This window comes from Thermotoga sp. RQ2 (genome assembly GCF_000019625.1).
In the GTDB taxonomy this organism is placed as follows: domain Bacteria; phylum Thermotogota; class Thermotogae; order Thermotogales; family Thermotogaceae; genus Thermotoga; species Thermotoga maritima.
The window spans coordinates 1,376,411-1,429,335 of record NC_010483.1 but is presented as its reverse complement, the minus strand read 5'-3'; the positions used below and the strand labels follow the sequence as shown (position 1 = coordinate 1,429,335).

Annotated in this window: 75 protein-coding genes, 1 pseudogene and 1 riboswitch (2 of these 77 running past the window's edge); of the genes and pseudogenes, 66 read left to right on the top strand and 10 right to left on the bottom strand. The window is 45.6% G+C overall.

Annotation, left to right across the window (positions count from 1 at the left end; translation table 11 throughout):
* A pseudogene (gene pelF, locus TRQ2_RS07325) lies at window positions 1-1,345 on the top strand (GT4 family glycosyltransferase PelF) (it extends 77 nt beyond the left edge of the window).
* On the opposite strand, the gene TRQ2_RS07320 reads toward pelF, so the two are convergent.
* On the bottom strand, window positions 1,299-1,715 hold the full coding sequence (locus TRQ2_RS07320) for a hypothetical protein (protein WP_012311111.1): 417 nt from the start codon (window positions 1,713-1,715) through the stop codon (window positions 1,299-1,301). The pseudogene pelF and the gene TRQ2_RS07320 overlap by 47 nt on opposite strands.
* A gap of 1,260 nt (window positions 1,716-2,975) precedes the next feature.
* Window positions 2,976-3,154: riboswitch (Lysine riboswitch) on the top strand.
* An 87-nt stretch (window positions 3,155-3,241) separates the two neighbouring features.
* Between TRQ2_RS07320 and TRQ2_RS07305 the strand changes: the two genes are divergently transcribed.
* Genes TRQ2_RS07305 through TRQ2_RS07255 form a run of 11 tightly spaced genes read left to right on the top strand, consistent with a single transcriptional unit; the run spans window position 3,242 to window position 12,706 of the window.
* A complete protein-coding gene (locus tag TRQ2_RS07305) occupies window positions 3,242-4,219 on the top strand; it encodes an aspartate-semialdehyde dehydrogenase (RefSeq protein ID WP_012311110.1) in 978 nt (325 codons plus the stop codon).
* A gap of 4 nt (window positions 4,220-4,223) precedes the next feature.
* Window positions 4,224-4,934, top strand: coding sequence for a diaminopimelate epimerase (gene dapF / locus TRQ2_RS07300; RefSeq protein ID WP_011943765.1), 711 nt, complete (start codon window positions 4,224-4,226; stop codon window positions 4,932-4,934).
* Entirely contained in the window at window positions 4,919-5,803 is an 885-nt protein-coding gene (gene dapA / locus TRQ2_RS07295) for a 4-hydroxy-tetrahydrodipicolinate synthase (protein ID WP_012311109.1), read from the top strand. Before dapF ends, dapA begins: the two co-directional genes overlap by 16 nt.
* A complete protein-coding gene (gene dapB / locus TRQ2_RS07290; RefSeq protein WP_012311108.1) occupies window positions 5,800-6,450 on the top strand; it encodes a 4-hydroxy-tetrahydrodipicolinate reductase in 651 nt (216 codons plus the stop codon). The genes dapA and dapB overlap by 4 nt, the downstream gene beginning before the upstream one ends.
* Window position 6,451: 1 nt before the next feature.
* Window positions 6,452-7,153, top strand: a complete 702-nt coding sequence (gene dapD, locus TRQ2_RS07285; RefSeq protein ID WP_004081875.1) for a 2,3,4,5-tetrahydropyridine-2,6-dicarboxylate N-acetyltransferase — start codon at window positions 6,452-6,454, stop codon at window positions 7,151-7,153.
* Window positions 7,154-7,168: 15 nt separating this feature from the next.
* On the top strand, window positions 7,169-8,374 hold the full coding sequence (locus TRQ2_RS07280) for an aspartate kinase (protein WP_012311107.1): 1,206 nt from the start codon (window positions 7,169-7,171) through the stop codon (window positions 8,372-8,374).
* A 9-nt stretch (window positions 8,375-8,383) separates the two neighbouring features.
* Complete coding sequence (gene lysA / locus TRQ2_RS07275; protein ID WP_012311106.1) at window positions 8,384-9,544, top strand: diaminopimelate decarboxylase; 1,161 nt, start codon at window positions 8,384-8,386, stop codon at window positions 9,542-9,544.
* Window positions 9,545-10,618, top strand: coding sequence for a M20 family metallopeptidase (locus TRQ2_RS07270; protein ID WP_012311105.1), 1,074 nt, complete (start codon window positions 9,545-9,547; stop codon window positions 10,616-10,618).
* A 14-nt stretch (window positions 10,619-10,632) separates the two neighbouring features.
* Window positions 10,633-11,043: a Fur family transcriptional regulator gene (locus TRQ2_RS07265; RefSeq protein WP_012311104.1), complete on the top strand. Its 411-nt coding sequence runs from the start codon at window positions 10,633-10,635 to the stop codon at window positions 11,041-11,043.
* Complete coding sequence (locus TRQ2_RS07260; protein WP_012311103.1) at window positions 11,040-11,432, top strand: hypothetical protein; 393 nt, start codon at window positions 11,040-11,042, stop codon at window positions 11,430-11,432. The genes TRQ2_RS07265 and TRQ2_RS07260 overlap by 4 nt, the downstream gene beginning before the upstream one ends.
* Complete coding sequence (locus TRQ2_RS07255; protein WP_041434352.1) at window positions 11,429-12,706, top strand: nucleotidyltransferase; 1,278 nt, start codon at window positions 11,429-11,431, stop codon at window positions 12,704-12,706. Before TRQ2_RS07260 ends, TRQ2_RS07255 begins: the two co-directional genes overlap by 4 nt.
* Here TRQ2_RS07255 and TRQ2_RS07250 read toward each other — a convergent pair.
* The 6 genes from TRQ2_RS07250 to TRQ2_RS07225 are packed head-to-tail and all read right to left on the bottom strand — an operon-like array spanning window position 12,676 to window position 18,628.
* Window positions 12,676-13,971, bottom strand: coding sequence for a 16S rRNA (cytosine(967)-C(5))-methyltransferase (locus TRQ2_RS07250; protein ID WP_012311101.1), 1,296 nt, complete (start codon window positions 13,969-13,971; stop codon window positions 12,676-12,678). The two genes, TRQ2_RS07255 and TRQ2_RS07250, sit on opposite strands and share 31 nt — an antisense overlap.
* Window positions 13,968-14,660, bottom strand: coding sequence for a zinc metallopeptidase (locus TRQ2_RS07245; RefSeq protein ID WP_012311100.1), 693 nt, complete (start codon window positions 14,658-14,660; stop codon window positions 13,968-13,970). The genes TRQ2_RS07250 and TRQ2_RS07245 overlap by 4 nt, the downstream gene beginning before the upstream one ends.
* Before the next feature lie 12 nt (window positions 14,661-14,672).
* A complete protein-coding gene (locus TRQ2_RS07240) occupies window positions 14,673-15,893 on the bottom strand; it encodes a DUF1015 domain-containing protein (protein ID WP_012311099.1) in 1,221 nt (406 codons plus the stop codon).
* Window positions 15,848-16,300 (bottom strand): rRNA maturation RNase YbeY, encoded by a 453-nt coding sequence (gene ybeY / locus TRQ2_RS07235; RefSeq protein WP_012311098.1) that lies wholly within the window; start codon window positions 16,298-16,300, stop codon window positions 15,848-15,850. Before ybeY ends, TRQ2_RS07240 begins: the two co-directional genes overlap by 46 nt.
* A complete protein-coding gene (locus TRQ2_RS07230) occupies window positions 16,281-17,657 on the bottom strand; it encodes an HD family phosphohydrolase (RefSeq protein ID WP_012311097.1) in 1,377 nt (458 codons plus the stop codon). The genes ybeY and TRQ2_RS07230 overlap by 20 nt, the downstream gene beginning before the upstream one ends.
* Window positions 17,654-18,628: a PhoH family protein gene (locus TRQ2_RS07225; RefSeq protein WP_038034553.1), complete on the bottom strand. Its 975-nt coding sequence runs from the start codon at window positions 18,626-18,628 to the stop codon at window positions 17,654-17,656. The genes TRQ2_RS07230 and TRQ2_RS07225 overlap by 4 nt, the downstream gene beginning before the upstream one ends.
* Before the next feature lie 46 nt (window positions 18,629-18,674).
* Here TRQ2_RS07225 and TRQ2_RS07220 point away from each other — a divergent pair, with 46 nt between their 5' ends.
* The 39 genes from TRQ2_RS07220 (at window position 18,675) to TRQ2_RS07030 (ending at window position 41,748) form a co-directional block, all read left to right on the top strand.
* On the top strand, window positions 18,675-19,094 hold the full coding sequence (locus tag TRQ2_RS07220; protein ID WP_011943781.1) for a DUF1893 domain-containing protein: 420 nt from the start codon (window positions 18,675-18,677) through the stop codon (window positions 19,092-19,094).
* Between the two features lie 121 nt (window positions 19,095-19,215).
* Entirely contained in the window at window positions 19,216-19,599 is a 384-nt protein-coding gene (rpsL, locus tag TRQ2_RS07215; RefSeq protein WP_004081846.1) for a 30S ribosomal protein S12, read from the top strand.
* Between the two features lie 11 nt (window positions 19,600-19,610).
* Entirely contained in the window at window positions 19,611-20,078 is a 468-nt protein-coding gene (rpsG, locus tag TRQ2_RS07210) for a 30S ribosomal protein S7 (RefSeq protein ID WP_011943782.1), read from the top strand.
* 5 nt (window positions 20,079-20,083) lie between these two features.
* The gene (fusA, locus tag TRQ2_RS07205) at window positions 20,084-22,171 is read left to right on the top strand and encodes an elongation factor G (RefSeq protein ID WP_012311095.1); all 2,088 of its coding nucleotides are present in this window, start codon (window positions 20,084-20,086) and stop codon (window positions 22,169-22,171) included.
* A gap of 11 nt (window positions 22,172-22,182) precedes the next feature.
* Window positions 22,183-23,385 carry an elongation factor Tu gene (gene tuf / locus TRQ2_RS07200; RefSeq protein WP_011943784.1) on the top strand — a complete coding sequence of 401 codons (1,203 nt, stop codon included), beginning with the start codon at window positions 22,183-22,185 and terminating at the stop codon, window positions 23,383-23,385.
* Window positions 23,386-23,435: 50 nt separating this feature from the next.
* Window positions 23,436-23,744 carry a 30S ribosomal protein S10 gene (gene rpsJ / locus TRQ2_RS07195; RefSeq protein ID WP_004081837.1) on the top strand — a complete coding sequence of 103 codons (309 nt, stop codon included), beginning with the start codon at window positions 23,436-23,438 and terminating at the stop codon, window positions 23,742-23,744.
* Window positions 23,745-23,762: 18 nt separating this feature from the next.
* Window positions 23,763-24,386 carry a 50S ribosomal protein L3 gene (gene rplC / locus TRQ2_RS07190; protein ID WP_004081835.1) on the top strand — a complete coding sequence of 208 codons (624 nt, stop codon included), beginning with the start codon at window positions 23,763-23,765 and terminating at the stop codon, window positions 24,384-24,386.
* 20 nt (window positions 24,387-24,406) lie between these two features.
* The gene (gene rplD / locus TRQ2_RS07185) at window positions 24,407-25,114 is read left to right on the top strand and encodes a 50S ribosomal protein L4 (RefSeq protein WP_011943785.1); all 708 of its coding nucleotides are present in this window, start codon (window positions 24,407-24,409) and stop codon (window positions 25,112-25,114) included.
* A complete protein-coding gene (rplW, locus tag TRQ2_RS07180; RefSeq protein WP_011943786.1) occupies window positions 25,086-25,388 on the top strand; it encodes a 50S ribosomal protein L23 in 303 nt (100 codons plus the stop codon). The genes rplD and rplW overlap by 29 nt, the downstream gene beginning before the upstream one ends.
* 13 nt (window positions 25,389-25,401) lie before the next feature.
* Window positions 25,402-26,232, top strand: a complete 831-nt coding sequence (gene rplB / locus TRQ2_RS07175; protein ID WP_008194995.1) for a 50S ribosomal protein L2 — start codon at window positions 25,402-25,404, stop codon at window positions 26,230-26,232.
* Window positions 26,233-26,245: 13 nt separating this feature from the next.
* Window positions 26,246-26,533 carry a 30S ribosomal protein S19 gene (gene rpsS, locus TRQ2_RS07170; RefSeq protein ID WP_008194997.1) on the top strand — a complete coding sequence of 96 codons (288 nt, stop codon included), beginning with the start codon at window positions 26,246-26,248 and terminating at the stop codon, window positions 26,531-26,533.
* A gap of 11 nt (window positions 26,534-26,544) precedes the next feature.
* Window positions 26,545-27,024, top strand: a complete 480-nt coding sequence (rplV, locus tag TRQ2_RS07165) for a 50S ribosomal protein L22 (RefSeq protein ID WP_012311094.1) — start codon at window positions 26,545-26,547, stop codon at window positions 27,022-27,024.
* Between the two features lie 9 nt (window positions 27,025-27,033).
* The gene (rpsC, locus tag TRQ2_RS07160; RefSeq protein WP_012311093.1) at window positions 27,034-27,663 is read left to right on the top strand and encodes a 30S ribosomal protein S3; all 630 of its coding nucleotides are present in this window, start codon (window positions 27,034-27,036) and stop codon (window positions 27,661-27,663) included.
* A gap of 14 nt (window positions 27,664-27,677) precedes the next feature.
* Window positions 27,678-28,106 (top strand): 50S ribosomal protein L16, encoded by a 429-nt coding sequence (gene rplP, locus TRQ2_RS07155; protein ID WP_011943789.1) that lies wholly within the window; start codon window positions 27,678-27,680, stop codon window positions 28,104-28,106.
* The gene (gene rpmC / locus TRQ2_RS07150; RefSeq protein WP_004081820.1) at window positions 28,103-28,303 is read left to right on the top strand and encodes a 50S ribosomal protein L29; all 201 of its coding nucleotides are present in this window, start codon (window positions 28,103-28,105) and stop codon (window positions 28,301-28,303) included. Before rplP ends, rpmC begins: the two co-directional genes overlap by 4 nt.
* Window positions 28,304-28,307: 4 nt before the next feature.
* The gene (gene rpsQ / locus TRQ2_RS07145; protein WP_012311092.1) at window positions 28,308-28,631 is read left to right on the top strand and encodes a 30S ribosomal protein S17; all 324 of its coding nucleotides are present in this window, start codon (window positions 28,308-28,310) and stop codon (window positions 28,629-28,631) included.
* On the top strand, window positions 28,628-28,996 hold the full coding sequence (rplN, locus tag TRQ2_RS07140; protein WP_011943790.1) for a 50S ribosomal protein L14: 369 nt from the start codon (window positions 28,628-28,630) through the stop codon (window positions 28,994-28,996). Before rpsQ ends, rplN begins: the two co-directional genes overlap by 4 nt.
* A gap of 12 nt (window positions 28,997-29,008) precedes the next feature.
* A complete protein-coding gene (gene rplX, locus TRQ2_RS07135; RefSeq protein ID WP_011943791.1) occupies window positions 29,009-29,326 on the top strand; it encodes a 50S ribosomal protein L24 in 318 nt (105 codons plus the stop codon).
* Between the two features lie 13 nt (window positions 29,327-29,339).
* Complete coding sequence (gene rplE, locus TRQ2_RS07130; protein ID WP_008195012.1) at window positions 29,340-29,894, top strand: 50S ribosomal protein L5; 555 nt, start codon at window positions 29,340-29,342, stop codon at window positions 29,892-29,894.
* Between the two features lie 14 nt (window positions 29,895-29,908).
* A complete protein-coding gene (locus TRQ2_RS07125; protein WP_008195018.1) occupies window positions 29,909-30,094 on the top strand; it encodes a type Z 30S ribosomal protein S14 in 186 nt (61 codons plus the stop codon).
* A gap of 15 nt (window positions 30,095-30,109) precedes the next feature.
* Complete coding sequence (rpsH, locus tag TRQ2_RS07120) at window positions 30,110-30,514, top strand: 30S ribosomal protein S8 (protein WP_008195021.1); 405 nt, start codon at window positions 30,110-30,112, stop codon at window positions 30,512-30,514.
* A gap of 13 nt (window positions 30,515-30,527) precedes the next feature.
* Window positions 30,528-31,082 carry a 50S ribosomal protein L6 gene (gene rplF, locus TRQ2_RS07115; RefSeq protein WP_011943793.1) on the top strand — a complete coding sequence of 185 codons (555 nt, stop codon included), beginning with the start codon at window positions 30,528-30,530 and terminating at the stop codon, window positions 31,080-31,082.
* A gap of 14 nt (window positions 31,083-31,096) precedes the next feature.
* Window positions 31,097-31,465: a 50S ribosomal protein L18 gene (gene rplR, locus TRQ2_RS07110; protein WP_004081803.1), complete on the top strand. Its 369-nt coding sequence runs from the start codon at window positions 31,097-31,099 to the stop codon at window positions 31,463-31,465.
* Window positions 31,466-31,497: 32 nt separating this feature from the next.
* Window positions 31,498-32,016 (top strand): 30S ribosomal protein S5, encoded by a 519-nt coding sequence (gene rpsE / locus TRQ2_RS07105; RefSeq protein WP_038034562.1) that lies wholly within the window; start codon window positions 31,498-31,500, stop codon window positions 32,014-32,016.
* The gene (gene rpmD / locus TRQ2_RS07100) at window positions 32,009-32,212 is read left to right on the top strand and encodes a 50S ribosomal protein L30 (RefSeq protein WP_011943795.1); all 204 of its coding nucleotides are present in this window, start codon (window positions 32,009-32,011) and stop codon (window positions 32,210-32,212) included. The genes rpsE and rpmD overlap by 8 nt, the downstream gene beginning before the upstream one ends.
* A complete protein-coding gene (gene rplO / locus TRQ2_RS07095; protein ID WP_011943796.1) occupies window positions 32,209-32,652 on the top strand; it encodes a 50S ribosomal protein L15 in 444 nt (147 codons plus the stop codon). The genes rpmD and rplO overlap by 4 nt, the downstream gene beginning before the upstream one ends.
* A gap of 1 nt (window position 32,653) precedes the next feature.
* Window positions 32,654-33,949, top strand: a complete 1,296-nt coding sequence (gene secY, locus TRQ2_RS07090) for a preprotein translocase subunit SecY (RefSeq protein WP_012311091.1) — start codon at window positions 32,654-32,656, stop codon at window positions 33,947-33,949.
* Window positions 33,946-34,608, top strand: a complete 663-nt coding sequence (locus tag TRQ2_RS07085) for an adenylate kinase (protein ID WP_011943798.1) — start codon at window positions 33,946-33,948, stop codon at window positions 34,606-34,608. Before secY ends, TRQ2_RS07085 begins: the two co-directional genes overlap by 4 nt.
* Window positions 34,605-35,357 carry a type I methionyl aminopeptidase gene (gene map, locus TRQ2_RS07080; protein ID WP_011943799.1) on the top strand — a complete coding sequence of 251 codons (753 nt, stop codon included), beginning with the start codon at window positions 34,605-34,607 and terminating at the stop codon, window positions 35,355-35,357. Before TRQ2_RS07085 ends, map begins: the two co-directional genes overlap by 4 nt.
* A 1-nt stretch (window position 35,358) precedes the next feature.
* Window positions 35,359-35,583 (top strand): translation initiation factor IF-1, encoded by a 225-nt coding sequence (gene infA, locus TRQ2_RS07075; RefSeq protein WP_004081789.1) that lies wholly within the window; start codon window positions 35,359-35,361, stop codon window positions 35,581-35,583.
* A gap of 17 nt (window positions 35,584-35,600) precedes the next feature.
* Complete coding sequence (gene rpmJ / locus TRQ2_RS07070; RefSeq protein WP_004081787.1) at window positions 35,601-35,717, top strand: 50S ribosomal protein L36; 117 nt, start codon at window positions 35,601-35,603, stop codon at window positions 35,715-35,717.
* 15 nt (window positions 35,718-35,732) lie between these two features.
* Entirely contained in the window at window positions 35,733-36,110 is a 378-nt protein-coding gene (rpsM, locus tag TRQ2_RS07065) for a 30S ribosomal protein S13 (RefSeq protein WP_004081785.1), read from the top strand.
* Window positions 36,111-36,128: 18 nt separating this feature from the next.
* A complete protein-coding gene (rpsK, locus tag TRQ2_RS07060) occupies window positions 36,129-36,521 on the top strand; it encodes a 30S ribosomal protein S11 (protein WP_011943800.1) in 393 nt (130 codons plus the stop codon).
* Between the two features lie 12 nt (window positions 36,522-36,533).
* Window positions 36,534-37,163, top strand: a complete 630-nt coding sequence (gene rpsD, locus TRQ2_RS07055; protein ID WP_011943801.1) for a 30S ribosomal protein S4 — start codon at window positions 36,534-36,536, stop codon at window positions 37,161-37,163.
* A gap of 5 nt (window positions 37,164-37,168) precedes the next feature.
* Window positions 37,169-38,179: a DNA-directed RNA polymerase subunit alpha gene (locus tag TRQ2_RS07050; RefSeq protein WP_011943802.1), complete on the top strand. Its 1,011-nt coding sequence runs from the start codon at window positions 37,169-37,171 to the stop codon at window positions 38,177-38,179.
* Window positions 38,180-38,182: 3 nt separating this feature from the next.
* On the top strand, window positions 38,183-38,578 hold the full coding sequence (gene rplQ / locus TRQ2_RS07045; protein ID WP_011943803.1) for a 50S ribosomal protein L17: 396 nt from the start codon (window positions 38,183-38,185) through the stop codon (window positions 38,576-38,578).
* 54 nt (window positions 38,579-38,632) lie between these two features.
* The gene (gene rho, locus TRQ2_RS07040; RefSeq protein WP_011943804.1) at window positions 38,633-39,916 is read left to right on the top strand and encodes a transcription termination factor Rho; all 1,284 of its coding nucleotides are present in this window, start codon (window positions 38,633-38,635) and stop codon (window positions 39,914-39,916) included.
* A 16-nt stretch (window positions 39,917-39,932) separates the two neighbouring features.
* Window positions 39,933-40,877: an ROK family protein gene (locus TRQ2_RS07035; protein ID WP_011943805.1), complete on the top strand. Its 945-nt coding sequence runs from the start codon at window positions 39,933-39,935 to the stop codon at window positions 40,875-40,877.
* A gap of 4 nt (window positions 40,878-40,881) precedes the next feature.
* A complete protein-coding gene (locus TRQ2_RS07030; RefSeq protein ID WP_012311090.1) occupies window positions 40,882-41,748 on the top strand; it encodes a DegV family protein in 867 nt (288 codons plus the stop codon).
* On the opposite strand, the gene TRQ2_RS07025 is transcribed toward TRQ2_RS07030, so the two are convergent.
* The 3 genes from TRQ2_RS07025 to yihA form a co-directional block, all read right to left on the bottom strand.
* The gene (locus tag TRQ2_RS07025) at window positions 41,684-42,190 is read right to left on the bottom strand and encodes a DUF5317 domain-containing protein (protein WP_008195054.1); all 507 of its coding nucleotides are present in this window, start codon (window positions 42,188-42,190) and stop codon (window positions 41,684-41,686) included. The genes TRQ2_RS07030 and TRQ2_RS07025 overlap by 65 nt on opposite strands.
* Window positions 42,187-43,473: an HD domain-containing phosphohydrolase gene (locus TRQ2_RS07020; RefSeq protein ID WP_012311089.1), complete on the bottom strand. Its 1,287-nt coding sequence runs from the start codon at window positions 43,471-43,473 to the stop codon at window positions 42,187-42,189. Before TRQ2_RS07020 ends, TRQ2_RS07025 begins: the two co-directional genes overlap by 4 nt.
* A gap of 260 nt (window positions 43,474-43,733) precedes the next feature.
* On the bottom strand, window positions 43,734-44,321 hold the full coding sequence (gene yihA, locus TRQ2_RS07015) for a ribosome biogenesis GTP-binding protein YihA/YsxC (RefSeq protein ID WP_008195058.1): 588 nt from the start codon (window positions 44,319-44,321) through the stop codon (window positions 43,734-43,736).
* A gap of 49 nt (window positions 44,322-44,370) precedes the next feature.
* Between yihA and cobO the strand changes: the two genes are divergently transcribed.
* The 15 genes from cobO to dnaG form a co-directional block, all read left to right on the top strand.
* Window positions 44,371-44,883 carry a cob(I)yrinic acid a,c-diamide adenosyltransferase gene (gene cobO, locus TRQ2_RS07010; protein ID WP_008195060.1) on the top strand — a complete coding sequence of 171 codons (513 nt, stop codon included), beginning with the start codon at window positions 44,371-44,373 and terminating at the stop codon, window positions 44,881-44,883.
* An 11-nt stretch (window positions 44,884-44,894) separates the two neighbouring features.
* Entirely contained in the window at window positions 44,895-45,752 is an 858-nt protein-coding gene (gene psuG / locus TRQ2_RS07005) for a pseudouridine-5'-phosphate glycosidase (RefSeq protein ID WP_008195064.1), read from the top strand.
* A gap of 53 nt (window positions 45,753-45,805) precedes the next feature.
* Window positions 45,806-45,940: a 50S ribosomal protein L34 gene (gene rpmH, locus TRQ2_RS07000; protein ID WP_004081758.1), complete on the top strand. Its 135-nt coding sequence runs from the start codon at window positions 45,806-45,808 to the stop codon at window positions 45,938-45,940.
* Window positions 45,937-46,290, top strand: a complete 354-nt coding sequence (rnpA, locus tag TRQ2_RS06995; protein ID WP_008195067.1) for a ribonuclease P protein component — start codon at window positions 45,937-45,939, stop codon at window positions 46,288-46,290. Before rpmH ends, rnpA begins: the two co-directional genes overlap by 4 nt.
* Window positions 46,287-46,532, top strand: a complete 246-nt coding sequence (yidD, locus tag TRQ2_RS06990; protein ID WP_004081754.1) for a membrane protein insertion efficiency factor YidD — start codon at window positions 46,287-46,289, stop codon at window positions 46,530-46,532. The genes rnpA and yidD overlap by 4 nt, the downstream gene beginning before the upstream one ends.
* On the top strand, window positions 46,523-47,860 hold the full coding sequence (gene yidC, locus TRQ2_RS06985) for a membrane protein insertase YidC (protein ID WP_081501989.1): 1,338 nt from the start codon (window positions 46,523-46,525) through the stop codon (window positions 47,858-47,860). The genes yidD and yidC overlap by 10 nt, the downstream gene beginning before the upstream one ends.
* Window positions 47,861-47,871: 11 nt before the next feature.
* Window positions 47,872-48,537 carry an RNA-binding cell elongation regulator Jag/EloR gene (gene jag, locus TRQ2_RS06980; protein WP_008195072.1) on the top strand — a complete coding sequence of 222 codons (666 nt, stop codon included), beginning with the start codon at window positions 47,872-47,874 and terminating at the stop codon, window positions 48,535-48,537.
* A complete protein-coding gene (locus TRQ2_RS06975) occupies window positions 48,515-48,859 on the top strand; it encodes a cupin domain-containing protein (RefSeq protein ID WP_008195073.1) in 345 nt (114 codons plus the stop codon). The genes jag and TRQ2_RS06975 overlap by 23 nt, the downstream gene beginning before the upstream one ends.
* Before the next feature lie 128 nt (window positions 48,860-48,987).
* Window positions 48,988-49,302, top strand: a complete 315-nt coding sequence (gene rplU, locus TRQ2_RS06970; RefSeq protein WP_008195075.1) for a 50S ribosomal protein L21 — start codon at window positions 48,988-48,990, stop codon at window positions 49,300-49,302.
* A complete protein-coding gene (locus tag TRQ2_RS06965) occupies window positions 49,299-49,583 on the top strand; it encodes a ribosomal-processing cysteine protease Prp (RefSeq protein WP_008195077.1) in 285 nt (94 codons plus the stop codon). Before rplU ends, TRQ2_RS06965 begins: the two co-directional genes overlap by 4 nt.
* Window positions 49,573-49,824, top strand: a complete 252-nt coding sequence (rpmA, locus tag TRQ2_RS06960; RefSeq protein ID WP_004081742.1) for a 50S ribosomal protein L27 — start codon at window positions 49,573-49,575, stop codon at window positions 49,822-49,824. Before TRQ2_RS06965 ends, rpmA begins: the two co-directional genes overlap by 11 nt.
* A gap of 4 nt (window positions 49,825-49,828) precedes the next feature.
* The gene (locus TRQ2_RS06955) at window positions 49,829-50,380 is read left to right on the top strand and encodes an ECF transporter S component (protein WP_012311088.1); all 552 of its coding nucleotides are present in this window, start codon (window positions 49,829-49,831) and stop codon (window positions 50,378-50,380) included.
* Entirely contained in the window at window positions 50,373-50,822 is a 450-nt protein-coding gene (gene rplM / locus TRQ2_RS06950; protein ID WP_004081738.1) for a 50S ribosomal protein L13, read from the top strand. The genes TRQ2_RS06955 and rplM overlap by 8 nt, the downstream gene beginning before the upstream one ends.
* Window positions 50,823-50,841: 19 nt before the next feature.
* The gene (gene rpsI / locus TRQ2_RS06945) at window positions 50,842-51,246 is read left to right on the top strand and encodes a 30S ribosomal protein S9 (protein WP_012311087.1); all 405 of its coding nucleotides are present in this window, start codon (window positions 50,842-50,844) and stop codon (window positions 51,244-51,246) included.
* 78 nt (window positions 51,247-51,324) lie between these two features.
* Window positions 51,325-52,925 carry the 5' portion of a DNA primase gene (gene dnaG, locus TRQ2_RS06940; RefSeq protein ID WP_012311086.1) on the top strand. 97 nt of this gene lie beyond the right edge of the window, so the window shows 1,601 of its 1,698 coding nt (coding positions 1-1,601); it begins with the start codon at window positions 51,325-51,327; the stop codon falls past the right edge of the window.

Below are 52,925 nucleotides of genomic sequence, written 5' to 3'. Positions count from 1 at the left end.
TTCTAACCTTCCTGAGTTTGAATTTGAAATTTACCACCTCCGCCCCGATTAGAAGAAACGAGAGGTTAGATACAAAATACCAAAAAACGTTGTTCGTATACATGAAGTGAATATCTTTGGAGATTTTGACCCTGAAATACCTGAAGAAGCTAACCTTTCGGCACTTACCGAAATAACAAAGGCTATTGTTCAAAAACAAAATTTAGATGTTCTGGTCGAAAAACTGAAAGATTTCATAAGAAAAAACGCCGGAAAATATTTTCCAAAAATATTTTATAGTAAAGAATTTTGGAACCTTGTAGTTGAAACCTACAACGATTTTTTTAAACATAGAGGATTTACCGAATACTATTGGATAATTAGGAATCTAATCCTTCCTGTGGTGAATTCTTTGCAGTTTGTTCCAGAAAAATGCGATGTATTCCATGTTCCAAGTACAGGATATGCCTCCCTCGTTGGAATTGTAGAAAAACTTGTTCACAATTCCCCTTTGATAATAACTGAGCATGGTATTTATCACAGAGAAAGGGAAAGAGAGATAATTATTTCTAAATGGCTTCATGAAGACTATAAACCCATGTGGATAAACTTATTCAAAGCAATAAGTATGCTTGCCTACGATTTTTGCGATGTACTAACAACACTTTTCCAAAAAAACCAGATGTTCCAGTTAGAACTCGGTGCAAATCCAGAAAAAATGATAATAATTCCTAATGGAATCGACGTAGACAGTTTTGATCTGCCGAAAGAAGAACATGAAGGATTTGTTATTGGCTTTGTGGGGAAAGTAACAAGGATAAAAGATGTTAAAACAGCAATAAGATCAATAAGGATTGTCAAAGATGTTTTAAAAGACGAAAAAATAAAATTCTTGATAATTGGTCCTACCGATGAAGAAGAGGATTACTATGAGGAGTGTAAGGCGCTAACAAAAAATCTTTTCCTAGACGATGTTGTGGAATTTTTGGGACGTCAAAACGTGCGAGAATATTATCCCAAACTAGATCTTCTTCTTTTAAGCAGCGTCTCGGAGGGACAACCACTTGTAATATTGGAAGCAATGGCAGCGGGAGTTCCTGTCGTTGCTACTGATGTAGGAGCTTGTAGGGAAATTATCTACGATGAAAATGGGCAATGTGGCATTATTGTTCCTCCCAAGAATCACCTTATGATGGCAAAAGCTATTTTAAAATTGATTGAGGATAAGGAGATGAGAGATACATTTTCTAAAAATGCGAAAAAAGTTGTCCGTAAGAAATACAGACTCGATCTCATGAGAGAAAGGTATAAGAATCTCTTTATTCATCTTTACTCGTCTCAAAAGACTTTCTCAGCAAGAAATTGAGTCTTTTATAATCTCCCAACCTCAATAATTCCTTCAACAAAAGCCTATAAATTTCTTGTGATTTTGTTTTCAAAAAAACTTCCATGAGTATGGATACATCTCCTCTTACTTCATAGTGGAGAATAAAAAACCCTGGACTTTCATCTGGCGGATTTTTCAACTTCTCAAGTAAGAGATTTTTATAAAAACTACCCACTCTTCCCTCTAAAAACCCTGACCTTATGTAATCCAAAGCAACTTCATAATTATTTTCATTCAAATTCTCGATAATCTCTTGAAAAGATTTTTCAACTGCGCTAAAATGACTTTCTATTTTCCCTATCGCTTCAGACGCATATAATCCAACATCTGGATGAGGATCCAGTACCATTTTTTGAAGGATAGAAACGATAGTGTCTTTCTAAAGATAAATGAGAAAAAAAGAACGGAAATAACCACAACAGATTGCTTTCAAAAGCAGAAATAGAGAAGGTCAAAAAGTTTCCTAGAAACGTTTCCCTGAAGAATTTAAGCTTAAAGAATTTCCCCGCCATTTTTCTAAACTTTATTGCCCATTTGTTTCTACAATTCAAAAATTTATTGAATCACTTTTTTTGAAAAATATAGATTAGCAGCAAGTTAACTTTTGTTTTCCCACAGAAGACAAAACTAGACCAACTTGATCCAAAAAATATTATCTACAAAAAATAAGGAATGTTGAAACAGAAGCGAAAACAAACACGGGCATCAAAATTGAAATGTCTCCATAGTTCTAAGGATGTATTGAAACTCAAAAGGGAGGCGAGATAATGTGCAGACTGGCCGCGATTCCATACCTCTAAGGAAGTATTGAAACATATCAAATAGTCATCTTTCTTGATGATGGAACATACGGTTTCCATACCTCTAAGGAATTATTGAAACTCGACAGTGACGATTTTGTGTTAACATATGAATTTTGTTTCCATACCTCTAAGGAATTATTGAAACCCGTTGAGTTCAAGAGAAATTATACCACAAACACACTCTGAAAGCAAGATATTTTTTGATCTTCCATATCCTCCCTTTCCATAAACCATTCTAACACACAAGAGAGCACCTTCAAGTACTGTTTGGAAAAATGGAATAATTGCATAGTCAAACAAGAAAAAGAACACAGGCAAAAAACAGAAGATAAATTATATCAACCTAGGTCAGGGCATTTTGGGGTGTTTCTGGTAAAAATCGATTAGTTCCATGTTTCACAAATAGATGAAAGAAGGTATTCCTCAGTGTGTTAGAAGTTAACTATTAACTTCTCGAATTCAAAGCACTTACGCGTCATAGATTACCACAAATTCTCTTAATATTGTCTCTTCATATCATCCATTATTCTCTTTTTAACGCATAGCTTCCGGTACCACAAACCCGCATGAAATTTTTCGTTACCGGTAATTGCATACTCTGAATCAACCTTCCAATGCCCGGTACACACAATACCTACTTTGTGAATGATTGGAACTAACCTGGTTTGTATGAATAAAACATAATCAATTTTGATAAATAAATTTTTGTCTAACTTCAAACCCCTTATCGATTGTCACTTCAAAGTTAACCTTTCCTTAATTGTCTTCGGTTTGAAATACTGATACAATTAAGCTAAAATAGTCATTGACCCGACGGAGGCGCGCCCGAGATGAGTAGGCTGTCCCATCAGGGGAGGAATCGGGGACGGCTGAAAGGCGAGGGCGCCGAAGGGTGCAGAGTTCCTCCCGCTCTGCATGCCTGGGGGTATGGGGAATACCCATACCACTGTCACGGAGGTCTCTCCGTGGAGAGCCGATCGGGTCTGGAATCAGAAAAAGATTTCAGACCTGATTTGGCGTCTCTTCGGGGAGCGAAGAGACGCTTTTTTTATTAATTCAAGGAGGGATGAAGGTGAAAGTAGGAGTTGTTGGTGCCACGGGAGAAGTTGGAAGAACGATGGTAAAAGTACTCGAAGAATTCAACGTTCCCGTCACGGAGCTCAGGCTCTTCGCTTCGGAAAGATCTGTGGGTAAAGAAATTGAATTCAAAGGTGAGAAATTCAAGGTCGAGCTTCTCACGGAAGAATCGATGAAATGGAAGTGTGACTACCTCCTGTTTTCCGCGGGTGCCAGTGTTTCCAGAAAGTTCGCTCCCATCGCAGCCGAAAACGGAGTGACCGTGATAGATAACTCTTCTGCTTTCAGAATGGAGAAGGAAATACCCCTTGTGGTTCCGGAGGTAAACGCTCACCTTCTCAAGGGATACACAGGAATAATAGCAAATCCGAACTGTTCAACGATCCAGATGATCCTTTCCATCTACAAACTCCACGAAGTTTACGGAATAGAAGAGATCTTTGTGTCGACGTATCAGTCCGTCTCCGGCGCTGGTCATAAGGGGATAGAAGAACTCCTCGCTCAAGAAAGAGGAGAAAACGTGATGAAGGTCTTCCCAAAACCCATTCACAGAAACGTCATTCCTCTCATAGGTGATATACAGGAAAATCTTTTCTCTCAGGAAGAGATGAAGATGGTGAATGAAACAAGAAAAATTCTGAACGACTACTCGATAAGGGTGTATCCAACAACGGTGAGGGTGCCCGTTCTGTACGGACACTCTGAAGCGATCATGGTGAGATTCAAGAAACCCTACGAGTCTCTCGAAAAGGTAAGAGAAGTCATAGCTTCTGGAGAAGACGTGGTGGTGACGGACGATCTCATAACACCGGTGGATGTCGCAGGAAAGAACGAAACTTACGTTTGCCGACTCAGAGCGGCCGACGAAAGATCCATTCTTTTCTGGAACGTAGCGGACAACATCCGTGTGGGGGCTGCGACCAACGCCGTTAGAATTCTTCTGAAGCACGCTGAGATGAACGGAAAGGTGTGATAGTGTGTGCTATTCGGCCAATGGGAACACCTTCCTCATAGTTGACAACACGCAAAAGAGGATACCCGAAGAGAAAAAACCAGATTTTGTCAGGGAAAACGTGGGCGATCTGGATGGAGTCATATTCGTGGAGCTGGTCGATGGGAAATACTTCATGGACTACTACAACCGCGATGGGAGTATGGCGGCCTTCTGTGGGAACGGCGCAAGGGCCTTTTCTCAGTACCTCATAGACAGGGGCTGGATCAAAGAAAAAGAATTCACTTTCCTTTCCAGAGCTGGAGAAATAAAGGTAATCGTTGACGACAGTATCTGGGTGAGGATGCCGGGTGTTTCAGAAAAGAAAGAGATGAAGGTGGATGATTACGAAGGATATTTCGTCGTTGTGGGCGTTCCTCATTTCGTTATGGAAGTGAAAGGAATCGACGAACTGGATGTGGAAAAACTCGGAAGAGATCTCAGGTACAAAACAGGCGCGAACGTGGATTTCTACGAGGTACTTCCCGACCGCCTCAAGGTGAGAACATACGAAAGAGGAGTGGAAAGGGAAACAAAAGCCTGTGGAACGGGTGTTACGTCTGTTTTCGCCGTGTATCGAGATAAAACAGGGGCAAAAGAGGTGAAGATCCAGGTTCCAGGAGGCACACTCTTTCTGAAAGAAGAAAACGGAGAAATCTTTCTCAGGGGGGATGTGAAAAGATGTTCAGAGGAGTAGGAACTGCTATCGTTACACCATTCAAAAATGGTGAGCTTGATCTTGAGTCTTACGAGAGGCTTGTCAGGTATCAGCTCGAAAACGGCGTCAACGCGCTGATCGTCCTTGGAACGACAGGTGAATCACCAACCGTCAACGAAGACGAGAGAGAAAAGCTCGTTTCCAGAACTCTCGAGATCGTCGATGGGAAAATCCCTGTGATCGTGGGAGCGGGAACGAATTCCACCGAAAAAACGCTGAAACTCGTCAAGCAGGCGGAAAAACTCGGAGCAAACGGAGTTCTTGTGGTCACCCCGTATTACAACAAGCCCACACAGGAAGGACTCTATCAGCACTACAAGTACATCTCTGAGAGAACGGATCTCGGGATCGTTGTTTACAACGTGCCCGGAAGAACCGGTGTGAACGTTCTCCCGGAAACTGCTGCAAGGATCGCTGCGGACCTCAAGAACGTGGTGGGAATAAAAGAGGCGAACCCGGATATAGACCAGATAGACAGGATGGTATCACTGACAAAACAGGCAAGAAGCGATTTCATGGTGTGGTCCGGCAACGATGATAGAACGTTCTATCTCCTCTGCGCGGGTGGAGACGGCGTCATCTCTGTTGTGTCGAACGTGGCACCGAAACAGATGGTAGAACTCTGCGCAGAGTACTTCAGCGGAAACCTCGAAAAATCGAGGGAGGTTCACAGAAAACTCAGACCTCTCATGAAGGCACTGTTCGTGGAAACAAATCCGATACCAGTTAAAGCCGCTTTGAATCTCATGGGATTCATCGAGAACGAGCTGAGACTACCGCTTGTACCTGCCAGTGAAAAGACGGTGGAACTTCTCAGAAACGTTCTCAAGGAGAGTGGATTGCTATGAAGTACGGAATAGTCGGTTATTCCGGAAGGATGGGCCAGGAGATCCAGAAGGTCTTCTCGGAGAAAGGGCATGAACTCGTTTTGAAGGTGGATGTGAACGGTGTCGAGGAGCTGGGTTCTCCAGATGTCGTGGTAGACTTTTCTTCACCTGAAGCGCTTCCGAAAACGGTGGAGCTGTGTAAAAAATACAGGGCTGGCCTCGTTCTGGGAACAACTGCCCTGAAAGAAGAACATCTCCAGATGTTGAGGGAGCTTTCGAAAGAAGTACCCGTTGTTCAGGCTTACAACTTCTCCATTGGCATAAACGTTCTGAAGAGGTTCCTCTCGGAACTCGTCAAAGTCCTCGAAGATTGGGATGTTGAGATCGTGGAGACGCACCACCGCTTCAAAAAGGACGCACCTTCCGGAACCGCGATTCTTCTGGAGAGCGCACTGGGAAAGAGTGTTCCCATTCACTCACTGAGAGTGGGTGGTGTTCCGGGAGATCACGTGGTCGTTTTTGGAAACATAGGTGAGACGATCGAGATAAAGCACAGGGCGATTTCGAGGACTGTTTTCGCCATAGGAGCCCTGAAAGCGGCGGAGTTTCTTGTGGGAAAAGATCCCGGTATGTACAGTTTCGAAGAAGTGATCTTTGGAGGTGAGTGAGTTGGACGCAAGAGAAATCATAGAAATGATAGCCAAAGCCAAAAAGAAAACTCCCATAGTCGCTTACATAAAAGGCGATTTAGCAGGCATAGATTTCTCCAGTTTCAAATTCTTCGGTGATGAAAGGTTCGGAATTCTCTTTGGAGAGTACGAAGACTTCAAAAAGCTTCTCGAAGAGCACAGAGAAAAAATAGAAGACTACCATCTCGAAGTAAAAGCGAGGAACTCCGCGCTTCCTCTGGCGGATCTCACGAAGTACAAAGCCAGAATAGAACCGGGTGCGATCATAAGGGACATGGTGGAAATAGGAGAAGGCGCTGTGATCATGATGGGAGCCGTTATAAACGTCGGTGCGGTGATCGGTGAAGGAACGATGATAGACATGAACGCGGTCGTTGGTGGAAGGGCGATCATAGGAAAGAAGTGCCACATAGGTGCCGGTGCGGTGATAGCGGGTGTTATAGAGCCTCCGAGCGCCAAACCCGTTGTCATAGAGGACGAAGTGCTTGTAGGGGCGAACGCAGTGATCCTTGAAGGGGTGACGGTTGGAAAGGGTGCGGTCGTCGCGGCCGGTGCGGTTGTAACGAAGGATGTTCCACCTTACACAGTCGTGGCTGGTGTTCCTGCGCGTGTGATAAAACAAATAGACGAGAAAACGAAGGAGAAAACAAAAATAGTTGATGAGCTCAGAAATCTCGAATGAATGGAGGTCTGGGAAATGAACGTGGTGGTTCAAAAATACGGAGGAAGCTCCGTTGCCACACCAGAGAGAATAAAGAACGTCGCACAGAGAATCAAGAAAAAAGTAGATGAAGGGTACAAAGTTGTGGTCGTTGTCTCTGCTATGGGAAAGACAACGGACAACCTCATAAAACTCGCAAAGGAGATCTCTCCAAGACCGGATTCGAGGGAACTCGATATGCTTCTTGCAACGGGAGAACAGGTTTCCGCTGCGCTCCTTTCGATGGCCCTGAAAGATTTCGGAGTAAAGGCCAAATCTTTGAACGCGTTCCAGGTGAAAATAAAAACCACTCCGCATCACACGAGCGCTCGTATCGTGGATATAGACGACAGTGTGATCCGAGAAAACCTGAAAGATTACGACGTTCTCGTCGTAACGGGCTTTCAGGGTGTGAACGAACACGGCGATCTGACCACACTCGGTAGGGGCGGTTCGGATACATCTGCCGTGGCGCTTGCAGCAAAACTAAGAGTGCCGTGTGAAATCTACAGCGATGTGGACGGGATATACACCTGCGATCCGCGTGTCCATCCGAGAGCCAAAAAGCTCGCTTACATCACCTACGACGAAGCTCTCGAGCTTACCGCTCTCGGTGCGAAAGTTCTTCACTCAAGATCCGTGGAAATAGCAAAGAAGTATGGAATACCCATCTATTGTGCATCTTCTTTCACCGAAGAGGAGGGAACCATGGTGGTAGAAAGACTTCCGGAGTGGCTGGAAGAACCCGTTGTAACAGGAGCGACAATTTCTCATGGTCAAATAAAAGTTTCCATATCTTTCCTTCCAAAGGATGTGAAGTACATCACGGCCATATTCGAGGAAGTTGGAAAAAGGGCCCTGAACGTGGACATGATCTCCCTCGTTCCTTCGAACGGAAAGGTTTTCCTCTCCTTCACGATTCTCGAAGACCACAAAGAAGATCTGGACGAAGCGCTCAAAGAGGCTCTCAGGGACGTGGAAGGGTGGAAATCCACCTACGAAGGAGGTTTTGCCAAACTCTCCATAGTTGGAGTGGGAATGAGAACAAGCCCAGGTGTGGCCGCCAGGTTCTTTGAAGCGCTGGAAAGGGCGGGAGTCACACCAGAGCTCGTCACAACGTCGGAGATAAAGATCTCCTGTCTTGTTCCTGAAGAGAAAGCTGAAAAGGCACTGAAATCGGTGATCGAAGAATTCGAACTGTGAGGTGAAGAAATGGACATCTTGAGGAAAGTGGCAGAGATTCATGGGACACCCACCTACGTGTACTTCGAGGAAACACTGCGAAAAAGGTCACGTCTTGTAAAAGAGGTCTTCGAGGGAGTGAATCTCCTTCCAACGTTTGCCGTGAAGGCGAACAACAATCCTGTTCTTTTGAGGATTCTAAGAGAAGAGGGTTTCGGCATGGACGTGGTGACAAAGGGGGAACTCCTCGCGGCTAAACTGGCAGGAGTTCCTTCCCGTTCCATTGTATGGAACGGCAACGGAAAGAGCAGGGATCAAATGGAATACTTTTTGAGAGAAGATGTGAGGATCATCAACGTGGATTCGTTCGAGGAGATGGAGATCTGGAAAGAATTAAACCCAGAGGGAGTAGAGTATTTCATCAGAGTGAATCCGGAAGTCGACGCGAAGACACACCCTCACATCTCCACCGGCTTGAAAAAGCACAAGTTCGGAATACCACTGGAAGATCTGGATTCGTTCATGGAAAGATTCGGCTCAATGAACATAAGGGGTCTCCATGTTCACATAGGATCCCAGATAACCCGGGTTGAACCCTTTGTGGAAGCCTTCAATAAAGTTGTTCGGGCTTCTGAAAGGTATGGATTCGAAGAGATCAACATCGGCGGCGGCTGGGGAATAAACTACAGCGGAGAGGAACTCGACCTGTCCAGCTACAGAGAAAAGGTTGTTCCTGCCTTGAAGAGATTCAAAAGAGTCATCATCGAAATAGGAAGGTACATCGTAGCACCTTCTGGGTATCTGCTCCTCAGAGTGGTGCTCGTCAAAAGAAGACATAACAAGGCGTTCGTCGTAGTCGATGGTGGGATGAATGCCCTCATAAGACCGGCGCTTTACTCTGCGTATCACAGGATCTTTGTGCTCGGAAAACAGGGTAAAGAGATGAGGGCAGATGTGGTTGGCCCACTGTGCGAGAGCGGTGACGTGATCGCGTACGACCGGGAGCTTCCAGAGGTCGAACCGGGTGACATCATCGCTGTGGAAAACGCGGGAGCTTACGGCTACACTATGTCGAACAACTACAACTCAACCACACGTCCAGCTGAGGTACTCGTCGGGGAAAACGGAAGAATTTCTCTGATAAGAAGAAGGGAAACGGAGATGGACATCTTCAAAGACGTGGTGATGTGAATGAACGAGATCGAGCTGAGGCACATTCTCCATATGAATCCGGAGCTTTCTTTCAAGGAGTACAATACAAAAGAAACGCTCAGAAGAGCAGTGATTGAGATCGGATACGATAAGATCATAGAAGTGGCCGGAACAGGACTTGTGATAGAGAAGAAAGAAACGGAAGATCCGTACGTTGTTCTGAGAGCCGATATGGATGCTCTACCCATAAAAGAAGAAACGGGCTGGGAGTTTGCGTCGCGGAATGAGTATATGCACGCGTGCGGACACGACTTTCACATGAGCGCACTCTACGGTGCTATGAAGAGACTCAGGAACGTGAAAAAGAACTTTCTCTTTGTCTTTCAACCTGCCGAAGAGACGGGTGGTGGAGCGAAAAAAGTTGTGGACTTTCTCAGATATAGGTACGAAATAAAAGCCGCTGTTGGATTCCACGTGACTGACGAGTACGATGCTGGAACTGTGGCATCCCGACCCGGAGTGCTTTTTGCCTCTGCCACGGAATTCGATGTATACTTTAAAGGTGTCCCGGCACACGTGGCGTTCGCTGAGAAGGGAAAGGACGCTCTGAAGACAGCGGTTTCTTTTCTCGGCTGGCTCTACAACAAAAAATGGAACGCTCTTGTGGGGGTTGGCAAAATCTCGGGGGGACGGGCGAGGAACATCGTTCCAGATGAGATAAAATTGGAAGGAACGATAAGATCAGAAGCGCTGAGGATAACAGAAGAAGTGATATCCGACATGGTAAAACAACTTGGAGAACTGAAAGAAGAAACAGGGGTTGGTTTTGCTGTTGAAAGAGGCAGTGTCTATCCTGAAGTGAGGGTGAATCAAAACCTCTTTGAAACTCTAAGAGCAACCTGTCAGAGGTTAGGGTTTTCTTTCGTTGAATGCGATATGAAGTGGACCGGAGAGGACTTTGGATATTTCTCGCAGGTGTTTCCTTCTCTCTCATTCTGGTTTGGCGTGGGAGAAGGAGAACGTTTCGGGCTTCACCACCCGCGTTTTTTACCGAATGACAGGTATATACCCATGGCGGCGGATCTTTTGGCTGAGCTTGCTATGGTCATTTGAGGAGAGTGAATATTATGACCACAGATGAGATAATTGAACGCTTGAAATCGAAAAAGGTAAAACTCACGACTCAGAGGATGGAGATCATAAAATTCGTATCCGAGATGAAAGAAGGGCATTTTGAGGCAAAAGAGATTTTTGCCGTCCTTTCGAAGAAAATTCCTTCGCTTTCCATAGCTACTCTCTACAGTGTTCTTTATCTTTTGGTGGATCTTGGTGTTATTTATGCCTTCAGCGATGGTCAGAAAACGATCTTCGATTTCAATCCGGAGCCGCATGGGCACTTCATTTGCAGAGAGTGCGGAAAGATTGAAGACGTAGAAATAAGGGAGCTGAAACTTGGAGAGATAAAAGGCAAAAGAGAAAAAATCGAACTGGTGATAAAAGGTGTCTGTGAGGAGTGTTTGAAGAAGGTGAAAGATTGAGGTACCTTGCGCAACTTTTTTCTCTCCTTCTCGTGATCATAGGAATTCTGGGTCTGGTTGTCTGGGCAGGGTTGTACTTTCTGGCACCTTACATCGAGGGATTCGCAGGGATAAAACTCCCGGAAAATATTGCGAATGTTCTTCTGGCATGTTTTCTGCCAATACTCGGCTCAGGTGTTCTCCTCAACTTCTACACCTCTTCCGGGATCAAGTGGTTCGTTGTATCTGGTTTTGTTGTTCTTTCCGTCTCTTTTGTGAGCGAGATTTATGGACTGTACGTCCTCAGGGGGATTTTTTCAAAGATCGCTCTCGCTTATCTCATTTTTCTTCTCTTCACAATGGTCTCTCTTGCCTATTTCCTCACGATCATCAGGAGGGATGAAGACTGAAGGTTCTCGGCGTTGTCGTAGAGTACAATCCATTCCACAACGGACACCTCTATCATCTGACTTCGGCTAAAGAACTCTTGGAACCGGACTACACAATCGCTGTGATGAGCGGTAATTTCTGCCAGAGAGGCGAGCCAGCCGTTATAGATAAATTCGCACGGGCAGAGATCGCTCTCAGAATGGGGGTAGATGTTGTTTTGGAATTGCCCGTTGTTTTTGCCACGCAGGATGCCGGGGGTTTTGCTTTCGGTGCAGTGAGCGTGCTGGACGCAACGGGTGTTGTCACAGATGTGGTCTTTGGAAGTGAATCGAACGATATCGAATTTCTTCAAAGAGCGGCACGGATCCTTTACGAGCAACCCGATGAGTACCGGAAGTTTTTGCATGAAGAGTTGAAAAAAGGATACTCTTTTCCCAATGCCAGAAAGTACGCTCTGATGAGGTATTTTTCCATGAAGGGTTGGAATGAGGAAGAGGTATTGAAACTCGAAAAGTCGAACGATATCTTAGGGATGGAGTACATTCATTCCGCTCTGGAGATAGGCTCGAACATCAGATTCCACACAATAAAAAGGGTAGGAGCGGAAGAAAAAGATACCAGTTTCAGGGGGCGATTCTCCAGCGCAACGGCGATAAGAAATCTTATGAGGGAAAAAAGATGGGAAGAGGTGAGAGATTCTCTTCCAGAAGATTCTTTTGAAATTCTCATGAGGGAGATAAACGAAGGGCGGGGACCCATTTTCCTCGAGAACATGGGAGATTTTCTCCTTTCGTTTTTCAGACTGAAAGACATGGATTTCTTCGAGAAGATCCACGGTTTTTCTGAGGGACTCGAAAAGAGATTTCACGTCTGTGCGAGACAAACAGGGTCTTACCGGGATTTTCTGGAGTGTGTAAAAGCCAAACGCTTCACCTTTTCTCGAATAAGAAGGCTCGCTCTCTTTTCGGTGTTCGAAGTGAACAAAGAATTCGTTGAAAAAAGCAACACAAAAGGGCCTCAGTACATCAGAATCCTCGGCTTCACAGAGAAGGGAAGAGAGATCCTTTCTATCATGAGAAAGAAGGCAAAACTTCCGATCGTGACAAACATGTCTCTTTACAGGAAAGTACTGGAGAAAACGGACCTACCAGTTGATAAACAACTCTTTCTTGAACAGATCGATCTTGACGTGAAGGCGACGAACTTCTACTCGATGTTCTTCCCATCGGTGGAACAGCGCTGTGGGGAGCGAGACTTCTCCATTCATCCCATCTTTCTGAGAACGGAGATGTAGAAGGGAGTTATCGTCTCGTCTGGAAGCATCAGAAAGCCGTAACCATCCCAGATTCCTTCCACTTCGAATTCTTTCATCTTGTCTCTGATATCGATCACTTCTGCGTCTTTCTGTTCGTAGACGAATCTTTTCACCACTTCAGTGTTTTCTTCTTTTGTCACGGTACATGTGCTGTAGAGGAGAATTCCTCCCTTTTCCAGAAGCTGCCAGGCCTGCTGTACCATCCTCAGCTGAATCTCCGAGAACTTCTCGAAATCCTCTTTGTTCACTCTCCTCAGAACTTCCGGATGGTTTCTTGCCGTGCCCAGCGAGGTACAGGGAGCATCCACCAGGACCCTATCAAATGTATCCTGGACGTACTCTGTGAGTCGTTCCGCATCGGCGATCTTTGTCTCTATCGAAGAGAGTTTCAGACGTTTCGCGTGTTTTTCGACGAGCTGGATTTTCTCTCTGCTTATATCAACGGCCAGTATCTTCCCCTGATCCTTCATCAATTCGGCGATGGCGGTAGTCTTACCACCCGGTGCCGCGCAGGTATCCAGTACTCTCAGTCCGGGTCTCAGCTCCATGAAGAAAGGTACAAGCTGTGAAGACTCTCCCTGAACACTCGCGAGCCCATCGTTTATCACCCTGGAGTCGTTCATTGGAACGCCGAGTTTCCTCACAATCAGGGAAAACGGAGCGTGTTTTCCCGGGATTGCCTCCGTACCCTCTTCAGCAAGGATTTTGATGACTTCCTCCTTAGTGGCTGCGAGCGAATTCACACGGAGCATGACAGGGAGAGGTTCCTGATTCCACTTCATTATTCTCAGGACCGCTTTTTCGGGAAGAAATGATCTCCAGTAGTTCACGATCCACTCCGGATGTGAGTAGACGAGGTGAAGTTCTTTTGGTTCGGGGACGGTCCTCAATCTCCTCAGCACGGCGTTCACCAGTTTTTTGAAGTTCTCGTTCTTCACCAGTTTTACTGTTTCGCTGACTGCTGCGTAATCCGGAACGCTGTTCATGAAGAGGAGCTGATAAGCCCCCATCCTCAACGCAACCCTGACAGCAGGTGGAACGTCCTTTTTCTTCAAAAGCTGGTTTATGTACCAGTCCAGAAGTTCTTCTTTCCTCACAACTCCCCACACGAGCTCTTTGAAAAATCTTCTGTCTCTGTCGTCCAAAAAAGAGAGGACGCTGTCCACGTCCTCTCTCGATATGAATTTTTCCTTCTCGTACTTCCTCAGAAGTCTGTAGGCGAGCAGTCTAACGTTCGTTCTCATCTTCTATCACCGAACAGACCAGCGATTACTATCATTCTGAGGAGCTGGAGGAACGCCATCAGTGAAGACGCGACGTAAGTGAGAGCAGCGGCACCGAGTACCTCTTTTACTCCCTTGAGCTCGTACTCCGGCATCAGCATCGTTGTTTCAAGGAGTTTCACGGCGCGCCTGCTGGCGTCGAACTCAACAGGAAGCGTGATGAGGGTAAAAAGCACCACCAGAGAGAACAGAAGAATTCCCAGTCTTATCAGAAACGGTGCCTGGAGGAAGAAACCAAGAATGAGAATAATCCAAGCAAGCTGAGAACCCGTGATGGCCGCTGGTACCATCAAATTCCTCAGTGCGAGCATCGGATATTTTTCTGCGTCTTGAAGAGCGTGCCCCACTTCGTGTGCCACAACTCCGAGTGAAGCGACGGAAACACCTTTGAAATTCTGTGGAGAGAGCCTGAGAACCTTCCGGTAGGGATCGTAATGGTCAGACAGAAAACCAGAAACGACCTCTATTTTCACGTTGTAGATTCCCGCGTTCTCAAGGAGTCTTTTTGCGAGTTCATATCCAGTGAGTCCAAGGGAGGACCTTACCTGTGAGTACTTGTTGTAAGCAGCCTGAACTCGCATCTGCGCCCAGAAAGCCAGAATAATACCGGGAATCAGTATGATGAACGTTGGGTCGAAAAAGAAGAACACCGTATCACCTCCTCATCCGAACACGTGCACCACCAGACCACTCAGAAGTTTTGGTTCAAACCATGTTGACTTCGGCGGCATGATCTTTCCTTCATCTGAGACTTTCATAAGCGTTTCTATGTTCACCGGATACATCGCGAAGGCCACATCGAACTCTCCCTTGTCCACCATTCTTTCCAGTTCGCACAGGCCCTTTATTCCACCAACGAAGTCTATTCTCTCATCTTCGCGAGGATTGGAAATACCGAAGATGGGTTCCAGAACCTCACGCTGAAGAATGTTCACATCGAGGCTCTCAACGATTTCCTCCGGCACTCTTTTTGGAATCAGGACGTACCATTTTCTGTTGCCCACGTACATGGTTATTTCGTGTTCTCTGGATGGTCTTGCAGGTACCTTGTAGGATCTGTACGTTTCGAATTTTTCCTGGAGTTTTTCGAGTAATTCCTCTGGCGTGAGTTGAGATTTCACCACTCTGTTGTAGTCGAATATTCTGAGCTGGTTGTGGGGGAACGCTGTGGCCATGAAGTAATTGTGAGGTCCTTTTCCTATCTTCTCGTCCAGTATGTCGCTGACCCTGGCTGCAGCCGCTGCCCTGTGGTGACCATCCGCTATGTAGAGTTCCTCCACTCTCTCAAAGAGCTTCTTTATTTCATTCACTTCGTTTTCATTCTTGACAACGAAAAACTCATGGATGACATCGAGATCATCGCGTATTCTATAGACAGGCTCCTGAGAATCAGCAATTTCGGAGAGTTTTCTATCGAATTCTTCAAAGGCTCTGTAGAAAAGAAAGACCTGTCCTGTGTGTGCACGTGTTTTCAGAATGTGTTGAACTCTTTCCTCTTCTTTCTTTTTTCGGGTAAGCTCGTGTTTCTTTATTCTACCCTTTTTGTACTCCTCCACAGGAAAGAGCGCTACTATTCCTGTTTGTGTGTGGTCGCCCATCCTCTGACGGTAAATGTAGAACGCTTCTTTTTCTTCTTGAATAAGGATGCCATCCTCTATGAACTTTTCAAGATTTATCCTGGCTTTCTCCATGTCTTCGGGTGTAGGATCCATCTCTATTTCGTGTGTTTCTGCTTCAACGCGAGTTACTCTGAGAAAGCTGAGTGGGTTTTTCTTTATCGTTTCTTTGGCTTCAAGAAAGGAAACCACATCGTAGGGTTTGGCCACGAATTTTTCGGCTATCTCTTCCCTGGGTCTGAATCCTCTGAAGGGTTTGATCTCCATTCACCCCATACCTCCTCAACGTATTTTTTCTGTTTTTCGAACATCTCTTTGGAGTTTCTGTCTTCGAACTCGTGATCGTATCCTGCAAGGTGAAGTATCCCGTGGATCACCACTTCCAGCAATTCCTTTTCGAAGGTGTTGTTGAACTCCCTCGCATTTTCTTCTACGATCAGAGGACAAACGTAAATTTCTCCATAGACGTCTTCTTCCATGAGGGGAAAGGTGAGCACGTCTGTGGGAAGATCCTGACCTCGAAACTGCTGGTTGAGCTCCTTAATTTCATCTTCACTCACAAGAATCACGTTTACATGTACGTCTCCTATCTCTTTCTTTACGATTTCTTCGAGTTTTTCTTTCAAATTTTCGAGAAGTTTCGATCCTTTACCTTCACCCAGTATTCTTATCATTTATCTTTACCACCTTCTGAATTTTTTCTTCCTCGGGGTATTCAATTCTGGAACTGAACAGGTTCACGAGAACCTGAAGGAACGCGTCGGAAATCTCTTCGAGCTCACTCAGAGTGATGCCTGACTCATCGAGTTGCCTCTCAAAGAATATGGAAGATATGACATCTTCGACACATTCCTTGATCTGAGAAACAGAGGGTGATTTCAAGCTTCTTGAAGCGGCTTCCACGGAGTCGGCGAGCATGATAATGGCTGCTTCTCTGAACTGTGGCTTGGGGCCCGGATAGCGGAATTCCTCTTCGGGAATGTCCTCAAACTGTTGTTTCGCCTTGTAGTAGAAATACTTCTGCGATCTTGTACCGTGATGCTGGGGAATTATGAATTCAACGAGGAGGGGGAGTCGGTATTTTCTTGCAAGTTCCACACCGTACTTCACGTGCTCGTTCAAAACGAGGTGGCTGAGAGAGGGGGTTATGTCTTCGTGGGGATTTTTACCGTCTCTAATGTTTTCAGTGAAGAAGTGAGGGCGTTTCATCTTCCCTATATCGTGATAGTAAGCTCCTATTCTTGCCAGAATGGGGTTTGCGCCTATTTTCTCCGCTGCAGTTTCTGCTAAGTTTGCGACGATCACACTGTGATAATAAGTTCCTGGAGCTTTAATGGAAAGCATCTTGAGCAACGGATGGTTCAGATTTCCAAACTCTACGAGCCCAAGATTCGAGTAAAGGCGACTTGTGTATTCCACGTAAGGCAGTATTCCAAGAACCAGAATACCTGAAAAGATCGGATTCAAAATAGCAGCTACCAGGTCGTACGGCGTGTACTCGATTTTCAGTCCAAACTTCATGAACAGAGATGTTCCCATAAGAGCAAGAGATGTGAGGGCAGAAGATTTCACCACATCCAGTCTTCTGTTCGCTTTGGAGAGAGTCACTGCCGCAACAAAGGTTGTTGAAATGAACGGCAGAAGAAGAAAGATATCGTAACTCCATCGATACAGAGCAAGCAAAGCCATCAAAAATCCACTTGTTATGGCTATTTCTGGGGAAAAGAACACGAGTTCTATGAGGGCAACCGGTATGTATACAGGTGTCACGAAAGGGCCTATCTCCGGGAAAGAAAATCCAATGAAAGAAGCTCCGAGCAGGATCAGAGCCAGATGAGTATAGGTGAACACTTCACTGAGCCAGTACTTTCTGTAATATCTGGTGCTCATCTCCACCAGAGCGAACCAGACAACGAGGGCGACCAGTGCCTCAAAGGTGAAATTCAAAGGTCGGATTCCTGTACGAACGTGCACCAGCATCAGAGAAAGAATCACTGTAATCGTTACCAGGAGGAAACGCTTTCGATTCATGGCTTCCTCGACCTTTCGTACTCTTCGTAGGCCTTTATGATCTTCTTCACGAGAGGATGCCTCACAACATCGCTTTCGTTCAGATACACGAATTCTATACCAGAGATTCCTTCTAAAATTTTCTGACACTCTATGAGACCGGACTTTTCTTTCTCGATATCCACCTGGGTGATGTCTCCCGTTATGACCGCCTTGGAATTGAATCCGAGTCTGGTGAGGAACATCTTCATCTGCTGGTATGTGGTGTTCTGGGCTTCGTCCAGAATGATAAAGGAGTTATTCAAAGTCCTTCCTCTCATGTAAGCGAGCGGTACGATCTCTATGATGCCTCTTTCACGGTAGCTGTTGAATTTGTCCGGGGATGTGATATCTATGATGGCGTCGTAAAGAGGTCTGAGATAAGGTTCCACTTTTTCAGACAGATCTCCCGGCAAGTATCCAAGCTTCTCTCCGGCTTCAACGGCTGGTCTTGTGAGGATGATTCTGTTCACCTTTCCCATTTTCAGATAGTCTAAAGCAACGGCCACTGCCAGGTACGTTTTTCCTGTACCGGCTGGACCTATCACGAACACCACGTCGTTCTTTTCGACTGCTTCCAGATACTTCTTCTGGCCGAGTGTCTTCGGCTTCACTTTCTTGCCGATGATCAATCCTCTGCTGTCGTTTGAGAACACTTCTTTCACACTTTCTGAGTTCGAAACTCTCTCCACGAGATACTCGAACTCAGTCCAGTCCAGAAGGTGACCGTCCCGTGTTATGGATATGATCTCATCGAGCACCCGATGGGCTGCATCGACACTTTTCTCATCCATGCCTTTTATAAGAATCTCACTGTCTCTCACCGCGAATTCCACGTTGAAGAGTTTTTTCAGATACCTCGCGCGCTTGTCGTACTGTCCGAATATCTCCAAAACGGCCACATCTTCTGGAATTCTTATTCTTCTAACTGCAACCGTGGGTTTCACCTCCACACTGGTATACTTTCTAAGGAAATTATACTACGAGGAGCGTGGTGAAATGGAGGAAACTCTTTTGAAGACAGCTTTGAAAATCTTTGAGGAGAAGAAGCTGAGTTTGCTGGTTTATAACGGTCGGACGATCTTCGAAAGCAAAGGCAGTGGTCTAAAACCATTGATAGAACTCTACCGAAGCTTCGATAATCTGGAAGGAAGTCTGGTGATCGACAAGATGGTTGGAAAGGCTGCAGTTTCTTTTCTGTTGAAAATGAGACCCGACCACATCCACGCAAAAATTATAAGTGAGCCGGCTTTAAAATTACTGAATGGATACGGACAGTCTTTCAGCTACGATAAAAAGATACCTTTTGTCCTCGCAAGAAATGGCAAAAGTATGTGCCCATTCGAAAAACTGGTTCTGGAGATGGACAACCCGGAGGAAATCATAAGGATTGTTCTTTCAAAATTCACGTCACTTTAAATGAAGTTTTAAACTACTTATGATAAATTGATGAGAGGTGCTTGCTTTCTTTGTTGACAATATACAAATTGAAGAGTAAAATTAAACTTCGGCTTGGAGTAAAACGGAAGGGAGGATGAAGATGCCAACGATCAATCAATTAATCAGGTACGGCAGGAAACCGAAGAAGAAAAAGTCAAAAGCTCCTGCTCTTCAGGGAAACCCTCAAAAGAGGGGTGTGTGTATAAAAGTTTCTACGATGACACCGAAAAAACCGAACTCCGCTCTCAGAAAGATCGCAAGGGTGAGGCTTTCAAATGGAATAGAAGTCACTGCGTATATTCCTGGAATTGGTCACAACCTGCAGGAACACTCTGTTGTGCTCGTCAGAGGTGGTAGGGTCAAGGACCTACCTGGTGTCAGGTACAAGATCATCAGAGGGGCTCTGGACGCTGCAGGCGTCGAGGGAAGAAGACAGTCCAGAAGTAAGTACGGTGCGAAAAGACCCAAGGATCAGAAGAAGTGAGGTGACTGTGGGTGCGTAGAAGGAGAGCTGAAATAAGACAGGTACCACCTGATCCGGTGTACGGAGATGTGCTTGTTGCAAAGTTGATAAATAAAGTGATGTGGGATGGCAAAAAAACAACCGCTCAGAAGATCGTCTACGGTGCTTTCGATATCATCAGAGAAAAGACAAAGAAAGATCCTCTTGAAGTTTTCAGGCAGGCTGTAGAAAATGTGAAGCCTGTTCTTGAAGTAAGACCGCGAAGGGTTGGTGGTGCAACTTACCAGGTTCCCATCGAAGTTCAGGAACCGAGGAGGACCTCTCTTGCTCTCAGATGGATAGTTGAAGCTGCAAGAGCCAGAAAAGGAAGGCCAATGAAAGAGAAGCTGGCCGAGGAGATCATAGCAGCATACAACAACACAGGTACGGCCATTAAGAAGAAGGAAGACACTCACAGAATGGCGGAAGCCAACAGGGCATTTGCTCATTACAGGTGGTGATAAGTATGGAAAATGTGGAAGCGAGGTATGTTGACCTGGATAAGCTTAGAAATATCGGTATAATGGCCCATATCGACGCCGGAAAAACTACGACAACAGAGAGAATTCTCTATTACACGGGAAGGAAACACTTTTTGGGAGACGTCGATGAAGGAAACACAACCACTGACTGGATGCCTCAGGAAAAGGAAAGAGGCATTACGATACAGTCTGCTGCCACAACGTGTTTCTGGAAGGGCTATCGAATCAACATAATTGATACACCCGGACACGTTGACTTTACGGCCGAGGTTGAAAGGGCGCTCCGCGTTCTCGATGGAGCAATAGCTGTTTTCGATGCCACGGCGGGAGTCGAGCCTCAGTCAGAAACCGTCTGGAGACAGGCTGACAAGTACAATGTCCCGAGGATCGCTTTCATGAACAAGATGGACAAAGTGGGAGCAGATTTCTACATGGCCGTCGAAACTCTTGTAACAAAACTCAAAGCAAATCCCATTCCAGTACAGATGCCGATCGGTAGTGAGAAAGACTTCCAGGGTGTGATTGACCTCATAAAAATGAAGGCGATCTACTGGGTCAGCGAAGATGGATCTGTGTACGAGGAAAGAGATATTCCGGAGGAACTCAGAGAAGAAGCGGAAATGAGAAGGGAAGAGATGCTTGAAAAAGTTGCAGAGCTGGACGAAGAAATTCTTGAAAAATACCTCGAAGGTGAAGAGATTTCCGAAGAAGAAATAAAGAGAATCTTGAGAAAAGCAACCATAGAAAACAGGGCAGTTCCCGTTCTCTGTGGAGCGGCGAAAGCCAACAAAGGAATACAACCGCTTCTGGACGCGGTGATAGACTATCTGCCGTCGCCCCTTGATCTTCCGCCGGTGAAGGGCTGGAGGGTTTCCGACGGAGAGATTGTCTACAGAAAACCCGATGAGAACGAACCTTTTACAGCTCTGGTCTTCAAAGTGCAGGTGGATCCATACATAGGAAAGCTCGTGTACTTCAGAGTGTACTCTGGAAGGCTGGAGAAAGGAAGTTACGTTTACAACTCCACAAAGGGCCAGAGGGAGAGAATATCGAGGATCGTCTTCATGCACGCAGACAAGAGAGAGGAAGTTGACTACGTCAGACCCGGTGATATAGCGGCAGGGGTCGGCCTCAAAGTTTCTCAGACTGGAGATACACTCTGCGACGAAAAAGAGCCTGTAATCCTCGAAAAGATCGACTTCCCAGAACCTGTTATTTCTCTTGCTATTGAACCGGCCACGAAAGCCGATGAGGAAAAACTCGTGAAGGCACTGCTTGCTCTCTCTGAAGAAGACCCCACTCTTCAGGTGAGGGTTGACAAAGAAACGGGAGAAACCATCATTTCAGGAATGGGTGAACTCCATCTTGAAATAGTTGTGGACAGGTTGAAGAGAGAGTTCGGCGTCAACGTGAGAGTCGGACAGCCTCAGGTGGCTTACAGGGAAACCATCAAGAGGCCTGCTGAAGCCGAAGGAAAATATATCAGACAGACCGGTGGTAGAGGTCAGTACGGTCATGTGATTCTCAGAATAGAACCCATACCCGAAGAGGAAGGAAAGAACTTCGAATTCATTGACAAGACGGTCGGTGGTGTGATACCGAAGGAATTCATGCCCGCTATCGAAGCAGGTATCAAGGAGGCTATGATGTCTGGGCCTCTTGCGGGATATCCCGTTGTGAGAGTGAGAGCAGTTGTGCTTGACGGATCTTACCACGAAGTTGACTCCTCAGAAATGGCGTTCAAGATAGCTGCTTCGATGGCATTCAAAGAGGCCATGAAAAAAGCGCAACCGGTTCTTCTTGAACCTATCATGAAGCTTGAGATCACTACACCGGAGGAATACATGGGCAACATCATTTCCGATCTCAATTCCAGAAGGGCTAAGATTGAATCTCTCGAAACAAGAGGACATTTGAAAATCGTTGTAGCGAAGATCCCGCTTTCTGAAACTTTTGGATATGCCACAGTGTTGAGATCGCTCAGTCAGGGTAGAGCGAGCTACATCATGCAGTTCTCGCACTACCAGGAAGTTCCGGAGAAAATCGCCGAGAAAATCATCAAGGTTGTTTAAGGAGGGAGAACATGGCGAAGGAAAAATTTGTAAGAACAAAACCGCATGTTAACGTTGGAACGATTGGACATATCGACCACGGAAAGTCCACACTGACAGCCGCTATAACAAAGTACCTTTCTCTCAAGGGACTTGCCCAGTATGTTCCTTACGACCAGATCGACAAGGCTCCTGAGGAAAAGGCAAGAGGAATCACCATCAACATCACACACGTTGAGTATCAGACCGAAAAGAGGCACTACGCTCACATTGACTGTCCTGGTCACGCGGACTACATCAAGAACATGATCACCGGAGCGGCTCAGATGGACGGAGCCATCCTTGTTGTCGCTGCAACCGATGGTCCCATGCCTCAGACAAGGGAACACGTGCTTCTTGCAAGGCAGGTTGAGGTTCCCTACATGATCGTCTTCATAAACAAGACGGACATGGTTGACGATCCTGAACTCATCGACCTCGTCGAGATGGAAGTGAGAGACCTTCTGAGCCAGTACGGTTACCCTGGAGACGAAGTGCCAGTCATAAGAGGTTCTGCTCTGAAAGCCGTCGAAGCTCCTAACGATCCGAATCACGAAGCTTACAAACCTATCCAGGAGCTCCTCGACGCTATGGACAACTACATTCCTGAGCCTCAGAGAGAAGTTGATAAGCCGTTCCTCATGCCTATTGAGGACGTGTTCTCAATCACAGGAAGAGGAACGGTTGTTACAGGAAGGATCGAAAGAGGAAGAATCAAACCCGGTGATGAAGTTGAGATCATAGGTCTCAGCTACGAAATCAGGAAAACCGTTGTTACAAGCGTGGAAATGTTCAGAAAGGAACTCGATGAAGGAATCGCAGGAGACAACGTTGGATGTCTGCTCAGAGGAATCGACAAGGACGAAGTTGAGAGAGGACAGGTTCTCGCAGCTCCTGGAAGCATCAAACCACACAAGAGATTCAAGGCTCAGGTTTACGTCCTGAAGAAGGAAGAGGGAGGAAGACATACACCGTTCACAAAAGGTTACAAACCCCAGTTCTACATAAGAACCGCTGACGTTACAGGGGAAATCGTAGGACTTCCTGAAGGTGTCGAAATGGTTATGCCTGGAGACCACGTCGAAATGGAAATAGAACTCATCTACCCTGTCGCTATTGAAAAGGGACAGAGATTCGCTGTAAGAGAAGGTGGAAGAACAGTTGGAGCTGGTGTGGTCACAGAAGTCATCGAGTGAGGGGGACGCTTCCCCCTCCTTTTTGAGAAAAGAGGGAGGGTGCTTAGAATATGCCTGGACAGAAGATAAGGATAAAACTCAAAGCCTACGATCACGAGTTACTCGACGAATCGGCGAAAAAGATCGTTGAAGTCGCTAAATCCACGAATTCCAAAGTGTCCGGTCCCATTCCCTTGCCAACGGAGCGGACACTCTATTGTGTCCTGAGATCTCCCATGAAACACAAGGACTCCAGAGAACACTTTGAAAAGAGAGTACACAAAAGGCTAATAGATATCATAGACCCATCTCCAAAGACCATCGATGCTTTGATGAGGATAAACCTCCCAGCAGGTGTCGACGTTGAGATCAAACTGTAATCCCTGGAGGTGTCTTTGATGAAGATGATAATTGGAAGAAAAATCGGTATGACGAGAGTATTCGTTGGAAATGATTCCGTTCCCGTTACAGTCATAAAGGCGGGGCCCTGTGTGGTTGTCCAGAAAAAAACCGTTGAGAAAGACGGATACAACGCTGTGCAGCTTGGATTCGAGAAGGCTAAGAAGGTCAACAAACCTCTCGCAGGACACTTCAAAAAATTCGGTGTGGAACCGATGAAAATACTCAGAGAGTTCAGAGTAGAAAATCCCGACGAGTACGAACCCGGACAGGTAATAAAGGTTGACGTGTTTGAAAAAGGTGAGTACGTGGACGTTACTGGCTGGACAAAAGGAAGAGGATTCGCTGGTGCGATGAAAAGATGGGGATTCAGCGGTGGACCGAAGAGCCACGGTTCCAAATTCCATAGAGAACTCGGTTCTGTTGGTCAGCACACGGAACCTGCCAAGATATGGAAAGGTAAGAAAATGCCCGGAAGATATGGAAACGAGAGGGTAACTGTCAGAAATCTTCAAGTTGTGGATATCGATCCTGAAAACGACCTTTTAGTGGTCAAAGGTGGAGTCCCTGGAGCGAGGGGCGGGCTCGTTTTGATCAGGAGCGCCAAGGCCCCGAAAAAGTAACAGTGGAGGAGGAATAAAAGATGGCTCAGGTGGATCTGTTGAATGTGAAGGGAGAAAAAGTAGGGACCCTGGAAATCAGTGATTTCGTTTTCAACATCGATCCCAACTACGACGTGATGTGGAGATACGTGGATATGCAGCTCTCCAACAGGAGAGCTGGAACTGCCTCTACGAAAACAAGAGGAGAAGTCTCCGGTGGTGGCAGAAAACCCTGGCCGCAGAAACACACCGGAAGAGCAAGACACGGTTCCATAAGATCCCCCATCTGGAGGCATGGAGGAATTGCACACGGACCTAAACCGAGAGACTGGAGCAAAAAGCTCAACAAGAAAATGAAGAAGCTCGCTCTGCGATCTGCTCTCTCTGTGAAGTACAGAGAAAACAAACTCTTCGTACTCGATGATCTGAAACTCGAAAGGCCGAAGACGAAATTTCTGAAGGAAATCCTCCAGAACCTTCAGCTTTCCGACAAGAAAACACTGATCGTCCTTCCATGGAAAGATGAAGGATACATGAATGTGAAACTCTCTGGAAAGAACCTTCCCAACGTGAAGGTAATAATTGCGGACAATCCGAACAACAGCAAAAATGGTGAGAAGGCAGTAAGAATAGATGGACTCAATGTTTTTGACATGCTCAAGTACGATTACCTTGTGCTCACCCAGGACATGGTTTCCAAGATAGAGGAGGTGCTCGGAAATGAAGCAGGAAAAGCTCTCACTGAATGATGTTCTAATCAGACCCATCATCACAGAAAAGGCTCTTATCCTCCGCGAACAGAGGAAATACGTATTCGAGGTCAATCCACTTGCAAACAAGAACCTGGTAAAAGAGGCTGTTGAAAAGCTCTTCAATGTCAAAGTAGAAAAGGTGAACATTCTCAACATGAAGCCCAAGCCGAAAAGAAGGGGTATCTTTGAAGGAAAGACCCGCAGCTGGAAAAAGGCTGTTGTAACTTTGAAGGAAGGTTACACAATCAAAGAACTGGAAGGCGAACACTGAGAGGGGTGAAGTCATGGGACTCAAAAGATTCAAACCGGTTACCCCGGGAAGGCGTTTTATGGTTATCTCCGATTTTTCGGATATCACAAAGACAGAACCTGAAAAGTCGTTGCTCGCACCTCTCAAGAAAACAGGTGGAAGGAATCATCACGGAAGAGTTACTGTAAGGCACAGAGGTGGCGGGCACAAGAGAAGATACAGAATAATAGATTTCAAGAGATACGACAAAGCTGGAATTCCTGCGAAAGTGCTGGCCATTGAATACGATCCCAACAGATCAGCCAGAATAGCGCTTCTCCTTTACGCTGATGGAGAGAAAAGATATATTCTGGCACCCAAAGGTGTGAACGTGGGAGACACTCTCATGAGCGGACCCGATGCGGAAATAAGGCCAGGAAACGCACTTCCTCTTGAGAAGATACCCGTCGGTACCCTTGTCCACAACGTGGAGTTCACACCGGGCAAGGGTGGTCAGATCGCAAGAGCAGCTGGTACCTACTGTCAGATCATGGCGAAGGAAGGGAATTACGCTCTGCTCAGAATGCCTTCTGGAGAACTGAGAAAGGTACACATCAAATGCTACGCCACCGTCGGTGTTGTGGGCAACGAAGATCACAAGAACGAAGTCCACGGAAAGGCTGGAAGAGTGAGATGGCTCGGTAGAAGACCGCATGTCAGAGGAGTTGCCATGAATCCGGTGGATCACCCGCACGGTGGTGGTGAAGGAAGAGGTAAAGGTCACCATCCAACAAGTCCATGGGGTCTGCCAACCAAGGGCTACAAGACGAGACGTGGAAAGAGACCTTCTGACAAATTCATCGTCAGGAGAAGGAATGAAGCGTAAGGAGGTGAATTGAATGGGTCGTTCCAGTAAGAAAGGACCCTATGTAGATAAAAAATTACTCGAAAAGATCAGAAAACTCAACGAAACTGGTGAAAAGAAAGTTATCAAAACATGGAGCAGAGCCTCTATGATCATTCCTGAAATGGTAGGGCACACGATCGCAGTTTACAATGGTATGAAACACATACCGGTGTACATTACTGAAAACATGATCGGACACAGACTTGGAGAATTTGCACCAACCAGAAGGTTTGGAGGTCATGCCGACAAAAAAGCGAAAAAAGGTGAATTGAAGAAGTGAGGAGGGAAAGAATGAAGCTCCAGGTACCCAGAAGCAGTTTGAAGCGTTCAATTTTTCATAAAAAGAGAAAAGAGCTCCTGTCTTCTCTTCCGAAGATTGAAGCTAAGGCTGTGGCAAGATACATAAGGATCTCTCCAAGAAAAGCCAGAGCCATAGCAAACACAATAAGAGGGAAATCCGTCGAAGAAGCTTTCCAGATTCTTGCTTTTTCACCGAAAAAGGCCGCAAGAATAATGGAAAAGGTATTGAAATCGGCTGTCGCGAATGCCGAAAATAACTTTGGGTTGAGTGTCGAGAATCTTTACGTTTCTGAGTGCTACGTTAACGACGGTCCAAGGATGAAAAGAATCTGGCCCAGAGGAAGAGGAAGGGCGGATATCATTCAGAAAAGAATGTCCCACATCACAGTTGTGGTGAGGGATCGGAGTAAAGAAGATGAATACAGGAAGGCTCTTGAAGAATTAGAAAAGAAGATATCATCCGAAGAGTGAGGTGATACGGTGGGTCAGAAAGTGCATCCCCGCGGCTTCAGGTTGGGTCTGAGTGCCGACTGGCAAGCAAAATGGTTCAACGAAAAGAATTACAAAGAGTGGCTCCTCGAGGATGAAGAGATAAGAAAGTTCATAAAGAACAAGTATTACCATGCTGGGATTAGCGAGATATACGTAGAAAGACCTGACGCTGAAAGGATCAACATAACCGTGAAAACAGCAAGACCTGGAATCATCATAGGAAGGAAAGGTGCGGAGATAACGAGTTTGAGAGAGGAGCTGGAGAGGAAGTTCAACAGAAGGGTTGTTATTAATATTGAAGAGATAAAAACGCCCGAACTCGATGCACAGCTTGTTGCCGAGTCTATAGCTTCCCGTATAGAAAAGAGGGCATCTTACAAAGTGGCAATGAAGAGAGCAATAATGAACGCCATGAGAAAGGGTGCACAGGGAATAAAAGTGATGGTCGCTGGAAGGCTCGGTGGAGCTGAGATCGCCAGAAGAGAATGGTACCTCAGAGGAAGACTGCCTCTTCAGAAATTGAAGGCGATCATAGATTATGGAACGGCCACTGCGTGGACCAAGTACGGTACTATCGGCATCAAAGTGTGGATCTACAAAGGAGATGCTGATATCTAAGGGAGGTAATTGCCATGTTGATGCCAAGAAGGGTCAAATACAGAAAACAACAAAGAGGAAGAATGAAAGGAAAAGCCAAGGGAGGAACATTTGTTCAGTTCGGTGAATGGGGTCTCAAAGCACTCGAACCAGCTTGGATCACAGCCCAGCAGATAGAAGCTTGCCGAATTGCCATGCTGAGGGCTATGAAAAGATCCGGAAAGATCTGGATAAGAATATTCCCTGACAAACCTTACACGAAAAAACCACCTGAATCCAGGATGGGAAAAGGTAAGGGTAACGTTGAAGGATGGGTCGCCGTTGTGAAACCCGGGAAGATTCTCTTTGAAGTGGCGGGAGTCGATGAGGAAACAGCCCATGAAGCTCTCAGGTACGCTGCGAGTAAACTTCCCATAGCTACTAAGGTAGTTCCCCGTCACCATATTGGGGGTGAGGCAGTATGAAGGCTTCCGAACTCAGGAATTACACAGATGAAGAATTGAAGAATCTTCTCGAAGAAAAGAAGAGACAGCTCATGGAACTCAGATTCCAACTTGCAATGGGACAGCTGAAGAATACTTCTCTCATAAAGCTCACTAAAAGAGACATCGCAAGAATAAAGACCATTCTTAGAGAGAGGGAGTTAGGCATAAGGAGGTGAAAATATGCCCAGGAAACGTTTGACTGGAATAGTTGTGAGCGATAAAATGGACAAGACAGTAGTTGTTGCCGTGGAAAAGCTCGTTCAGCACACGATTTACAAAAAATACGTGAAAAGGACGAAAAAATATCACGCACACGATGAAAGGAACGAATGTAAAATAGGAGATGTTGTTGAAATAGAAGAGACAAGGCCTCTCAGCAAAACTAAGAGATGGAGAGTCGTCAGGATCATTCAAAGGTTTGAACCCGAAAGAGTACTGAAAGAAGAAGAGGACATTCAGGAAGAAATAGAAGCAGTCGAGGGCAAGGGAGGGGTTGAATCATGATACAGCAAGAGACCTACCTCAATGTGGCTGATAACTCCGGTGCCAAAAAGCTCAGAGTTATAAGGGTTATCGGTGGGTTTCATAAAAAGTACGGAACGGTTGGAGATATAGTCGTGTGTTCAGTCAGAGAAGCCATCCCAAATTCTGATGTGAAAAAGGGAGACGTGGTCAGAGCAGTTATCGTGAGAACAAAGAAAGAAATCAGAAGGAGTGATGGTACTTACATCAGATTCGATGACAACGCGGCTGTTCTCATTGACAAGTTCAACGCTCCCAGAGGTACCAGAATCTTTGGACCGGTTGCGAGGGAACTCAGAGAAAAAGGTTTCATGAAAATAGTATCCCTCGCACCAGAAGTTTGGTGAGGTGATACGGAGATGAGGATAAAAAAGGGTGATCTCGTCGAAGTAATTTCTGGAAAAGACAAGGGAAAAAGGGGAAAAGTACTCAGAGTGATTCCAAAGGAAAACAAAGTCATCGTTGAAAATGTGAACATGGTGAAAAGGCACCAGAGACCTATTCCCCAGCTTCGTGAGGGTGGAATCATAGAGAGAGAAGCGCCAATTTACGCATCCAAAGTCATGGTTGTCTGTCCTGCTTGTGATAAGAGAACAAGGGTTGGCTACAGGTTCACCGAAGATGGAAAAAAGGTAAGATACTGCAAGAAGTGTGGTGAGATCATTGACAAAGATTGAGGGAGGAATCGGTATGAGATATGAATACGTTCCTCTGAAAGATCAGTACGAAAAGGAAATAGTACCCGCTTTGATGAAAGAGTTCAACTACAAAAACATCCATCAGGTTCCAAAGTTGGTCAAAATCGTTATAAACATGGGAATTGGCGAAGGTTCCAGAAACTACGACCTCATAGAACGACACGCGAACGAGCTCGCAAAAATTACAGGGCAGAAACCAATCGTTACAAGGGCGAGGAAGAGTATTTCCAACTTCAAGATAAGGAAGGGAATGCCGATAGGTTTGAAAGTAACCCTCAGAGGAGCAAGGATGTACAATTTTCTCTACAAACTCATAAACATCGTGCTGCCCAAGGTGAGGGACTTCAGGGGACTCGATCCCAATTCCTTTGACGGAAGAGGGAATTACTCCTTTGGTCTTTCAGAACAGCTGGTTTTCCCTGAACTGAGTCCGGATGAAGTCAGAAGAATACAAGGAATGGACATCACCATCGTCACAACTGCAAAGACAGATCAGGAAGCCAGAAGGCTTCTTGAGCTCTTTGGCATGCCTTTCAAGAGAGGATAACGGAGGTGAGATGAATGGCCAAGAAGGCGATGATAGAAAGATGGAAGAAACCGAAGAAGTACAAGGTTCGTGAGTACACAAGGTGCCACATCTGTGGACGCCCGAGAGCGGTGTACAGAGAATTCGGACTCTGCAGGGTTTGTTTCAGGAAGCTTGCTCTGGAAGGAAAGCTCCCCGGAGTTCGGAAGGCAAGCTGGTAAGGGAGGGATGGTACTGTGTGGAGCGATCCAATTGCCGACATGCTAACAAGAATCAGAAATGCCAATATGGTTTTCAAAGAATATACGGATATACCTGCTTCTAACCTCAAGAAGAAGATCTGCGAGATCCTGAAAAGAGAAGGATTCATAGCGGACTACAAATACATCGAGGATGGAAAGCAGGGAATACTGAGGGTTTACCTCAAATACAAAGGCGGAAGGAAGAACAGAGAAAGAGTCATTCACGGTATCGTCAGAGTGTCTCACTCAGGTAGGAGAATTTACGTTGACAAGGATCATATTCCAAAAGTGAAAAACGGTCTTGGAATAGCTATACTCACTACTTCGAAGGGCGTTCTAACAGATAAAGAAGCTCGTCAGCTTGGAGTCGGCGGAGAAGTAATCGCTTACGTCTGGTGAGGAGGTGTTTTGAATGTCTCGACTCGCGAAAAAGCCCATAGTCTTACCACAGGGTGTTACGGTTGAAATAAAAGACAACGTTGTTAAGGTGAAGGGACCCAAGGGAGAACTCAGTCAGGAATTTCTCCCTTACGTGAAAATAGAAGTTGAAGGTAATGAAGTCTGGGTAAGACCCAACGAGAATCAGATTATAAGAAAATCTGACTGGAGAAAGATAAAGATGTTCCAGGGAACTTACTGGTCCCTCATCAGAAATATGGTTGTTGGTGTAACAGAAGGCTACAAGAAAGAGCTGGAAATCGTAGGAATCGGTTACAGGGCTCAGCTTCAGGGGAATACAGTAGTGATGAACCTTGGTTACGCTCATCCCGTTGTTTACGAGATACCCTCTGATGTGAAAATTGAAGTTCCTGCACCGAACAGGATAGTTGTTTCTGGCATCGATAAACAGAGGGTTGGACAGGTTGCCGCTGAGATCAGAGCGTTCAGACCACCAAATGTCTACACCGGAAAGGGAATCAGGTATGTTGGTGAAGTGGTGAGACAGAAAGAAGGTAAGAAAGCATAAAGGGGGTAGCTGAAATGATAAAGAAGGAGTCAAAAAAAGAGCAGCGACTCAGAAGGCACAGAAGAGTTAGGAAAAAGGTGTTTGGAACTCCCGAAAGACCAAGGCTCTGTGTTTTCAGAAGCAATAAACACATATACGCACAGATCATAGATGACACTATAGGCCACACTCTTGTTTCCGCTTCTACTCTCGACCCCGAGCTGAGGGAAAAGCTTCAGAAAACGTGGAACGTAGAGGCAGCCAAAGAAGTAGGGCTTCTCATAGGAAAAAGGGCTCTCGAAAAGGGAATAAAGAAGGTCGTGTTCGATAGAGGCGGATACAAGTACCACGGTAGGGTTAAGGCACTGGCGGATGGTGCCAGAGAAGCTGGACTCGAATTCTGAAGGAGGGTGGTACTGTGGAAACACAGGGAGTTATGAAAGAAATACAGTATGAAGAATTCGAAGAGAAGATAATAGAAATAAGGAGAACCTCCAAAGTCACAAAGGGTGGTAAGAATCTGAGCTTCAGAGTTGTTGCAATAGTTGGAAACAAAAACGGTAAAGTGGGACTGGGAATAGGAAAGGCAAGAGAGGTTCCTGAAGCGATCAGAAAGGCCATATCTGCTGCAAAGAGAAATATCATAGAGGTTCCTGTAATCAACGGAACCATACCGCACGAAATCATAGGAAGACAGGACGCTTCCAAAGTGCTTCTGAGACCAGCAGCGCCAGGTACAGGTATCATCGCAGGTGGTACTGTCCGAGCAGTTGTTGAACTCGCGGGTATTCAGAACATACTCACAAAATCGCTCGGGTCCACCAATCCTTTGAACCTCGCTCTTGCAACAATGAACGGTCTGAAGAATCTCCTGGATCCAAGAAAAGTTGCAAAACTCAGGGATATCTCAGTCGAAGAAGTGTTCAAAGGTGTGAGGAGGGAGGACAATGCCTAAGAAGCTGAAGATAAAACTGGTCAAGAGTCCCATCGGTTATTCCTGGGATCAAAAGGATACGGTGAAGAGGCTTGGACTCAGGAAGCTCAACCAGATAGTCGTAAAGGATGACCTACCACAGATCAGAGGTATGATCAGAAAGGTGAGGCATCTGGTGGAAGTAGAGGAGATTGAGGAAGGGGGTAGCAACGCATGAGGCTTGAAGATCTGAGGCCAACTCCCGGGGCAATGAAAAAGAGGAAAAGAGTCGGTAGGGGTCCCGGATCTGGGCACGGAAAAACCAGTGGAAGGGGACACAAAGGACAGAAAGCCAGAGGAAGCGGAAAGGTTCACATCTGGTTTGAGGGTGGACAGACGCCTCTGCACAGAAGACTCCCCAAGAGAGGATTCAACAACATAAACAAAAAGGTTTATGCGGTTGTTAATGTCAAAGTTCTCGAAGAAAGGTTCGAAGCCAACGAAGAAGTAACTCCTGAAAAACTCATCGAAAGAAAGATCATAAAAGATCTGAAAGATGGGATAAAGATCCTCGGAGACGGAGAACTCACCAAGCCACTGGTAGTCAAAGCACACGCTTTCAGTAAGAGCGCTGTAGAAAAGATAGAAAGTGCTGGTGGTAAGGCTGAGGTGATATGAAATGTGGCAAGCTTTTAAAAACGCTTTTAAAATACCAGAGCTTCGTGACAGGATCATCTTCACGTTCCTCGCTTTGATCGTTTTCAGGATGGGGATTTACATCCCCGTTCCTGGATTGAATCTGGAAGCGTGGGGGGAAATCTTCAGAAGAATAGCGGAAACCGCTGGTGTCGCTGGAATTCTGAGCTTCTACGATGTGTTCACTGGAGGAGCTCTCAGTCAGTTCTCTGTTTTCACCATGAGTGTCACTCCCTACATAACCGCATCGATCATCCTTCAGCTTCTGGCATCCGTTATGCCTTCACTCAAGGAGATGCTCAGAGAGGGTGAAGAGGGAAGAAGGAAGTTTGCGAAATACACAAGGCGTCTCACACTCTTGATAGGTGGTTTTCAGGCTTTCTTTGTTTCCTTTTCCCTTGCAAGATCGAACCCGGACATGATAGCTCCCGGTGTTAATGTGCTTCAGTTCACCGTTCTCTCCACCATGTCCATGCTTGCGGGAACCATGTTTCTGCTCTGGCTCGGTGAAAGGATCACAGAAAAGGGTATAGGAAACGGTATCTCGATCCTGATCTTCGCAGGAATAGTGGCAAGGTACCCAAGCTACATCAGACGGGCGTATCTCGGCGGTCTGAATCTCCTGGAATGGATCTTTCTCATAGCTGTTGCTCTCATCACGATATTCGGGATCATACTCGTTCAGCAGGCGGAAAGAAGGGTTACTATCCAGTACGCAAGAAGGGTTACGGGAAGGAGAGTGTATGGAGGAGCCAGCACGTATCTTCCTATAAAGGTGAACCAGGGTGGTGTGATCCCCATCATCTTTGCGAGTGCCATAGTTTCAATACCCTCTGCGATCGCTTCAATAACGAACAACGAGACTCTTAAAAGTCTCTTCAGAGCAGGAGGATTTCTCTACCTTCTCATCTATGGATTGCTGGTTTTCTTCTTCACTTACTTTTACAGTGTTGTGATATTCGATCCCAGAGAGATTTCCGAAAACATCCAGAAGTATGGGGGTTACATTCCCGGTTTGAGACCTGGAAGATCAACGGAGCAGTACCTCCACAGAGTTCTGAACAGAGTGACGTTTATCGGAGGGGTCTTCCTCGTAGTTATAGCCCTTCTTCCCTACCTGATACAGGGAGCCATAAAGGTGAACGTCTGGATTGGAGGCACTTCCGCTTTGATCGCTGTGGGAGTCGCTCTTGACATCATTCAACAGATGGAAACCCATATGGTGATGAGACACTACGAAGGATTCATCAAAAAGGGTAGAATAAGGGGGAGAAGATGATGGCGTACCTCGTCTTTCTGGGACCTCCGGGTGCGGGAAAAGGAACCTACGCAAAGAGATTACAGGAAATAACAGGTATTCCACATATATCCACTGGTGACATCTTCAGGGACATTGTAAAGAAAGAGAACGACGAACTTGGGAAGAAGATAAAAGAGATCATGGAAAGAGGAGAACTCGTTCCGGATGAACTCGTGAACGAGGTTGTGAAAAGAAGACTCTCAGAAAAAGATTGTGAAAGAGGATTCATACTGGATGGTTATCCAAGAACTGTTGCTCAGGCAGAATTCCTCGACGACTTTTTGAAAAATCAAAACAAAGAGCTCACGGCTGCTGTACTCTTTGAAGTTCCTGAAGAAGTGGTTGTTCAGAGGCTCACAGCCAGAAGGATCTGTCCAAAATGTGGAAGAATTTACAATTTGATTTCACTTCCTCCAAAAGAGGATGAACTGTGCGATGATTGTAAAGTGAAGCTCGTTCAGAGAGAAGACGACAAAGAGGAAACAGTGAGACACAGGTACAAGGTTTATCTCGAAAAGACACAGCCGGTGATTGATTACTACGATAAAAAGGGCATTCTCAAACGAGTGGATGGTACCATAGGAATAGACAACGTGATTGCTGAAGTGTTAAAGATAGTAGGGTGGAGTGATAAATGATAAGAATAAAGACACCCTCTGAGATCGAGAAGATGAAAAAAGCCGGAAAAGCGGTCGCAGTAGCTTTGAGGGAAGTTGAAAGAGTGATCGTTCCGGGGAAAACCGCATGGGACGTTGAAATTCTTGTTCTGGAGATCTTCAAAAAACTCAGAGTCAAGCCGGCTTTCAAGGGATACGGTGGTTACAAGTACGCAACGTGTGTTTCCGTGAATGAGGAAGTGGTGCACGGTCTTCCCCTCAAGGAGAAGGTTTTCAAAGAAGGAGACATAGTCTCTGTGGATGTTGGAGCGGTGTATCAGGGACTTTACGGTGATGCGGCCGTTACATACATAGTTGGAGAAACCGATGAAAGAGGAAAAGAGCTGGTGAGAGTAACAAGAGAGGCACTGGAAAAAGCTATAAAAATGATAAAACCCGGCATCAGACTTGGAGATGTTTCGCACTGCATTCAAGAAACAGTTGAATCGGCAGGTTTCAACGTGATCAGGGATTATGTGGGTCATGGAGTGGGGAGAGAACTCCACGAAGATCCTCAAATTCCAAATTACGGAACACCCGGAACGGGTGTGATATTAAGAAAGGGTATGACACTGGCCATAGAACCCATGGTGAGTGAAGGAGATTGGAGAGTTGTTGTGAAAGAAGACGGATGGACAGCCGTTACAGTGGACGGTTCCAGATGCGCTCATTTTGAACACACGATTCTGATAACAGAAAATGGGGTGGAGATATTGACCAAGGAGGGATGAAATGGGAAAGGAAGATGTCATCCGGATGGAAGGGACCATAATAGAGGCTTTACCTAACGCTATGTTTAGAGTAGAATTAGACAATGGGCACAAAGTGCTCGCCCACGTTTCTGGCAGGATGAGGAAAAATTTTATAAGACTGGTTCCTGGAGATCGGGTTATTGTTGAACTCTCTGTGTACGATCTCACTCGAGGGCGAATCGTTTATAGAAAAAAACCAGAGTAACGAAAGGAGTGAGGAGAATGAAGGTTCAGGCTTCTGTGAAGAAGAGATGTGAACACTGCAAAATAATCAGAAGGAAGAAGAGAGTCTATGTTATCTGTAAGGTTAATCCAAAACACAATCAGAAGCAAGGTTAAGGAGGAGGGAAATGAATGGCTCGTATCGTAGGTGTTGAGCTTCCAAACAACAAAAAGGTCTGGGTGGCGCTGACCTACATCTATGGAATTGGAAGGAGCAGATCCTTTGAAATTTTGAAAAACACTGGTATAGATCCGGAAAAGAGAGTGGGAGACCTCACCGATGAGGAGATCAGCAAGATCACCAAGTACATCCAGGATCATTTCAAGGTAGAAGGAGAACTCAGAAGCGAGGTTGAAAGAAACATCAGACGACTCATAGAGATAGGGTGTTACAGAGGTATCAGACACAAACTTGGGCTCCCCGTTAGAGGTCAAAAGACCCGATCAAACGCAAGGACAAGAAAAGGACCCAGACCGAGCAGAATAAAGACCAAAAAGAAGTCTTCATAATGTAAAGGAGGGAATTGAATGGCAAGAAAGAGAGGAAGCTCTTCAAGGAAACAGAAGAAAGTTGGCTTCGATTACGGAGTGGTGCATATAAAATCCACTTTCAACAACACCATAATTACTCTCACTGACAAAGATGGAAATACACTCACCTGGGCCAGCGGAGGAACGGTGGGATTCGAGGGAACAAGGAAGGGAACACCCTACGCTGCTCAGCTGGCAGCCGATAAAGTGGCAAGAGAAGCTCTCAGAATGGGCATCAAAAAAGTCGATATTCTTGTGAAGGGACCTGGCCCGGGAAGAGAACCTGCGATAAGAACGCTTCAGGGCGCCGGTCTTGAAATCAACCAGATAAAGGATGTTACTCCTATTCCGTTCAACGGCTGCAGACCCAAGAAGAGAAGAAGAGTGTGAGGAGGGAACGAAATGGCGAGATATACAGGACCTCTTTGCAAGCTTTGCAGAAGAGAGGGAATGAAACTCTATCTTAAAGGAGAAAGGTGTTACACCGATAAGTGTGCTTTTGACAGAAGACCTTACGCACCGGGTCAGCACGGTCAGAGAAGAGCCAAGCTCACGCAGTACGGTATACAGCTCAGAGCAAAGCAAACCGTCAAAAGAATCTACGGCATACTTGAAAGACAGTTCGAAAGGTACGTGGAAAAAGCTATGCAGAAGGCAGGAGACACTCGAGAGAACTTGATCCAGATACTTGAAGCCAGACTGGACAACGTCGTGTACAGAATGGGATTCGCTATAAACAGAAGACAGGCAAGACAGCTGGTTAATCACGGACATTTCCTCGTGAATGGAAAGAAAGTGAATATACCGAGTTATCTTCTGAAGCCGAACGATGTAGTTGAATTGAGAGAAAAAAGCAGAGACCTCGAAGTGATCAAAAAGGCTGTAGAAGCCAACAAAGAAAGAAGCGTTGTACCCTGGATAGAAGTCGACTACGACAACTACAGAGGCACTTTCCTGAGATATCCGAGCCTTGAGGAAGTTACCGATCTTCCAGTCGATCTTCAGACAGTTATCGAATTCTACTCGAGGTGATGTGAATGATAGAGTTTGTGATACCGAAAAAATTAAAGGTGGAGGAAGAACGAGAGGAAAAGGACTATTATTATGCAAGATTTTCGCTTTCTCCGCTTGAAAGAGGATATGCCATCACGATAGGAAACGCATTGAGGAGAGTTCTTCTCTCCTCCATACCTTCTCTCGCAATCGTTGGAGTGAGATTCATAAAGCCAGAAAAGTACCATGAATACGATTACATTGAAGGAGTAAAAGAAGACATACTGGATATAATCCTGAACTTGAAGAAAGTTCAGTTTCGGGTCAACGTGACTGTGAAAGGTACAATAAAGATGGAGGTAGAAAAGAAGGGACCGGGCGAACTTGTCGCGGGTGATATAAAGACACCGGCTGGTATCGAAGTGGCGAATCCGGATCTACACATCGCCACCTTGAATTCTAAAGCAGATCTTTTCTTCGAAGTCTACGCAGAAGTGGGAAAGGGATTCGTTCCCGTGTCTGAGAGGGAAGAAAGACCTGACGTGGGATGGATTCCAATAGATGGAGTTTTCAGCCCTGTGATCAAAGTGAACTTTCTGACGGAAAACGTTCGTGTTGGAAAGAGGACGGATTACGACAAGCTCATTCTTGAAATCTGGACGAAGAAATCGATAAGACCTGAAGAGGCCCTCAGAAAGGCTGCGGACATCCTGATAAATCATTTCAAAATCGTGACGGAGGGTCTGCCTGAACTGAAGATCTCCGAGGAATACATCATCACATCCGAGGAAGAAGAAGCAGAAATTCCCGCCGTTGATCATGAAGAAGAAAACAGGGAGAATCTGGATGTTTACAACAGAAAGATAGATGAACTCGAGCTTTCGGTCAGATCTCTCAACTGTTTGAAGAGAGCTAAAATAGAAACGATCGGAGATCTTCTCAGCAAAACAGAGGAAGAGCTTTTGAAGATAAAGAATTTTGGTCAGAAATCTCTCGATGAGGTCAAGGAGAAATTGAAAGAAAAATTCGGTCTTGAGCTCAGGAAGGGGGAATGAAAGATGAGACATAGAGTGAAGAGGCACAGACTTGGAAGATATGGTAGCCACAGAAAAAGTCTCTTGAGAAACCTTTCAAGAGAAATCGTTGAACACGGTTCGATAGTTACCACAACAGCAAAAGCAAAAGCTCTGAAGATATTAATGGATAAACTTGTCAGCAAGGCCATAGAAGCCGCCACAACTGATGATAAAGCCAAAAGCGTTCATCTGAGGAGGCAGATAAACGCTGTGCTTGGAGACAGACGATTGACAAACAAACTTGTGGATGAAATAGCGAAGAACTACGTTGGGAGACACGGAGGCTATGTGAGGGTTCTGAGGATAGGTTTCAGAAGAGGAGATGCCGCTGAGATGTCGCTCGTTCAGCTTGTGGAGGCATCCAGTCAGGAAGGCTGATGCCTCCTTTTTCTTTCCCTCCCTTGTTGCCTTCCATCAGTAGGAGGTGAAAAATTGACAGAGGAACAGAAAGCCATTAGCATATCAGAGCTGGAATCCATGAACATAAAACAGCTCTACGAGATAGCAAAATCCCTGGGTATTCCTCGATACACTTCTATGCGAAAAAGAGACTTGATTTTTGCCATTTTGAAAGCCCAAACCGAATCCACCGGTTATTTTTTCGGTGAAGGTGTACTGGAAATTCATCCTGAAGGTTTTGGTTTTTTGAGAAGGCTCGAGGACAACCTTCTTCCAAGCAACGATGATATATACATATCCCCTTCTCAGATAAGGAAGTTCAACCTGAACACGGGAGATATAATTTCCGGGGTTATAAGGAAACCGAAAGAAGGCGAAAAGTACTTCGCCATGATAAAAATCGAAGCGATAAATTATCGACCAGTCGAAGCGGTCAACGACAGAGTAAACTTTGACAACTTGACTCCGGATTACCCCAGAGAACGCTTCATCCTTGAAACCAACCCAAAGATATATTCCACCAGATTGATAGATCTTTTCGCTCCTATTGGGAAGGGACAAAGAGGAATGATCGTGGCACCTCCAAAAGCCGGTAAAACGACTATCCTCAAAGAAATAGCGAACGGTATCGCTGAAAACCACCCGGATACCATAAGAATAATCTTACTGATCGATGAAAGACCGGAAGAGGTTACGGATATAAAGGAGTCAACGAATGCAATCGTCATAGCGGCTCCCTTTGACATGCCCCCAGACAAACAGGTAAAGGTCGCCGAGCTCACCCTGGAAATGGCAAAGAGACTGGTGGAATTCAATTACGATGTTGTTATACTCCTTGACAGTCTGACAAGACTTGCTCGAGTGTACAACATAGTAGTTCCTCCCAGCGGAAAACTTCTAACGGGAGGTGTGGATCCAGCCGCCCTTTACAAACCCAAGAGATTCTTTGGAGCGGCGAGAAACACCCGTGAAGGTGGAAGCCTCACGATCATCGCTACCGCTCTTGTGGAAACGGGTTCGAAGATGGACGAGGTCATATTCGAGGAATTCAAAGGAACAGGTAACATGGAGCTGGTTCTCTCAAGACAGCTGGCGAACAAGAGAATCTTCCCAGCCATAAATCTTTTGCTTTCCGGAACAAGAAGGGAAGAGCTGTTGCTCGATGAAGAGACTCTCAAGAAGGTTTGGCTCTTACGAAGGATGCTCTCTGCAATGACGGAAGAAGAAGGCTTGACGCTCATACTGAACAAACTTTCCGAAACTTCTTCAAACGAAGAATTTCTGAAATTGATAGACAAGGAAAAAGCAAGATACTGAGCAGGAGGTGCCGAAGTTGAAGCTCATAGGAGTTGATCTTGGAGGAACTACCTTCTCGGTAGGACTCGTGAGTGAAGATGGAAAAATACTGAAGAAAGTAACTCGGGATACTCTCGTAGAGAACGGAAAAGAAGATGTGATAAGAAGAATCGCCGAAGCGATTCTGGAGGTGGCTGATGGAGAAGAAACGCCTTACGTTGGCATTGGATCTCCAGGTTCGATAGATAGAGAGAATGGGATTGTCAGATTCTCCCCTAATTTTCCGGACTGGCACAACGTTCCACTAACTGATGAGCTGGCAAAGAGAACTGGGAAGAAAGTTTTTCTTGAAAACGATGCGAACGCGTTTGTCCTTGGAGAGAAGTGGTTCGGAGCCGGAAGAGGATACGATCACATAGTGGCTCTGACACTTGGAACTGGCATTGGCGGAGGAGTTGTCACTCACGGACACCTCCTCACGGGAAGGGATGGAATAGGAGCGGAACTCGGGCATGTTGTCGTCGAACCCAATGGCCCCATGTGCAACTGCGGTACAAGGGGTTGTCTTGAAGCTGTGTCATCCGCAACGGCGATAAGGAGATTTCTCAGAGAAGGCTACAAGAAATATCACGACTCTCTGGTTTACAAACTCGCGGGTTCACCCGAAAAGGCAGACGCCAAGCACCTTTTTGACGCCGCAAGACAGGGAGACAGATTCGCTCTGATGATAAGAGACAGGGTGGTGGATGCCCTGGCACGAGCCGTAGCGGGCTACATACACATATTCAACCCGGAGATAGTGATCATAGGTGGAGGAATTTCAAGAGCGGGAGAGATTCTGTTTGGTCCCCTGAGAGAGAAAGTGGTGGATTACATCATGCCATCCTTTGTGGGAACCTACGAAATAGTGGCGAGCCCTCTCGTCGAAGACGCCGGAATCCTCGGAGCGGCTTCCATAATAAAGGAGAGGATAGGGGGGTGAACTGATGAAGGTAAAGATTCTCGTTGACAGCACAGCCGATGTTCCTTTTTCCTGGATGGAAAAATACGATATGGACAGCATTCCACTGTACGTGGTGTGGGAAGACGGAAGATCCGAGCCTGACGAAAGAAAGCCGGAAGAGATAATGAACTTTTACAAGAGAATAAGAGAGGCAGGCAGTGTGCCAAAAACTTCCCAACCGAGTGTGGAGGATTTCAAGAAGAGATATCTGAAGTACAAAGAAGAGGGTTACGATGCTGTTCTGGTTCTCACTTTATCGTCGAAGCTTTCCGGAACTTACAATTCCGCCGTTCTCGCATCCAAGGAAGTGGACATACCCGTTTACGTTGTGGATACCCTTCTTGCTTCGGGTGCGATACCCCTTCCAGCTCGTGTGGCTCGTGAAATGCTCGAAAATGGTGCCACCATCGAGGAAGTACTGAAAAAACTCGATGAGAGAATGAAGAACAAAGACTTCAAAGCGATCTTCTATGTTTCAGATTTCGACTACCTTGTCAAGGGAGGAAGGGTGTCGAAGTTCCAGGGATTCGTGGGAAATCTTCTCAAGATAAGAGTGTGTCTTCACATAGAGAACGGTGAGCTCATCCCTTACAGAAAGGTCAGAGGAGACAAAAAGGCAATAGAAGCCCTCATAGAAAAACTGCGTGAGGATACTCCTGAAGGTTCGAAACTGAGAGTGATAGGTGTTCACGCGGACAACGAGGCCGGAGTCGTGGAGCTTTTGAACGCTCTCAGAAGAAGTTACGAGGTTGTCGACGAGATCATATCGACGATGGGAAAGGTGATCACGACTCATGTGGGACCCGGGACGGTTGGGTTTGGAATCGAGGTTTTAGAGCGAAAAAGATGAAAACACCGACGAACACGAGTATGTCTCCCACACTTATAACGAACTTCCTTCCCCACGGAAGATAAACTGGTATGTAGTCTGCGAGGAAAGTTTTCCAGGAAAATTCAGTGAATGCAATGTGTTTGAAATCGAGATCCAGATTGAGAAGTTTAAGGGTGGGCTCCCATACTGGCATCCTTCCACCGTTGACGCTCATGGTGAAGCCGTTCAGAACAGCACCGACTGCCATCGGTTTGAAGCCGGGAATATCTCTGTTCCAGATAAAGAAAAGAAAGAGCATCACAAACGATAGGGGAACGAGAATTTCCTTCCATGGAAGAAGCTGAAGCACAAAAGGAACGGCGAATAGATAGAGCCCTTTGTAGTTGTATTTCAAAACGTTTTTGATGTTTCCCGTCAGTATCGAAAGAAGCAAAGCTATAAGAAAAACATCGATCATCATGTTTCTTCTTCCTCCTTTTCTTTTTCGAGGATCTCAAAGAGCAGATCGACGAGTCTGGGATCGAGAACGGTTCCCTTCATGTTTTTCATCATGATTTCCTTTGCCTCTTCGTGACTGAGTGCTTTTCTGTAAGGTCTGTCACTTGTGAGCGCTTCGTACACATCGGCAACGGATATTATCCTGGAAGGCAGAGGGATCTCTTCTCCTCTCAGACCATCGGGATATCCTTTCCCGTCCCACCTTTCATGGTGGTGCCTTACCCATTTGCTCTCTCTGTTGTTGAATATGTCAACTTCCCTCAGTATGTCTTCACCCATGATAGGGTGGTTTTTCACCATCATCATTTCTTCTTTTGAGAGGATGGTGGGCTTCTTCAGAATGTGGTCCGGAATTCCTATTTTTCCTATGTCGTGCAGGAAAGCGGCGTTGTAGATTCTTTCAACCATCTTCGGTGAAAATCCAAGTCTTTTGGCCATTTTCTTTGCAAGTTCTGCCACTTTCTCGCTGTGACCGCGGGTGTATTCATCTTTTTCTTCAAGACTCTTTGCAAGGAGTTTCAGGTGTTCCAGTTTTGCTTCGTAGTACTTGTACCTGTAGTAGTTTCCTACCTGAATGGAAAGAACGGCTGCCAGAGATACGGGAATGGCTACGAACCCGATGTACTGATAAAGAATGTAAATGACTGCTATGACAGGTATCATGAGGGCCATGCTCGTGACAGGACCTGACAGAACCTTGGAAGCGGTTTCACGGATATCACCTTTGGTGAGGATGTAAACTCCAAAAAACACAAAGACGTTGTTGATTAGAAAATAGACAACGGTACTCAGTAGAATAGCGAGAATATTTTGAAAGGTGTTTGTTCCGGATAGACGGTGGAAGAGGAGGCTTGTTAAGAAAGTTGATACCGCTATCTGCGAGAGATTAAAAACGTACCGACTGATAGGATAACGTTCTCCAAACAGAAATTTTATTATTTTAAAAGTGATAGCCGATGTGGCGTTAATGATAGAAGCTACCAGTGGGTTCAAGAGTGCAGCTACAAAGATGTTCACAACAAAAGCGGCAGAAGTTTCCACTTTACCGTGAGTAAATTCTAAAGTTTTTATGCTGATAATTTCGAAAATTATTGCTGTCAGGAAAAAGAGCATCGTCCAGCTCAATCTCTGAGGTTCTTGAGAAAATTTTCCTGAACTAGAAAAGGCTAATAATAAATATCCTACAAATATTGATAGAGAATAAATAAGAAATTTTCTTTCAGTCAAATCCTTTTTTTCTTTCATATGCTCACTCCTTATGAGGGATACGAGGGCAGGAGGAATATTTTCTCCGAAATTATTACCAAATTCTATTAGAACCAACAACTGCCATCAGTGTTCCGAGCAGGCTCCCAAGAACGAGGACTATTTTCATGAGCTTTCTCATGGCTTTCCCCCCTTTCGTTGCTTTATCTCAGAGCTTCGCTCGTTACCGGATCTTCGCTGACCACATCTCGTACCTCTCCGCTCAAAAATTGTCCCCCCTGCCCTCACAACATATTTTATCAATTTTCTTTCAGTAACGTTGATATCAAATCCAGAAGTTCACTTATTCCTTCCCCAGTGACTGATGATGTCGGTATGATCGTGTACTCCCCGTATCTTGAGAACACTTTTCGATGCTCTTCGAGTTTTTTTGCTCTCTCTGACATCTTCACTTTATCCATCTTGGTGAGAACTATGGTGAACGGTATGTTCAGGCTTTTCATCCACTCTATCATCATGAAGTCGCTGTCCTGAGGTGGAATCCTTCCATCCACGAGGAGAAAGACCATCTGAAGGGACCATCTGTTCTTGAAATAGTCCTCCACGAGTCGCTTCCAGAGCATTCGTTCTTTCTTGGAAACTTTCGCGTACCCATATCCCGGAAGATCCACGAAGTAGTATTTTGAGTTGACAAGATAGAAATTTATCGATCTCGTCTTTCCGGGAGTTTTGCTCACAAAAGCGACCTTTCTGTTGAACAGCGCATTGAGAAGAGAAGATTTACCCACGTTCGATCTTCCAACGAAAGCGACCTCACCTTTCAAGGGAGGAGGATAGTCACCTGGAGTTCTGGCTATTTTAACCAGTTCTACATCTCTGATAATCATATTTTCTCACCCTTTTTCATGCTAACATACGAGTAAGGAGGGATGCAAGTTGAAGGGATACATCCACGTTTACACGGGCAACGGAAAAGGAAAGACAACGGCAGCGCTCGGACTCGCAACAAGAGCAGCGTGTGCAGGCTTGAAGGTGTTCTTTGGACAGTTTCTGAAGGGAAGAGAAACTTCTGAGCTCAAAATAAGCGAATTCCTCCCAAACTTTGAAATCGTTCAGTATGGAACACCTGAGTTCATCGTGGGAAATCCTTCGGAAGAACAGATAAAAAAGGCAAAAGGCGGTCTTGCCGATGCGAAAGAAAGGCTCGTCTCTGAAAAATACGATGTGGTTGTACTGGACGAACTCTGTGTGGCCATGCATCTTGGACTTTTCTCAAAGGAGGAGATAGAAGATCTTCTGAACGTCAAGCCAGAAAATGTGGAGCTCGTGATAACGGGAAGATACGCTCCTGAGTGGTTGATAGAGAAGGCCGATCTTGTCACAGAAATGAAAGAGGTAAAACATTACTACCAGAAGGGAGTTGTAGCAAGGAAGGGAATCGAGTATTAGGAGGTGTTCCTGTGATCATAGAAAGTAGGATAGAAAAAGGAAAGCCCGTTGTAGGAATGGAAACCACAGTGTTTGTTCATGGACTGCCCAGAAAGGAAGCCATAGAGTTGTTCAGAAGGGCGAAAGAGATATCCAGAGAAAAAGGGTTCCAGCTTGCGGTTATAGGCATCCTGAAGGGAAAGATCGTCGCTGGCATGAGTGAAGAAGAACTCGAGGCGATGATGAGAGAAGGCGCCGATAAGGTAGGCACTCGAGAAATTCCCATTGTGGTGGCTGAGGGAAAAAACGCTGCGACTACTGTGAGTGCCACCATCTTTCTCTCCAGACGAATCGGAATAGAGGTCGTTGTAACCGGAGGAACTGGGGGCGTTCATCCCGGACGTGTGGACGTTTCTCAGGATCTCACCGAGATGTCTTCTTCACGCGCTATTCTCGTATCCAGCGGGATAAAGTCCATTCTTGATGTGGAAGCAACTTTCGAGATGCTTGAAACTTTAGAGATTCCTCTGATTGGTTTCAGAACGGACGAGTTCCCATTGTTTTTCTCGAGGAAAAGCGGCCGAAGGGTTCCAAGGGTAGAAAATGTAGAGGAAGTCCTGAAGATCTACGAAACCATGAAAGAAATAGAACTTGAGAAAACCCTCATGGTGCTGAATCCCGTGCCAGAGGAGTACGAAGTACCGCACGATGAAATAGAACGTCTTCTTGAAAAGATCGAGCTGGAGGTTGAAGGAAAAGAAGTGACTCCTTTTCTTCTCAAAAAGCTCGTGGAGATGACAAACGGAAGAACTCTGAAGGCGAATCTTGCTCTTCTCGAAGAAAACGTGAAACTCGCGGGAGAGATTGCGGTAAAACTCAAACGCTCGTGAGTATGATATACTAATTGAGAGAATAGACACTGTTGAGGAGGAGGTCAAGCAGGATGAAAAGAACGTATCAGCCTTCAAGAAGAAAGAGAAAGAGAACACACGGATTTCTGGCGCGCAAGAGAACACCGGGTGGAAGAAGAGTTCTCAAGAACAGGAGAAGGAAAGGACGCTGGAGACTGACTGTATGACAGAAAGTTTCACCCGCAGAGAACGCCTGAGGCTCAGGAGAGATTTCCTGTTAATATTCAAAGAGGGAGAAAGTCTTCAAAACGAGTACTTTGTGGTTCTTTTCAGGAAAAATGGGCTTGATTATTCCAGATTGGGAATAGTTGTGAAGAGAAAGTTCGGAAAGGCGACCAGAAGAAACAAACTGAAAAGATGGGTAAGGGAGATCTTCAGAAGGAACAAAGGTGTAATTCCAAAGGGTTTTGACATAGTAGTGATTCCCAGAAAAAAACTGTCAGAAGAATTCGAACGAGTGGATTTCTGGACCATACGTGAAAAGCTTTTGAATCTCTTGAAGAGGATAGAAGGATGAAAAAACTGCTTATAATGCTTATAAGGTTTTATCAGAGATACATTTCACCTCTCAAACCTCCAACCTGCAGGTTCACTCCAACCTGTTCGAATTACTTCATACAGGCCCTGGAGAAACATGGGCTCTTGAAGGGGACCTTCCTGGGCCTCAGGCGTATTCTCCGATGCAATCCCCTATCAAAAGGTGGTTACGATCCTGTTCCCGAGGAATTTTCATTCAAACCAAGGAGGCGATGGTCTTGAGAAAAGTTGTAGCAATACTGCTCGCCATACTTCCAATCTTTTTGTTTGCTGTGGAACCGATCAAGGTTGTTCGCTCCGAGAAAGAAATAGTTGTTCTCACCAGGTTCGAGGAGTATCACTTCGATCTGGAAAAGGGCATACTCAAAGACTTTTACACCCTTGTCGATGGTCGAAAGCACGTTTTCACCTATGGAAATGATGGCTTCGATGTACTCGATGAGGGAACACCTCTGACAGTGATAGAAGAACCGATAGTAACCGGTGTGGGAAAAGTATCCGAGGGTTTCTCCGACGAGGTAAGTATCGTATACAACTACGGCTACGTGAAGAAGATTTTCACGATAAAGAACGACGAGAATTATACCTTCTTTGTTGATATAGAAAGCTCAAAACCCGTTGAAGTGACGGTACCCAGAGTATCTGTCGATACCTCCACGGATAGATACCTGGAAAATTACTTCGCGTCCTTCAATCCCGGAACGCGAACACTCGTACTTTTAAAGCATGACGAAGGTCTCCTCTTTGAAGGTACTCTGAAGATAAACGGACAAAAGCGTTTCATCGTTTTCATGGGACCGAACAAGAGAACTCTAATAAAGAAAGCCTTTCCAGAGGATTACGATGTTCTCATAAAAGCTCTTGTGAAGATACCGGGATTCAACAAGTGGTACGATCCTGTGTTTTACGGTCTGGTCTGGTTCTTCTGGTGGCTGAAAGATCTCACGAAGAATTTTGGATGGGCGATTGTGCTCTTTACTCTTATCGTGAGGTTGATACTCTATCCGCTCTACCACGCTCAAACGAAATCTCTCATAAACATGAGAAAGTTACAGCCGCAGATAGAAGCCATCAAGAAGAAGTACAAGGACCCGACGAAACAGCAGGAAGCTCTCCTGAAGCTCTACAGAGAAGCGGGAGTGAATCCGGCTAGCGGCTGTCTCATGCTCCTCATACAGCTACCTATCTTCATGCTTCTGTGGTCGGTCATCAGATACTACGTCGAAGAATTTGCCTACAGCGGAAATTTTCTCATCTGGAAGGATCTCTCCGCGGGTGGTTTTTCCAACAACTGGCTGTTTCTGATAATCACCATAGTGGCGAGTTACTACACAACGCTTCTCACAAGCCAGGATGCGAGAACGGCCTGGCAGGGTATCATCATGTCGGTGATCTTCCCGTTCCTGTTCGTGGGACTTCCAAGCGGACTGTTTCTGTACTATGCAACTAACACTCTGATTCAACTTGCGGTGACTTACTATACCTACAAACGCTACAAGATAAAAGGTCTCACAACGAGAGAACTTCTCGGTCTTCCGAAAAAGGCATGAGGGGGGATTAGATGAAGAAAATTGTGGAAAGGGCTCCTACAGTGGAGGAAGCGGTTGAAAAAGTGGTCAAAAAATACGGTCTCGGAGAAGGAGAGTACACGGTCAACGTGTTGGAAAAAGGATTTCATGGAATATTCGGCCTCTTTTCAAAAGAAGCGGTTGTCGAGGTGCAGATCACCAAAGCTTACTTTGAAAGAAAATTGAAAGAATTTTTAACTGAGATTTTGCAGGTGGTAGATTCAGAAGTCAAAATAACTGTGAAATCTTCTGGAAGGAGTTTCTTTGTTGACGTGGAGAGTGAAAACGTAGGAAGGCTCATAGGTAAACACGGAAAAACCATGGGAGCACTTCAGCATATAGCGATGATCTTCCTCAACAGATTGAGTGATACGAAGCTGAACGTGATTCTGGATATGGGAGATTACAGGGAAAAGCGGAAGAAATCTCTTGAGAAAATAGTGGAAGAGGCTGTCAAAAAGGCTATTTCCGAGAAGACCAAAGTAGTACTGGATCCCATGTTTTCTTTTGAGAGGAAAATTGTTCACAAACTTGTGAGAAAACACAGAGGTGTGATAAGCTACTCAGTCGGTGTAGAACCTTACAGAAGAGTTGTGATAGAGTATTCTGGAACGAGGCGAGAGGGGAGAAGAAAACATGATATTAAAGAAAGCATATGATGTCACTCCCCAGGAAATTTCAACCGATAAGGTACGAGGAGTTCGTAAAAGAGTCCTCATAGGCTTGAAAGACGCTCCAAACTTTGTCATGAGACTTTTCACGGTGGAACCTGGCGGTCTCATCGACAGACACTCCCATCCATGGGAGCACGAGATTTTCGTTTTGAAGGGAAAGCTCACAGTTTTGAAGGAGCAAGGCGAGGAAGCGGTGGAAGAGGGTTTTTACATCTTCGTTGAACCCAATGAAATACACGGCTTCAGGAACGATACAGACTCCGAAGTGGAGTTTCTCTGTTTGATACCTAAGGAAGGCGGAGAGTAATTCTTTTTTAAAATATCCGAAAAGAAAGAGTAGTAAAATACTCTTCGCTGGTGCGTGGGGTGCGTTTCAAATCCCTCAAGGGTACGTACCCCAGCACTTGTATACCATGTGATTGGGAGGTGAAGGTGTTGTACGCCATCGTAGAAACGGCTGGCAGGCAGTACAGGGTCGAAGAAGGAAAGATTCTCTACACTGAAAGGCAGAAAGACTACTCCCCGGGTGACGAGATCGTTTTCGACAGAGTGGTGTTCGTCAGGAAGGACGGAGAGGTGCTCGTCGGAAAACCTTATGTTGAAGGAGCTAAGGTTGTAGGGAAGGTTCTGGAACACGCCAAAGCCAGAAAGGTAAAGACTGTGAAGTACAGACCCAGAAAGAACAGTAAGGTGGAAAAAGGTCACAGACAGTGGTACACCGCCATCAAAATTGAAAAGATTGAACTATGATAAAAGTGACTGTGACTAATTCTTTTTTTGAAGTAACAGGTCATGCACCAGACAAAACACTGTGCGCTTCAGTTAGTCTTTTGACGCAGCACGTGGCGAACTTTCTGAAAGCCGAGAAAAAAGCGAAAATAGAGAAGGAATCCGGTTATCTGAAAGTGAAATTTGAAGAACTCGAAAACTGCGAAGTGAAGGTGCTAGCGGCTATGGTGAGGTCTTTGAAAGAACTCGAACAGAAGTTTCCTTCTCAGATCAGAGTGGAGGTGATCGACAATGGCTCATAAAAAGAGTGGTGGTGTTGCGAAGAACGGTAGAGACAGTCTTCCAAAATATCTGGGAGTCAAAGTGGGAGATGGTCAGATCGTCAAAGCAGGAAACATCCTCGTGAGACAGAGAGGAACAAGATTTTATCCCGGAAAAAACGTTGGTATGGGAAGAGATTTTACCCTGTTTGCACTGAAGGATGGCAGGGTGAAATTTGAAACGAAAAACAACAAAAAGTATGTGAGTGTCTATGAGGAGTGAAAGAGTGAGCAGCATAAAGAAAATCTCCTTCGTGGGGATTTTCTCGGCTCTTGCAACTCTGGTGATGTTTCTAGAGTTTCCGATATTCCCACAAGCGAGTTTCCTGAAATACGATCCCAGCGAAATACCGGCGCTCATAGTGAGTTTCTTACTGGGACCCGGCGTCGGCATGTTTGTCGTCCTGGTGAAAGACATTCTCTTCTTTCTCATGAAGTCCGGTGATCCTGTGGGAATCGCGATGAACGCTGTGCTGGGAATGTCCTTTGTGGGAATAGCTGGCCTCATTTATCACAGAAACAAGAGCAGAGCAACGGCAATAAAAGGCATGATTGTCGCTACACTTTTTACCACAGCGTTCGCTCTGGGGTTGAACGCTCTCATCGTGCCGCTTTACTTCAAAGCTCCGTTCGAACTTTATCTGAAATTTTTCCCGTTCATACTGGCTTTCAATCTGGTGAAATTTGGAATCGACTCGGTTGTGACGTTCTTCGTTTACAAGAAAGTCTCCAGTATCCTTAAACTGGAAACAGTGGAAGGGAGGAGCAACAATGGCTAGGTACTTTCCTGTTCAGAAGACAACTATGATAAAACCCGAAGAGGTTGAAAGAAAATGGTACGTGGTAGATGCTTCCGGAAAGGTTCTCGGAAGACTCGCGACACGCATAGCGAAGATATTGATGGGGAAACACAAGCCCAATTACACTCCGCACGTTGACACGGGAGATTACGTCATCGTTGTGAACGCTGACAAGGTGGTTCTTACCGGAAAGAAGCTCGATCAGAAGGTTTATTACTGGCATTCTGGTTATCCCGGAGGTCTGAAGTCTCTGACAGCAAGACAGATGCTGGAAAAGCATCCCGAAAGACTCATATGGCTCGCTGTCAAAAGGATGCTCCCGAAGAACAGAAAGGGCAGAAAAATGCTCAAAAGACTCAAAGTTTATGCGTCACCCGAACATCCACATCAGGCACAGAAACCTGAGCCTATTGAACTGTGAAGAATGAGGAGGGAGAAGAATGGCCGAAGTGATAGGATACTACGGAACGGGAAGAAGAAAGACTGCTGTTGCAAGAGTTTATTTGAGACCGGGAGAAGGAAAAGTGAAGGTCAATGGAAAAGAATACGAAAGTCTGAATGACTATTTCAAAAATCCTGCATGGACAAAACACGCGATAGAGCCCCTTGAGGTAACCAACACACTTGGCAAATTCGATCTTGTCATAAGGGTTAACGGTGGAGGTCTGTCCGGCCAGTCCGGTGCCGTGAGGCTTGGAATTGCCAGAGCCCTCCTTCAGTACGACCAGAATCTGAGGCCTGTTCTCAAGAAATACAAGATGCTCACAAGAGATCCAAGAGAAGTGGAAAGAAAGAAGTACGGTTTGAAAAAGGCAAGAAGAGCTCCTCAGTTCTCCAAGAGGTGATTTTGCTGGCAGCAGACAATTGCGGGGTCCGGTTCTCCCGGACCTCTCTTTTTCTGTTTGTTAACGAGGAGTGAGAGTGTGATTCCTCGAGAGGTCATCGAGGAAATAAAGGAAAAAGTTGACATCGTAGAAGTCATTTCAGAGTATGTGAATCTCACCCGGGTAGGTTCTTCCTACAGGGCTCTCTGTCCCTTTCATTCAGAAACCAATCCTTCTTTTTACGTTCATCCGGGTTTGAAGATATACCATTGTTTCGGCTGTGGTGCGAGCGGGGATGTCATCAAATTTCTTCAGGAAATGGAAGGGATCAGTTTCCAGGAAGCGCTGGAAAGACTTGCCAAGAGAGCTGGGATTGATCTTTCTCTCTACAGAACAGAAGGGACTTCTGAATACGGAAAATACATTTGTTTGTACGAAGAAACGTGGAAAAGGTACGTCAAAGAGCTGGAGAAATCGAAAGAGGCAAAAGACTATTTAAAAAGCAGAGGCTTTTCTGAAGAAGATATAGCAAAGTTTGGCTTTGGGTACGTTCCTAAGAGATCCAGCATCTCTATAGAAGTTGCAGAAGGCATGAACATAATACCGGAAGAACTTGTCAGATACGGTATCGCGCTGAAAAAGGGTGATCGATTTGTTGACAGATTCGAAGGAAGAATCGTTGTTCCAATAAAGAACGACAGTGGACATATTGTGGCTTTTGGTGGGCGTGCTCTCGGCAACGAAGAACCAAAGTATTTGAACTCTCCAGAGACCAGGTATTTTTCGAAGAAGAAAATCCTTTTTCTCTTCGATGAGGCGAAAAAAGTGGCAAAAGAGGTCGGCTTTTTCGTCATCACTGAAGGCTACTTCGACGCGCTCGCATTCAGAAGGGATGGAATACCAACGGCGGTCGCTGTTCTTGGGGCGAGTCTTTCAAGGGAAGCAATTCTGAAGCTTTCGGCGTATTCGAAAAATGTCATACTGTGTTTCGATAATGACAGAGCAGGCTTCAGAGCCACTCTCAAATCCCTCGAAGACCTCCTTGAATACGAATTCAATGTGCTTGTAGCAACCCCCTCTCCTTACAAAGATCCGGATGAACTCTTTCAGAAGGAAGGGGAAGGTTCGCTGAAAAAGATGCTGAAAAACTCACGTTCGTTCGAATATTTCCTGGTGACTGCTGGTGAAGTCTTCTTTGACAAAAACAGCCCCGCGGGTGTGAGATCCTACCTTTCTTTCCTCAAAGGTTGGGTCCAGAGGATGAGAAAGAAAGGATATTTGAAACATGTAGAAAATCTCGTGAAGGAAGCTTCGGCTTCTCTCCAGATACCAGAAAACCAGATTTTGAACTTTTTTGAGAGTGAAAAGTCTAACACTATGCTTGTTCATGGATCCAGGTCGTCAAAGGTTTACGATGAGGGAAGAGGACTTGCTTACCTGTTTTTGAACTACGAAGATTTGAGGGGAAAGATTCTGGAGCTGGACTTAGAGGTACTGGAAGATGAAAACGCGAAAGAATTTTTCAAGAGGGTTTCATCCGATGAAGATTTAAGCGAAGCTATAGAAAACTTTCCAAAAGAGTTGAAAGATTGGGTTTTTGAAACGATAGAAAGCATTCCTCCTCCAAAGGATCCCGAGAAATTTCTCGCTGACCTCTCCGAAAAGTTGAAAATCCGGCGGATAGAGAGACGTATTGCAGA

Bases quoted from the DNA above. Each gene is read 5' to 3' on its own strand.
- TRQ2_RS07020 (WP_012311089.1), bottom strand. From the start codon at position 43,473: ATGAAAGAAAAAAAGGATTTGACTGAAAGAAAATTTCTTATTTATTCT.
- rpsM (WP_004081785.1), top strand. From the start codon at position 35,733: ATGGCTCGTATCGTAGGTGTTGAGCTTCCAAACAACAAAAAGGTCTGG.
- map (WP_011943799.1), top strand. From the start codon at position 34,605: ATGATAAGAATAAAGACACCCTCTGAGATCGAGAAGATGAAAAAAGCC.
- TRQ2_RS07085 (WP_011943798.1), top strand. From the start codon at position 33,946: ATGATGGCGTACCTCGTCTTTCTGGGACCTCCGGGTGCGGGAAAAGGA.
- rnpA (WP_008195067.1), top strand. From the start codon at position 45,937: ATGACAGAAAGTTTCACCCGCAGAGAACGCCTGAGGCTCAGGAGAGAT.
- TRQ2_RS07220 (WP_011943781.1), top strand. From the start codon at position 18,675: ATGGAGGAAACTCTTTTGAAGACAGCTTTGAAAATCTTTGAGGAGAAG.
- TRQ2_RS07230 (WP_012311097.1), bottom strand. From the start codon at position 17,657: ATGAATCGAAAGCGTTTCCTCCTGGTAACGATTACAGTGATTCTTTCT.
- rplW (WP_011943786.1), top strand. From the start codon at position 25,086: ATGAAGCAGGAAAAGCTCTCACTGAATGATGTTCTAATCAGACCCATC.
- rpsK (WP_011943800.1), top strand. From the start codon at position 36,129: ATGGCAAGAAAGAGAGGAAGCTCTTCAAGGAAACAGAAGAAAGTTGGC.
- rpsI (WP_012311087.1), top strand. From the start codon at position 50,842: ATGGCCGAAGTGATAGGATACTACGGAACGGGAAGAAGAAAGACTGCT.
- ybeY (WP_012311098.1), bottom strand. From the start codon at position 16,300: ATGATAAGAATACTGGGTGAAGGTAAAGGATCGAAACTTCTCGAAAAT.
- TRQ2_RS07250 (WP_012311101.1), bottom strand. From the start codon at position 13,971: ATGAGAACGAACGTTAGACTGCTCGCCTACAGACTTCTGAGGAAGTAC.
- yidD (WP_004081754.1), top strand. From the start codon at position 46,287: ATGAAAAAACTGCTTATAATGCTTATAAGGTTTTATCAGAGATACATT.
- tuf (WP_011943784.1), top strand. From the start codon at position 22,183: ATGGCGAAGGAAAAATTTGTAAGAACAAAACCGCATGTTAACGTTGGA.
- rpmJ (WP_004081787.1), top strand. From the start codon at position 35,601: ATGAAGGTTCAGGCTTCTGTGAAGAAGAGATGTGAACACTGCAAAATA.
- TRQ2_RS07025 (WP_008195054.1), bottom strand. From the start codon at position 42,190: ATGATGATCGATGTTTTTCTTATAGCTTTGCTTCTTTCGATACTGACG.
- TRQ2_RS06965 (WP_008195077.1), top strand. From the start codon at position 49,299: ATGATAAAAGTGACTGTGACTAATTCTTTTTTTGAAGTAACAGGTCAT.
- rpmC (WP_004081820.1), top strand. From the start codon at position 28,103: ATGAAGGCTTCCGAACTCAGGAATTACACAGATGAAGAATTGAAGAAT.
- rpmH (WP_004081758.1), top strand. From the start codon at position 45,806: ATGAAAAGAACGTATCAGCCTTCAAGAAGAAAGAGAAAGAGAACACAC.
- rplB (WP_008194995.1), top strand. From the start codon at position 25,402: ATGGGACTCAAAAGATTCAAACCGGTTACCCCGGGAAGGCGTTTTATG.
- rplC (WP_004081835.1), top strand. From the start codon at position 23,763: ATGAAGATGATAATTGGAAGAAAAATCGGTATGACGAGAGTATTCGTT.
- TRQ2_RS07125 (WP_008195018.1), top strand. From the start codon at position 29,909: ATGGCCAAGAAGGCGATGATAGAAAGATGGAAGAAACCGAAGAAGTAC.
- rplX (WP_011943791.1), top strand. From the start codon at position 29,009: ATGAGGATAAAAAAGGGTGATCTCGTCGAAGTAATTTCTGGAAAAGAC.
- rpmD (WP_011943795.1), top strand. From the start codon at position 32,009: ATGCCTAAGAAGCTGAAGATAAAACTGGTCAAGAGTCCCATCGGTTAT.
- rplP (WP_011943789.1), top strand. From the start codon at position 27,678: ATGTTGATGCCAAGAAGGGTCAAATACAGAAAACAACAAAGAGGAAGA.
- rpmA (WP_004081742.1), top strand. From the start codon at position 49,573: ATGGCTCATAAAAAGAGTGGTGGTGTTGCGAAGAACGGTAGAGACAGT.
- TRQ2_RS07030 (WP_012311090.1), top strand. From the start codon at position 40,882: ATGAAGGTAAAGATTCTCGTTGACAGCACAGCCGATGTTCCTTTTTCC.
- rplN (WP_011943790.1), top strand. From the start codon at position 28,628: ATGATACAGCAAGAGACCTACCTCAATGTGGCTGATAACTCCGGTGCC.
- rpsE (WP_038034562.1), top strand. From the start codon at position 31,498: ATGAAAGAAATACAGTATGAAGAATTCGAAGAGAAGATAATAGAAATA.
- rpsD (WP_011943801.1), top strand. From the start codon at position 36,534: ATGGCGAGATATACAGGACCTCTTTGCAAGCTTTGCAGAAGAGAGGGA.
- TRQ2_RS07265 (WP_012311104.1), top strand. From the start codon at position 10,633: ATGACCACAGATGAGATAATTGAACGCTTGAAATCGAAAAAGGTAAAA.
- rpsQ (WP_012311092.1), top strand. From the start codon at position 28,308: ATGCCCAGGAAACGTTTGACTGGAATAGTTGTGAGCGATAAAATGGAC.
- secY (WP_012311091.1), top strand. From the start codon at position 32,654: ATGTGGCAAGCTTTTAAAAACGCTTTTAAAATACCAGAGCTTCGTGAC.
- jag (WP_008195072.1), top strand. From the start codon at position 47,872: ATGAAGAAAATTGTGGAAAGGGCTCCTACAGTGGAGGAAGCGGTTGAA.
- rplE (WP_008195012.1), top strand. From the start codon at position 29,340: ATGAGATATGAATACGTTCCTCTGAAAGATCAGTACGAAAAGGAAATA.
- TRQ2_RS07050 (WP_011943802.1), top strand. From the start codon at position 37,169: ATGATAGAGTTTGTGATACCGAAAAAATTAAAGGTGGAGGAAGAACGA.
- rplM (WP_004081738.1), top strand. From the start codon at position 50,373: ATGGCTAGGTACTTTCCTGTTCAGAAGACAACTATGATAAAACCCGAA.
- lysA (WP_012311106.1), top strand. From the start codon at position 8,384: ATGGACATCTTGAGGAAAGTGGCAGAGATTCATGGGACACCCACCTAC.
- yihA (WP_008195058.1), bottom strand. From the start codon at position 44,321: ATGATTATCAGAGATGTAGAACTGGTTAAAATAGCCAGAACTCCAGGT.
- rpsL (WP_004081846.1), top strand. From the start codon at position 19,216: ATGCCAACGATCAATCAATTAATCAGGTACGGCAGGAAACCGAAGAAG.
- rpsJ (WP_004081837.1), top strand. From the start codon at position 23,436: ATGCCTGGACAGAAGATAAGGATAAAACTCAAAGCCTACGATCACGAG.
- TRQ2_RS07320 (WP_012311111.1), bottom strand. From the start codon at position 1,715: ATGGTACTGGATCCTCATCCAGATGTTGGATTATATGCGTCTGAAGCG.
- rplF (WP_011943793.1), top strand. From the start codon at position 30,528: ATGTCTCGACTCGCGAAAAAGCCCATAGTCTTACCACAGGGTGTTACG.
- TRQ2_RS07280 (WP_012311107.1), top strand. From the start codon at position 7,169: ATGAACGTGGTGGTTCAAAAATACGGAGGAAGCTCCGTTGCCACACCA.
- rplD (WP_011943785.1), top strand. From the start codon at position 24,407: ATGGCTCAGGTGGATCTGTTGAATGTGAAGGGAGAAAAAGTAGGGACC.
- rplQ (WP_011943803.1), top strand. From the start codon at position 38,183: ATGAGACATAGAGTGAAGAGGCACAGACTTGGAAGATATGGTAGCCAC.
- infA (WP_004081789.1), top strand. From the start codon at position 35,359: ATGGGAAAGGAAGATGTCATCCGGATGGAAGGGACCATAATAGAGGCT.
- rplV (WP_012311094.1), top strand. From the start codon at position 26,545: ATGAAGCTCCAGGTACCCAGAAGCAGTTTGAAGCGTTCAATTTTTCAT.
- TRQ2_RS07270 (WP_012311105.1), top strand. From the start codon at position 9,545: ATGAACGAGATCGAGCTGAGGCACATTCTCCATATGAATCCGGAGCTT.
- yidC (WP_081501989.1), top strand. From the start codon at position 46,523: ATGGTCTTGAGAAAAGTTGTAGCAATACTGCTCGCCATACTTCCAATC.
- rplO (WP_011943796.1), top strand. From the start codon at position 32,209: ATGAGGCTTGAAGATCTGAGGCCAACTCCCGGGGCAATGAAAAAGAGG.
- rplR (WP_004081803.1), top strand. From the start codon at position 31,097: ATGATAAAGAAGGAGTCAAAAAAAGAGCAGCGACTCAGAAGGCACAGA.
- dapA (WP_012311109.1), top strand. From the start codon at position 4,919: ATGTTCAGAGGAGTAGGAACTGCTATCGTTACACCATTCAAAAATGGT.
- dapB (WP_012311108.1), top strand. From the start codon at position 5,800: ATGAAGTACGGAATAGTCGGTTATTCCGGAAGGATGGGCCAGGAGATC.
- TRQ2_RS06975 (WP_008195073.1), top strand. From the start codon at position 48,515: ATGATATTAAAGAAAGCATATGATGTCACTCCCCAGGAAATTTCAACC.
- fusA (WP_012311095.1), top strand. From the start codon at position 20,084: ATGGAAAATGTGGAAGCGAGGTATGTTGACCTGGATAAGCTTAGAAAT.
- rpsS (WP_008194997.1), top strand. From the start codon at position 26,246: ATGGGTCGTTCCAGTAAGAAAGGACCCTATGTAGATAAAAAATTACTC.
- TRQ2_RS07240 (WP_012311099.1), bottom strand. From the start codon at position 15,893: ATGGAGATCAAACCCTTCAGAGGATTCAGACCCAGGGAAGAGATAGCC.